Annotated in this window: 49 protein-coding genes, 1 tRNA gene, 2 pseudogenes and 1 riboswitch (1 of these 53 cut by a window edge); of the genes and pseudogenes, 28 read left to right on the top strand and 24 right to left on the bottom strand. The window is 60.0% G+C overall.

Translation table 11 applies throughout. The annotated features are described in order from the left end of the window. Window positions 1-119 precede the first annotated feature (119 nt). Window positions 120-701 (top strand): DJ-1/PfpI family protein, encoded by a 582-nt coding sequence (locus D8U60_RS10385; RefSeq protein WP_039762696.1) that lies wholly within the window; start codon window positions 120-122, stop codon window positions 699-701. Between the two features lie 80 nt (window positions 702-781). Continuing rightward, window positions 782-1,126 carry a YegP family protein gene (locus tag D8U60_RS10390; protein WP_071174640.1) on the top strand — a complete coding sequence of 115 codons (345 nt, stop codon included), beginning with the start codon at window positions 782-784 and terminating at the stop codon, window positions 1,124-1,126. Between the two features lie 111 nt (window positions 1,127-1,237). Here the strand turns inward: D8U60_RS10390 and D8U60_RS10395 are convergent, their stop codons facing one another. Then, the gene (locus tag D8U60_RS10395; protein ID WP_130900072.1) at window positions 1,238-2,257 is read right to left on the bottom strand and encodes a DUF4917 family protein; all 1,020 of its coding nucleotides are present in this window, start codon (window positions 2,255-2,257) and stop codon (window positions 1,238-1,240) included. 154 nt (window positions 2,258-2,411) lie between these two features. On the opposite strand from D8U60_RS10395, the gene yiaY reads away from it, so the two are divergent. Continuing rightward, window positions 2,412-3,560 (top strand): L-threonine dehydrogenase, encoded by a 1,149-nt coding sequence (yiaY, locus tag D8U60_RS10400; RefSeq protein WP_130900073.1) that lies wholly within the window; start codon window positions 2,412-2,414, stop codon window positions 3,558-3,560. Here yiaY and D8U60_RS10405 read toward each other — a convergent pair. Further along, entirely contained in the window at window positions 3,521-4,417 is an 897-nt protein-coding gene (locus D8U60_RS10405; RefSeq protein WP_177435459.1) for a hypothetical protein, read from the bottom strand. The genes yiaY and D8U60_RS10405 overlap by 40 nt on opposite strands. Here D8U60_RS10405 and D8U60_RS10410 point away from each other — a divergent pair. From D8U60_RS10410 to D8U60_RS10460, 10 genes and pseudogenes are all read left to right on the top strand, one after another. Further along, on the top strand, window positions 4,416-5,720 hold the full coding sequence (locus tag D8U60_RS10410) for a hypothetical protein (RefSeq protein ID WP_130900125.1): 1,305 nt from the start codon (window positions 4,416-4,418) through the stop codon (window positions 5,718-5,720). The two genes, D8U60_RS10405 and D8U60_RS10410, sit on opposite strands and share 2 nt — an antisense overlap. 62 nt (window positions 5,721-5,782) lie before the next feature. After that, window positions 5,783-6,694: a LysR family transcriptional regulator gene (locus D8U60_RS10415; RefSeq protein WP_130900074.1), complete on the top strand. Its 912-nt coding sequence runs from the start codon at window positions 5,783-5,785 to the stop codon at window positions 6,692-6,694. 246 nt (window positions 6,695-6,940) lie between these two features. Next, window positions 6,941-8,134 carry a CaiB/BaiF CoA-transferase family protein gene (locus D8U60_RS10420; RefSeq protein ID WP_130900075.1) on the top strand — a complete coding sequence of 398 codons (1,194 nt, stop codon included), beginning with the start codon at window positions 6,941-6,943 and terminating at the stop codon, window positions 8,132-8,134. Then, window positions 8,131-9,057, top strand: coding sequence for a hydroxymethylglutaryl-CoA lyase (locus tag D8U60_RS10425; RefSeq protein WP_122700021.1), 927 nt, complete (start codon window positions 8,131-8,133; stop codon window positions 9,055-9,057). Before D8U60_RS10420 ends, D8U60_RS10425 begins: the two co-directional genes overlap by 4 nt. 185 nt (window positions 9,058-9,242) lie before the next feature. After that, window positions 9,243-10,574, top strand: a complete 1,332-nt coding sequence (locus tag D8U60_RS10435) for an MFS transporter (protein WP_016771305.1) — start codon at window positions 9,243-9,245, stop codon at window positions 10,572-10,574. A gap of 194 nt (window positions 10,575-10,768) precedes the next feature. After that, on the top strand, window positions 10,769-11,503 hold the full coding sequence (locus D8U60_RS10440; RefSeq protein ID WP_130900076.1) for a hypothetical protein: 735 nt from the start codon (window positions 10,769-10,771) through the stop codon (window positions 11,501-11,503). Continuing rightward, window positions 11,502-11,633: pseudogene (locus D8U60_RS10445) on the top strand (glutathione transferase); the annotation flags it as partial. The gene D8U60_RS10440 and the pseudogene D8U60_RS10445, both read left to right, overlap by 2 nt. A gap of 61 nt (window positions 11,634-11,694) precedes the next feature. Then, window positions 11,695-12,333 (top strand): LysE family translocator, encoded by a 639-nt coding sequence (locus D8U60_RS10450; RefSeq protein ID WP_130900077.1) that lies wholly within the window; start codon window positions 11,695-11,697, stop codon window positions 12,331-12,333. 75 nt (window positions 12,334-12,408) lie between these two features. Next, window positions 12,409-13,758, top strand: coding sequence for a sensor domain-containing diguanylate cyclase (locus D8U60_RS10455; RefSeq protein ID WP_130900078.1), 1,350 nt, complete (start codon window positions 12,409-12,411; stop codon window positions 13,756-13,758). A gap of 153 nt (window positions 13,759-13,911) precedes the next feature. Next, entirely contained in the window at window positions 13,912-14,415 is a 504-nt protein-coding gene (locus D8U60_RS10460) for a DUF4142 domain-containing protein (RefSeq protein WP_122691681.1), read from the top strand. A gap of 162 nt (window positions 14,416-14,577) precedes the next feature. On the opposite strand, the gene D8U60_RS10465 is transcribed toward D8U60_RS10460, so the two are convergent. After that, window positions 14,578-14,988 (bottom strand): low affinity iron permease family protein, encoded by a 411-nt coding sequence (locus tag D8U60_RS10465; protein WP_122612569.1) that lies wholly within the window; start codon window positions 14,986-14,988, stop codon window positions 14,578-14,580. Between the two features lie 219 nt (window positions 14,989-15,207). Here D8U60_RS10465 and D8U60_RS10470 point away from each other — a divergent pair, with 219 nt between their 5' ends. The 3 genes from D8U60_RS10470 (at window position 15,208) to D8U60_RS10480 (ending at window position 18,118) form a co-directional block, all read left to right on the top strand. Next, complete coding sequence (locus tag D8U60_RS10470) at window positions 15,208-16,293, top strand: type I restriction endonuclease (protein ID WP_122700025.1); 1,086 nt, start codon at window positions 15,208-15,210, stop codon at window positions 16,291-16,293. A gap of 108 nt (window positions 16,294-16,401) precedes the next feature. Then, the gene (tam, locus tag D8U60_RS10475) at window positions 16,402-17,172 is read left to right on the top strand and encodes a trans-aconitate 2-methyltransferase (RefSeq protein WP_130900079.1); all 771 of its coding nucleotides are present in this window, start codon (window positions 16,402-16,404) and stop codon (window positions 17,170-17,172) included. Window positions 17,173-17,758: 586 nt separating this feature from the next. Then, a complete protein-coding gene (locus D8U60_RS10480; RefSeq protein ID WP_130900080.1) occupies window positions 17,759-18,118 on the top strand; it encodes a DUF6124 family protein in 360 nt (119 codons plus the stop codon). 103 nt (window positions 18,119-18,221) lie between these two features. On the opposite strand, the pseudogene D8U60_RS10485 reads toward D8U60_RS10480, so the two are convergent. Next, a pseudogene (locus D8U60_RS10485) lies at window positions 18,222-18,392 on the bottom strand (transcriptional regulator); the annotation flags it as partial. A 299-nt stretch (window positions 18,393-18,691) separates the two neighbouring features. Between D8U60_RS10485 and D8U60_RS10490 the strand changes: the two are divergent. Further along, a complete protein-coding gene (locus D8U60_RS10490) occupies window positions 18,692-18,988 on the top strand; it encodes a helix-turn-helix transcriptional regulator (RefSeq protein ID WP_122700028.1) in 297 nt (98 codons plus the stop codon). Next, window positions 18,988-20,271 carry a type II toxin-antitoxin system HipA family toxin gene (locus tag D8U60_RS10495; RefSeq protein ID WP_130900081.1) on the top strand — a complete coding sequence of 428 codons (1,284 nt, stop codon included), beginning with the start codon at window positions 18,988-18,990 and terminating at the stop codon, window positions 20,269-20,271. Before D8U60_RS10490 ends, D8U60_RS10495 begins: the two co-directional genes overlap by 1 nt. 150 nt (window positions 20,272-20,421) lie before the next feature. Here the strand turns inward: D8U60_RS10495 and D8U60_RS10500 are convergent. The 12 genes from D8U60_RS10500 to D8U60_RS10555 all read right to left on the bottom strand — a co-directional run bounded on the left by D8U60_RS10500 (window position 20,422) and on the right by D8U60_RS10555 (window position 34,377). Beyond that, window positions 20,422-20,495, bottom strand: a tRNA-Gly gene (locus D8U60_RS10500). A gap of 157 nt (window positions 20,496-20,652) precedes the next feature. Beyond that, complete coding sequence (locus tag D8U60_RS10505; protein WP_016771295.1) at window positions 20,653-21,537, bottom strand: alpha/beta hydrolase; 885 nt, start codon at window positions 21,535-21,537, stop codon at window positions 20,653-20,655. A 316-nt stretch (window positions 21,538-21,853) separates the two neighbouring features. Then, entirely contained in the window at window positions 21,854-22,546 is a 693-nt protein-coding gene (locus tag D8U60_RS10510; RefSeq protein ID WP_130900082.1) for a pseudouridine synthase, read from the bottom strand. A gap of 33 nt (window positions 22,547-22,579) precedes the next feature. After that, the gene (locus tag D8U60_RS10515; protein WP_130900083.1) at window positions 22,580-22,810 is read right to left on the bottom strand and encodes a cysteine-rich CWC family protein; all 231 of its coding nucleotides are present in this window, start codon (window positions 22,808-22,810) and stop codon (window positions 22,580-22,582) included. After that, window positions 22,803-24,290, bottom strand: coding sequence for a sensor domain-containing diguanylate cyclase (locus D8U60_RS10520; RefSeq protein ID WP_130900084.1), 1,488 nt, complete (start codon window positions 24,288-24,290; stop codon window positions 22,803-22,805). Before D8U60_RS10520 ends, D8U60_RS10515 begins: the two co-directional genes overlap by 8 nt. A 280-nt stretch (window positions 24,291-24,570) precedes the next feature. Further along, window positions 24,571-26,343, bottom strand: a complete 1,773-nt coding sequence (gene atzF, locus D8U60_RS10525; protein ID WP_130900085.1) for an allophanate hydrolase — start codon at window positions 26,341-26,343, stop codon at window positions 24,571-24,573. Window positions 26,344-26,368: 25 nt separating this feature from the next. Further along, entirely contained in the window at window positions 26,369-30,016 is a 3,648-nt protein-coding gene (gene uca / locus D8U60_RS10530) for an urea carboxylase (protein ID WP_130900086.1), read from the bottom strand. A 282-nt stretch (window positions 30,017-30,298) separates the two neighbouring features. Next, on the bottom strand, window positions 30,299-30,940 hold the full coding sequence (locus D8U60_RS10535) for an urea amidolyase associated protein UAAP2 (RefSeq protein ID WP_016771291.1): 642 nt from the start codon (window positions 30,938-30,940) through the stop codon (window positions 30,299-30,301). An 11-nt stretch (window positions 30,941-30,951) separates the two neighbouring features. Beyond that, on the bottom strand, window positions 30,952-31,677 hold the full coding sequence (locus tag D8U60_RS10540; protein WP_122505800.1) for an urea amidolyase associated protein UAAP1: 726 nt from the start codon (window positions 31,675-31,677) through the stop codon (window positions 30,952-30,954). 13 nt (window positions 31,678-31,690) lie between these two features. Beyond that, entirely contained in the window at window positions 31,691-32,479 is a 789-nt protein-coding gene (locus D8U60_RS10545) for an ABC transporter ATP-binding protein (protein WP_130900087.1), read from the bottom strand. Continuing rightward, on the bottom strand, window positions 32,476-33,291 hold the full coding sequence (locus tag D8U60_RS10550; RefSeq protein WP_024011982.1) for an ABC transporter permease: 816 nt from the start codon (window positions 33,289-33,291) through the stop codon (window positions 32,476-32,478). Before D8U60_RS10550 ends, D8U60_RS10545 begins: the two co-directional genes overlap by 4 nt. An 18-nt stretch (window positions 33,292-33,309) precedes the next feature. Beyond that, window positions 33,310-34,377: a putative urea ABC transporter substrate-binding protein gene (locus tag D8U60_RS10555; RefSeq protein ID WP_130900088.1), complete on the bottom strand. Its 1,068-nt coding sequence runs from the start codon at window positions 34,375-34,377 to the stop codon at window positions 33,310-33,312. 63 nt (window positions 34,378-34,440) lie between these two features. After that, window positions 34,441-34,541, bottom strand: a riboswitch (guanidine-I (ykkC/yxkD leader). Window positions 34,542-34,891: 350 nt separating this feature from the next. Between D8U60_RS10555 and D8U60_RS10565 the strand changes: the two genes are divergently transcribed. From D8U60_RS10565 to D8U60_RS10580, 4 genes are all read left to right on the top strand, one after another. After that, entirely contained in the window at window positions 34,892-35,296 is a 405-nt protein-coding gene (locus D8U60_RS10565) for a hypothetical protein (protein WP_016771286.1), read from the top strand. A gap of 136 nt (window positions 35,297-35,432) precedes the next feature. After that, the gene (locus tag D8U60_RS10570) at window positions 35,433-36,737 is read left to right on the top strand and encodes a glycosyltransferase family 4 protein (RefSeq protein ID WP_241663534.1); all 1,305 of its coding nucleotides are present in this window, start codon (window positions 35,433-35,435) and stop codon (window positions 36,735-36,737) included. A gap of 1 nt (window position 36,738) precedes the next feature. After that, window positions 36,739-37,593, top strand: coding sequence for a hypothetical protein (locus D8U60_RS10575; protein ID WP_130900089.1), 855 nt, complete (start codon window positions 36,739-36,741; stop codon window positions 37,591-37,593). A gap of 2 nt (window positions 37,594-37,595) precedes the next feature. Further along, entirely contained in the window at window positions 37,596-43,127 is a 5,532-nt protein-coding gene (locus tag D8U60_RS10580) for a calcium-binding protein (RefSeq protein WP_130900090.1), read from the top strand. Window positions 43,128-43,191: 64 nt separating this feature from the next. On the opposite strand, the gene D8U60_RS10585 is transcribed toward D8U60_RS10580, so the two are convergent. Continuing rightward, a complete protein-coding gene (locus D8U60_RS10585; RefSeq protein WP_130900091.1) occupies window positions 43,192-44,304 on the bottom strand; it encodes an enoyl-CoA hydratase/isomerase family protein in 1,113 nt (370 codons plus the stop codon). 132 nt (window positions 44,305-44,436) lie between these two features. On the opposite strand from D8U60_RS10585, the gene ung reads away from it, so the two are divergent. Further along, entirely contained in the window at window positions 44,437-45,132 is a 696-nt protein-coding gene (ung, locus tag D8U60_RS10590) for a uracil-DNA glycosylase (protein WP_073473079.1), read from the top strand. 112 nt (window positions 45,133-45,244) lie between these two features. On the opposite strand, the gene D8U60_RS10595 is transcribed toward ung, so the two are convergent. The 4 genes from D8U60_RS10595 to D8U60_RS10610 are packed head-to-tail and all read right to left on the bottom strand — an operon-like array spanning window position 45,245 to window position 49,282. After that, window positions 45,245-46,282 (bottom strand): AbrB family transcriptional regulator, encoded by a 1,038-nt coding sequence (locus tag D8U60_RS10595; protein WP_122611725.1) that lies wholly within the window; start codon window positions 46,280-46,282, stop codon window positions 45,245-45,247. Then, window positions 46,275-47,789: a tripartite tricarboxylate transporter permease gene (locus D8U60_RS10600; protein WP_016771277.1), complete on the bottom strand. Its 1,515-nt coding sequence runs from the start codon at window positions 47,787-47,789 to the stop codon at window positions 46,275-46,277. The genes D8U60_RS10595 and D8U60_RS10600 overlap by 8 nt, the downstream gene beginning before the upstream one ends. A 1-nt stretch (window position 47,790) precedes the next feature. Continuing rightward, window positions 47,791-48,249 carry a tripartite tricarboxylate transporter TctB family protein gene (locus tag D8U60_RS10605; protein WP_016771276.1) on the bottom strand — a complete coding sequence of 153 codons (459 nt, stop codon included), beginning with the start codon at window positions 48,247-48,249 and terminating at the stop codon, window positions 47,791-47,793. Between the two features lie 55 nt (window positions 48,250-48,304). Beyond that, on the bottom strand, window positions 48,305-49,282 hold the full coding sequence (locus D8U60_RS10610; RefSeq protein WP_024011991.1) for a tripartite tricarboxylate transporter substrate binding protein: 978 nt from the start codon (window positions 49,280-49,282) through the stop codon (window positions 48,305-48,307). A 445-nt stretch (window positions 49,283-49,727) separates the two neighbouring features. Here D8U60_RS10610 and D8U60_RS10615 point away from each other — a divergent pair, with 445 nt between their 5' ends. Further along, window positions 49,728-50,399: a response regulator gene (locus tag D8U60_RS10615; RefSeq protein ID WP_024011992.1), complete on the top strand. Its 672-nt coding sequence runs from the start codon at window positions 49,728-49,730 to the stop codon at window positions 50,397-50,399. After that, the gene (locus D8U60_RS10620) at window positions 50,392-51,777 is read left to right on the top strand and encodes a sensor histidine kinase (RefSeq protein ID WP_024011993.1); all 1,386 of its coding nucleotides are present in this window, start codon (window positions 50,392-50,394) and stop codon (window positions 51,775-51,777) included. Before D8U60_RS10615 ends, D8U60_RS10620 begins: the two co-directional genes overlap by 8 nt. A gap of 129 nt (window positions 51,778-51,906) precedes the next feature. Here D8U60_RS10620 and D8U60_RS10625 read toward each other — a convergent pair whose 3' ends face one another. Further along, window positions 51,907-52,728, bottom strand: a complete 822-nt coding sequence (locus D8U60_RS10625; protein WP_016770675.1) for an HDOD domain-containing protein — start codon at window positions 52,726-52,728, stop codon at window positions 51,907-51,909. 34 nt (window positions 52,729-52,762) lie between these two features. Then, the gene (locus D8U60_RS10630; RefSeq protein WP_076566391.1) at window positions 52,763-53,704 is read right to left on the bottom strand and encodes a folate-binding protein YgfZ; all 942 of its coding nucleotides are present in this window, start codon (window positions 53,702-53,704) and stop codon (window positions 52,763-52,765) included. A gap of 150 nt (window positions 53,705-53,854) precedes the next feature. Here D8U60_RS10630 and D8U60_RS10635 point away from each other — a divergent pair, with 150 nt between their 5' ends. After that, entirely contained in the window at window positions 53,855-54,109 is a 255-nt protein-coding gene (locus D8U60_RS10635; protein WP_007911418.1) for a succinate dehydrogenase assembly factor 2, read from the top strand. Then, window positions 54,093-54,545: a protein YgfX gene (locus D8U60_RS10640; RefSeq protein ID WP_130900092.1), complete on the top strand. Its 453-nt coding sequence runs from the start codon at window positions 54,093-54,095 to the stop codon at window positions 54,543-54,545. Before D8U60_RS10635 ends, D8U60_RS10640 begins: the two co-directional genes overlap by 17 nt. Here D8U60_RS10640 and nadB read toward each other — a convergent pair. After that, on the bottom strand, window positions 54,514-56,130 hold the full coding sequence (gene nadB, locus D8U60_RS10645) for an L-aspartate oxidase (RefSeq protein WP_130900093.1): 1,617 nt from the start codon (window positions 56,128-56,130) through the stop codon (window positions 54,514-54,516). The two genes, D8U60_RS10640 and nadB, sit on opposite strands and share 32 nt — an antisense overlap. Before the next feature lie 557 nt (window positions 56,131-56,687). Between nadB and rpoE the strand changes: the two genes are divergently transcribed. Continuing rightward, window positions 56,688-57,178, top strand: partial view of an RNA polymerase sigma factor RpoE gene (rpoE, locus tag D8U60_RS10650; RefSeq protein ID WP_003172477.1) — the 5' portion only. Its footprint extends 91 nt past the window's final position; only the first 491 of its 582 coding nucleotides appear in the window; it begins with the start codon at window positions 56,688-56,690; its stop codon lies off the right edge, out of view.

Genomic DNA, 57,178 nt, shown 5'->3' on the forward strand with positions numbered 1-57,178 from the left:
AGCTTGAAGCTTGAAGCTTGAAGCTTGAAGCTTGAAGCTTGAAGCTTGAAGCTTGCAGCTTGCAGCTCAATTTGGGTCTACCTTGAATACTCCCAGACCTTTCCCCGAGGAGTTTTCCCATGGCCGCGAAAAAGATTCTGATGCTGGTCGGCGATTACGTCGAAGACTACGAAGTGATGGTGCCGTTCCAGGCCTTGCAGATGGTCGGCCACACGGTCCACGCCGTGTGCCCGGACAAGTCTGCCGGCAGCACCGTGCGCACGGCGATTCATGATTTTGAAGGCGATCAGACCTACAGCGAAAAACCCGGTCACCTGTTCGCCCTCAATTTCGATTTCGCCAAGGCCAGCGAAGCCGATTACGACGCGCTGCTGATTCCCGGCGGTCGTGCGCCGGAATACCTGCGGCTGAACGACAAAGTCCTCGAACTGGTGCGCGCGTTCGACAACGCCGGCAAGCCCATCGCAGCGGTCTGCCATGGCGCGCAACTGCTCGCGGCGGCGGGTGTGCTCGAGGGGCGTGAGTGCAGCGCGTATCCGGCCTGCGCCCCGGAAGTACGTCTGGCGGGCGGCACCTACATCGACATTCCGGTGACCGACGGCCATGTTCAGGGAAATTTCGCCACCGCTCCGGCGTGGCCGGCGCATCCTAAATGGCTGGCCGGTTTCCTCGGTCTGCTCGGTACGAAAATCACCTTGTAGTCGAGGCAGGCGACAGATCGCAGACGCTGGTCTTTACTCTGAAGCGCGAAATCTCTCAATCGCCCCCAGGAGAAACAGACATGTCCGGATGGTACGAAGTGAGCAAAAGCAGCAACGGCCAATTCAGGTTCGTGTTGAAAGCGGCGAACGCCGAAACGATTCTGACCAGCGAGCTCTACAGCACCCGCGCCGGCGCCGACGGCGGCATCGCCTCGGTGCAGGCCAACAGCCCGCTGGACGAGCGTTACGAGAAAAAATCGACCAAGGACGGCCACCCGTACTTCAATCTCAAGGCGGCCAATCACCAGGTCATCGGCAGCAGCGAGTCGTATTCATCGGATGGCGCGTGCGACAAGGGCATCGCCAGCGTGAAGGCCAACGGCCCGACGAAAACCATCAAGGACAAGACCCTGCCTGTCCTCTGAGCTCAGGGCATGAGCCTTTGAAATCAAAAGATCGCAGCCTTCGGCAGCTCCTACACCTGGAATGCATTTCCATGTAGGAGCTGCCGAAGGCTGCGATCTTTTGATCTTGGTTCATACCTCAACCGGTACCGACAATTTCGGATCGCCCAGGGCATGGCTCTTGGCATCAAAGAACCGCAACTCAACCCCGGTACCTTCAAACACCTTGGCGTAGTGACGCTTCTGATGCTGGATGAACGCGGCGCTGCGCGGATAAATCGAGACCGCCACGCACTTCGGTCGGGCTAGGCGCAGCGCCCGCACCAGATGCGCATCCTGCTCGCCCAGGGCATGGCCGAAGATGCACAGGCTGTCGCCATGGGCCAGTAACTGCTCGTAGCAGAACGACAGATAATCCGAGCTGCGAATGGTCTTGAGCTTGTCGGCGCTCGGCCCTTCGGTGACGAACAGGGGCACGTCGTCCAGGGTCTTGATCGTATTGTTGATGGCGAAACTGCCGAGCAGGGTGCCTTCGGTCGAGGTCAGTTTGCGTGCGGTGCCGTCCTGATTGCGCACCAGATGCAGACCACCGTGCAGGTAGAGCAGACGCGGTTTGTCGGTGGCGCTCTGGCTCAGATCGAAACTCGCGTCCGCGCCGTTGAACAGGTCGTCGATGGCCTCGCCCGGGTGTTGCAGCGCCCAGTAATTGAGCAGGTCGTAGTTGGTGGTGAACACCGTGCGATAGCGCGCCAGTTCTGCATTGAGCACCGTCAGTGTCGAAGGCTGCACCAGCCGCCACGGGATGTGCACCGCGTGCACCGTGTTGATCAGCGCTTCCTTGATCGCGTAATAGCGATTGCGCGGTGCCGCCGAACTGACCGCCAACGCCTTGTTGACCCGGCTGGTGGTTTTCAGGGCGCCCAGCACTTGTTCGAAGCTGCGGGTTTGCAGCGCGTCGAACACCGCCAGTTCCGATGGGCTCAGCGGTTTCTCTTCGACCGTACGGGCGTTTTCGAACAGCGAGTCGTAGCCGAAGTTATCCCATACCGCGCGGCTGGCGCCATTGCCCACCAGCAAACCCTGAAAATCGTTCGCGGCGCGCAAGGCATTCCAGTCTTCGAGGGTGGCGTCGACATCGAGAAAATCGGTCATTGCGTGGGCGATCTCAAAACAAAGGGCAGATGGACGGCGACTTTATCACGAGCGGACATTGAGCCAGATCAACATTGCTCGTGACCGATCGGTCGATCCTGTGTGCACCCGCCGAATCGAGGCAGTCGATCCGGCTTCAGTCAGGAGACACACGATGAGCAGCACCTTCTTCATTCCGGCGGTCAACATCATGGGCAGCGGCTGCCTCGACGAAGCCATGGTCGCGATTCGCAATTATGGTTTTCGCAAGGCGCTGATTGTCACCGACGCCGGGCTGGCCAAGGCTGGCGTCGCCGCAATGATCGCCGAGAAACTGGCGATGCAGGACATCGATTCGGTGATCTTCGATGGCGCCAGACCGAACCCGACCACGGCCAATGTCGAATCCGGCTTGGGGCTGTTGAAGGAAAGCCGTTGCGATTTCGTCGTGTCGCTGGGTGGCGGCTCGCCGCACGATTGCGCCAAGGGCATCGCCCTGTGCGCAACCAATGGCGGGCAGATTGGCGATTACGAAGGCGTCGACCGTTCGAGCAAGCCGCAATTGCCGCTGATCGCCATCAACACCACCGCCGGCACTGCCAGCGAAATGACCCGCTTCTGCATCATCACCGACGAATCGCGCCACGTGAAAATGGCCATCGTCGACCGCAACGTCACGCCACTGCTGTCAGTCAACGATCCGGAACTGATGGTCGCGATGCCCAAAGGCCTCACCGCCGCCACTGGCATGGACGCGCTGACCCACGCCATCGAAGCCTACGTCTCGACCGCCGCCAACCCGATCACCGATGCTTGCGCGCTTAAAGCGATGAGCCTGATCAGCAACAACCTGCGTCTGGCTGTGCGCGACGGCAGCGACCTGGCGGCGCGGGAGAACATGGCTTACGCGCAGTTCCTCGCCGGCATGGCGTTCAACAACGCCTCGCTCGGATTTGTCCACGCCATGGCGCATCAGCTCGGCGGCTACTACGACTTGCCCCACGGCGTGTGCAATGCCGTGCTGTTGCCGCATGTGCAGAGTTTCAATGCGCTGGTCTGTGCTGATCGACTCAGGGATGTCGCCCACGCCATGGGCGCGGATATTCGTGGTTTCAGCGCAGAGGAGGGCGCGCAGGCGGCGATCAATGCCATTCGCAACCTTGCCAAGGACGTCGAGATTCCCGGCGGACTGCGTGAGCTGGGCGCGAAACTCAGCGACATCCCGGTGCTCGCCGCCAATGCTTTGAAGGATGCGTGCGGACTGACCAATCCACGGGCGGCAGATCAGCGCCAGATCGAGGAGATTTTCCGCAATGCGTTTTGAATGAAGGCGCGCAGGCGAGCGAAGTCGAACAGTCCTTCGCTTGCTTCTGCGACCACGGTAAATGTCCGCACACGGCCCCAGTCTGAAACCTGGCCGGCGATGTTGTGAACGGCGGATATACGGTACTGCCCGACCGCCAATGAGTGTGCAGCCGGGGTTTGCCATTTCCGGTCGCTTTCGACCGCTGCCCTGGCAATCTCCAGGCCAGTGTCCAGATCGAAAACACTGACGAAACCCTCGGCCCGTGTGACATCTCCCGACAACATCACAGGCGCATTTACCTCCGCTCCCTCAAGCGGTACGAAGACGCCCGGGACGTCGATTTCGGGCCGCAGTCGCACCTCAAATCCGCGCTCGTCACTCCATTCAGACGTGATGCCTGCATACGTCTGGTGGGCGTGAATCTTCTGCTGGCCTGGAGCCTGAGCGCCGCTGATGCTGAACGCCCATCGTCCCTTTGCGCTAACCAGCCCTGCACCGAGCGAATGGGTGTTTTCAATGTTCCAGACCTGTACAAGCGCATCGGGTATGCCGCTGCCGAGCAACAATGTCGCAGGTCCCGTCGTGCTGGCCTCCTCGGGGTAGGTGATGGTCGGGGCCGGGGCAGGTTGTGACATTTGCTCGTCGCGAGTGCTCATCGTTCTTCTCGTCCATGGCTGATTTGAACGCTGAGGTTGGCATGACGTGCCTGAATTCGAACCTGTAAGAACTACCAGTCCTCCAGTCTTTTTTGCACGGTGATCAATTTCGTTTCCGTCTAAAAAACTGTCATTTGTGTCAGTTGTCCGGCGTGGCTTCTTCGGTTCGAATGCTCTCAGCGAGGGATTGATGTCGATCCCACAGGAGAATACGAACATGCCGGAATCCACCGCGCCATTGCCCCCAACCGCGCAGTCAGCCGGGGAGCTGGACGCTCTGTTTGGTCTGCGAACGCTGAAATTCCCCGGAGCGGCCAAGACCATTGCCGAAGGCGTGTCTATCACGCCTTCGGGGCAGATCATGGTCAGCGCTACCGTCGAGCAATCGGGCCATTCGTACTACGGCCTTGCGCGCCTGGATGCCGATGGCAATCCGGATCCGGATTTCGGCGAAGGCGGATATCTCAGCGGCCAGTTCGGCACAGGCTCGCTCACCCAAGGCGGGCCATTGATCGTTGATGCGCTCGGACGGATCTGGATGTGCGGTGTGATTGGCGTGGTCAAAGACAAGACGGTTGAATACCAGCAAGTCATCGCGCGGTTTCTGCCCGACGGTTCGCCGGATATCGAGTTCGGCGGCGACAGGAATGGCTACCGGATTGTGCCCATGCGGATTCCGGCACTCTTTGGGGCCACCCACGGGCAACTGCTGCTGGCCAAATCCGATCCGCAGCTTGCGCAGCCGGACAGGCTGCTGTTTGTGACCGCGCAAAAGGGCAGTGGCCTGTTGACGCGATTCAATCTCGATGGCTCGGACGATTTATCGTTCGCCAGCAACGGTTGGCTGCCCCTGTCGCTGCCAGGCGTGGCCATTTCGCTGTCCGGGATCATCCAGCTCGACGATGGGCTGATTCTGCTGCATGGCAAAACGGAAGTAACCAATCAGGGATTGGTCATGGCGTTCGACCACAGCGGGAAAGTTGCACAAGCGTTCGGCGACAAGGGTGTACTGCTGTTGAACATTCAGCGCGATGGCCAGCCGCTCGAAAGCAGCGTGACGGACATCGTCGTACAAACGGCGCAGCGCCTGCTTCTGCTCGGTTCGGCGGTCGAGTCAACGCAAGGCAAGAAACTGCAACACGGGTTCATCAGTGGCATTACCTACGCCGGCCAAATGGATGACGCGTTCAACAATCCTGTCCTCACCCCGACGGCGCATGAACTCGACCTGAGAGGTTGGCAAGCAGGGTTTGCGCTGGATGACATCGCTGGTAAACGTATTGTGGCGGTCGGACAGACCTCGGGCAGCGCACGAGGCTTGTTGACGGCAGGCTTTCTGGTCGATGGCGCAGTGGATGATTCGTTTGATGTCGAGGGCGCGAAGGATATTTCATGGCCAGCCATCGATGCCTGCCTGCAAGGCTCTTCGATCCTGGTGTTGGGTCGCAGGGACGACAGCGCGCAGCTGGTTCGCTTGCTGACTGCGCCTGTCACAAAACAGCGCGCCAGCATGGGCAACTGAGCAGTCAGCGGTAAAACCGGGCTATCCTGCCGGCTCGGATGAACCCTGCCTTCGAGCCCACCATGCTGCAAAAAAGCCTGATCCGCCGTCTCGATCTGATCACTCTGCAACTGTTCGTCGCCGTCCACGAGGAAGGCACGTTGACCCGTGCGGCTGCGCGCGAGGCCATCGCGGTGTCGGCGGCGAGCAAGCGCCTGATGGAGTTGGAGGAGGCGCTGGGCATCGCTTTGTTCGTGCGTCAGGCCAAAGGCATGATCCTTACGCCGGCCGGTGAAACCCTGCTGCACCACGCGCGGCAGATGCTCTTCAATGTGGAAAAGATGGGCCTGGAACTGGGCGAGCACAGCCACGGTGTGCGTGGTTACGTGCGCATGCTGGCCAATCTTTCGGCGATCATTCAGTTCCTGCCCGAAGACTTGCGCGACTTCTCCGCGCAGCATCCGCAGGTCAAGACCGACCTTGAAGAACGCCCCAGCGCCGGGGTGATTCAGGGCGTGCTCGATGGCGTCGCCGACCTCGGCATCTGCTCTGAGGACAGCGACACCAAAGGCCTGCACAACGTGTTGTACCGCCCGGACAAACTGGTGGTGGTGATGCTGCCGGAGCATCCGTTGGCTACGCACGAATCGGTGGCCTTCGGCGAAACCCTCGACAGCGATTACGTCGGCTTGCACGCAGCCAGTTCGATCAACATGCGTACCCATGCGGCGGCGCGGCAGGCTGGCAAAGTCCTGCGCATCCGCATTCATGTGCCGGGATTCGATGCGGTCTGCCGGATGGTCCAGGCGAACATGGGCATCGGCATTCTGCCGCAGCGAGCCTATGAGTTGTTTGGTCAGGCACTGGGCTTGCGTGCGGTGCCGCTGACCGACGACTGGGCTGATCGCGCGCTGATTGTGGTGGTGCGCGATGAGGCGGGATTGTCGCCGGTGAGCCGGATGTTGTTTGAGCATTTGCGCGGGCAGGGCGCCTGAATCTCTATTGAATGGGCCGGCCTCTTCGCGGGCAAGCCCGCTCCCACAGTTTCCAGCGTGTATGCAAATTGTGCGGCTGACTTTGAACCCTGTGGGAGCGGGCTTGCCCGCGAAAGCGGCTTCGAATTCACCACATCGCTGAAGCATTCGCATTTCGCGAACGCCCATTGCCGAGAGACGGCTGGATTCGCCGATCATCGTTCCTCTAGCCTTGGCGCCATATTCCAAGAACAAGAGGTACCCGCGATGACTGCCCCTTTGAGTGCAATCAAAGTGATCGAGATCGGCACCCTGATCGCCGCGCCGTTTGCCGCGCGCATGCTTGCCGAGTTCGGCGCCGAGGTGATCAAGATCGAAGCCCTGGGTCAGGGCGACCCGCTGCGCAAATGGCGCAAGCTGCACGAAGGCACATCGCTGTGGTGGTACCTGCAATCGCGCAACAAGAAATCCCTGGCGCTCAATCTCAAATCCGCTGAAGGCATCGAACTGGTCAAGCAACTGGCCGGTGATGCAGACGTGATCATCGAAAACCTGCGTCCCGGTGCGCTGGAAAAACTCGGTCTGGGCTGGGACGTGCTGCATGCCTTGAATCCGAACCTGACCCTGGTGCGTATCTCCGGCTACGGCCAGACCGGCCCTTACCGTGACCGGCCCGGTTTCGGTGCGATTGGCGAGGCCATGGGCGGCATCCGCTACACCACCGGCAATCCCGATTCGCCACCGGCGCGAGTCGGCGTCAGCCTCGGCGATTCGCTGGCCTCGTTGCACGCGGTTATTGGTGCGCTGATGTCGCTGTTGCGGGTCAAGACCGGGCAGGGCGGTGGACAGATCGTCGATGTGTCGCTGGCCGAAAGCGTGTTCAATGTCATGGAAAGTCTGGTGCCGGAATACGACATGCTCGGCCATGTCCGCGAACGCAGCGGCGGTGCCCTGCCGGGTATCGCGCCCTCCAATACCTACCTCACGGCCGACGGCGCTTATGTTGTGATTGCCGGCAACAGCGACCCGATCTACAAGCGTCTGATGCACACCATCGGCCGTGCTGATCTGGCCGACGCAGAGGAGTTCGCCCACAACGACGGCCGCGCGGCGCAGAGCGGTTTGCTCGATGCAGCCATCACACACTGGACCAGCAGCCTGCCGATCGACGAGGTACTGGCCGCCCTCGAAGCTGCTGAAGTGCCGGCCGGGCGCATCTACTCGGTGGCTGACATCGTCGCCGATCCACACTATCAGGCGCGGGACATGCTGCTCGATGCCGAGTTGCCCGGTGGCGCAACGGTGAAGATGCCCGGCATTGTCCCCAAACTCTCGGAGACGCCCGGCGGGGTGAACTGGTCCGGGCCGAAACTGGGCCAGCACACCGACGCTATTCTCGCCAATCTTGGCCTGACTGAACTCGATATTGAACGCCTGAAAGGCCAGGGGGTGGTGCAATGATCACTGACTATTCGCAAACCCTGATCGTCCAGGAAGTGTCGCCCCGCGACGGTTTGCAGATCGAGCCGACATGGGTGGAAACCGCTGACAAGATCGCCCTGATCAATCAATTGTCACAGGCCGGATTCAGCCGCATCGAGGCCGGCTCGTTCGTCTCGCCCAAAGCCATTCCGGCCCTGCGTGACGGCGAGCAAGTGTTCAACGGCATTCAGCGTCAGCCGGGTGTTATTTACGTGGCGTTGATCCCCAACCTCAAAGGCGCGCAACGCGCACTGGCGGCGAATGCCGATGAGTTGAACCTGGTGATGTCTGCCAGCCAGACCCACAACCTGGCCAATATGCGCATGCGTTGCGAAGAGTCGCTGGCCGCGTTCGCTGACATCGTTGCGTTTGTCAGCGGCTCAGGTGTGCGCCTCAACGGCAGCATCGCCACCACCTTCGGTTGTCCGTTCGAAGGCCGGATCGATGAGGATCGCGTGCTGCAAATTGTCGACGCTTATCAAGAGCTCGGCATTCAGGGCATCAGCCTCGCCGACACCACCGGCATGGCCAATCCGCGTCAGGTCGATCGCTTGGTGCGGCGCGTTTTGCAGCGGGTTTCGCCGGCCGATCTGACCCTGCATTTCCACAACACTCGAGGCCTTGGTCTGTGCAATGTGCTGGCCGCTTACGAGGCCGGCGCGCGGCGCTTCGATGCGGCGCTGGGTGGCCTCGGTGGCTGTCCGTTTGCGCCGGGGGCGTCGGGCAATATCTGCAGCGAAGATCTGGTCAATCTGTGCGATGAAGTCGGCATTCACACGGGCATCGATTTGCCGCTGTTGCTGAAGCTTTCGCGCGGCTTGCCGGCGCTGTTGGGCCACGATGTCCCCGGCCAACTGGCCAAGGCCGGGCGCAATTGCGATCTGCATCCGATGCCCACCTGAAGATACAAAACCCTTGTGGGAGCGGGCTTGCCCGCGATGACGGCAGCAAATTCAACGAAAGCGTTAGCTGAACTGACGCCATCGCTGGCAAGCCAGCTCCCACACAGAAGCGCTCCACAGTGAGCGTCATCACCAGACAACAAAAACAATCGGACGCCCATCGGTAGTCCGCCTGGAGAAAATCTATGAGCCTCAACGTAATGGAGGCGGGCGTGAATCCGTCCGTCGATCACGACGCCGAAAAAGCCCTGGTCAGCAAAGTCGCCTGGCGCCTGATGCCGCTGATCATGGTCTGCTACCTGTTCGCCTTCTTCGATCGCATCAACATCAGCTTCGCCAAATTCCAGTTGCAGACCGACTTGAGCCTGAGCGACACCGCGTATGGCTTGGGCGCCGGGCTGTTCGTGGTCGGTTACGTGCTGTTCGAAGTGCCGAGCAACATGATGCTGTACAAGGTCGGCGCACGGCGCTGGATTGCGCGGATCATGATGTCCTGGGGCGTGGCGACGGCGGCGATGGTCTTCGTCAACAGCGAATGGCAGTTCTATGCGCTGCGCTTCGTCATCGGCGCGATGGAAGCCGGGTTTGCTCCGGGCGTGCTGTATTACCTGACCCTGTGGTTTCCGCAGCACTTCCGTGGCCGCATCACGTCGATGCTGTTTCTCGCCTCGGCGTTTGCCGGGCTGGTCGGCGCGCCGTTTTCGGGGTTGGTGTTGCAACACCTCGACGGCGTGTTGCAGATGCGCGGCTGGCACTGGTTGTTCCTGCTCGGAGGCGTGCCGTGCATCGCGCTGGGTTTTCTGGTGCTGACGCAGCTCAAGGACCGCATCGAGGATGCGCACTGGCTGACCGCTGACGAGAAGAAATTGCTCTCCAGTCGCATCGCCCATCACGAGCCACACAAGAGCGGCGGCTCATTGCTCGCGGCGCTGAAAATTCCCGGGTTCCTGACGTTGGGTTTGATCTACTTCCTGATTCAGGTCGCGTCCTACGGTTTGAATTTCTGGGCACCGCAATTGATCCGCAGCGCCGGCACCGAAAGCCCGGTGATGATCGGCCTGCTGACCGCCATTCCGTACATCTGCGGGGCGATCAGCATGGTCGTGATCGGGCGCTTGTCAGATGCCACCGGTGAACGGCGCAAGTTTGTCGCCGGGCTGGTGATCGTCGGCGCGATCGGCTTTTTCAGCGCAGGAATCTTCGCCAGCCACACGACCTTCCTGATCGTCGCGCTCGGCCTGCTTGGCGCCGGCATCATCGCTTCGATTCCGAGCTTCTGGACCCTGCCACCGAAACTGCTGGCGGGCGCCGGTGCCGGCGCGGCAGGCGGGATCGCGGTGATCAATACCCTGGGGCAGTTCGGTGGGATTGTCAGCCCGGTCATGGTCGGACGCATCAAGGACCTCACCGGCAGCACCACCCCGGCGCTGTACGTCATCGGCGTCGCCGCGCTGATCGCCGCAGCGTTGCTGCTGTGGGGCTTGCCGCAGAAGTTGCGTACGCTGGACAAGTATTGAGATTGGCGGCGTCGGCGATGACGCCTTCGCGAGCAGGCTCGCTCCCACATTTGCAATGCGGATTTCCTGTGGGAGCGAGCCTGCTCGCGAATTCCGACTTCAGACACATGAGAGGATTCGCTGGCCAGATCTGTTGAATCCTTCAATGCAGAAAGGGATAGTGCGCGCCTGGAAATATCTTCAAGGAGCGGGAATTGACAATGAAGTCCACGTGGATCAGCGCTGCGGCGCTCTGCGGGTGGTTGATGGCTGGGCAGGCGTTGGCCGATTGCACGCCGCCTGCGCTCAGTGGCGAAGCGGACTTTTCTTTGTGCAAGAACTGGGCGGCTTATCCGCAGCTGACGATTACCGCGCTATCGACGTTCGTGCCCGATCCCGTCTATGGCCAGGACGGCAGGGTGGGTTCATACGATCTGGCTCTGGCCGTCACTACCGCTGGCAGCCCCAAGCCGCTGGCGACCTATCATCAGCGGTCGGCGTTTCTCTCCGATGCCATCGCGCTGGAGAGTCTGGAGCTGGATACGGCGCGTTATAAACTCACGTCCGACCTCCGTGCCTTCGGCGTACGCGCCCATTTCAAAGGCTCGTCGCGCGTCAATCCGCTGGATGAAACCCTGCTGTCGCTCTACGTGAAAGAGGGCGACAAACTGCGCCCGGTGCTGGATCGTTTGGTCGTCTACAGCTTCAGTGGCGAATGGGATGGCAATTGTGCCGGAGAGCGCTCGGAGACGGTGCGTACGCTTGAGATGGGCAAAACCAGTTCCCATGGTTACGCCGATATCATTGTCCGCCCAGTCACTACGGGCCTGGTCGGTGAGGGGGCACCCGACACCTGCGAATCGAAAACTACCCACGAAAAGCCGGTGCTGACCACGTTGCGCTATGACGGACAGCAATATTTCGTTCCCGAAAATCTGAGAGGCTATTGAAGGCGCGTCGTTCTACTTCCTCGATCCCGACGGGCACAAGCTGGAAGCCCATGTCGGCGATTTGCAATCGCGGCTGGCTACGTGTCGGCAGAAACCGTACTCCGGCATGCGTTTCTGCGACGAACCCTGATCCGCTTCAATCTCGGTGATATAGACTCTGCGCCACGTATTCTGGCGCTTGCAGGTTTCTCATGACTCCATCATTGCTGTTGGCCGTTCTGGCTTCGGGTTTCATCTACGGGATCACGCCCGGGCCGGGCGTGCTGGCGGTGTTCGGCATTGGCGCGGCCCATGGCCGGCGCGCCGGGGCGGGTTTTCTGTGTGGGCATCTGCTTGGTGATGTGATCTGGTGCAGTACCGCGCTGGTGGCAATCGTCGGCGCCCGTGAGATCGGCAGCACCGCGTTCGATGTACTCGGCGTGCTCAGCGCGGTGTACCTGTTCTGGCTCGGCTGGCGTGCGGTGCGTGCCCAGCGGCGCAATGGAGACGAGGCGCAAGGCGCGGCGCGGCAGCCGTTCTGGCACGGCATCGTCTTCGGCCTGACCAATCCCAAGGCCTATCCGGTGGCGGTGGCGACCTTTACGGCGCTGCTGTCGAGCCGCGCCGAACTGCTTAACTGGTCGATGCTGCCGGCGCTGATCGCCCTGAGCTTTATCGGCGGTGCGCTGGCTTACGCTATCCTCATCGGCGTGGTCGGCGCGCAGCGGGTGCGCACGGTGTATCAGCGTCATGAGCTGCTCATCACCCGTTTATGCGGCGTGATGTTTATCGGCTTCGCCATCAATGCGTTGATGCACGCGCTGCCGGGGCTGCTGCCGAACAAGACTTGATGGAAGGGGCAGGGACGCGCAATCACGATCATGGACGATTGAAATCGCTGCACTGTGTGGACATCCCGTAGAACCATGGAAAGCCCTAACCCTGCGCCGCTGGCGAGCTACATGGACCTGTTGCTGGACGCCGTTTGCGCGGTCGACAAACAGGGCCGTTTCGTTTTTGTCAGCGCTGCCTGCGAGCGGATTTTCGGCTACACGCCTGACGAGCTGATCGGCCGCTCGATGATCGAGCTGGTGCACCCGGCCGATCGCCAGCGCACCCTCGCGGCCGCAGGCGAAATCATGGGCGGCGACCCGAAGCACAATTTCGAGAACCGCTACCTGCGCAAGGACGGCAGCGTCGCGCATATTTCCTGGTCGGCGCGCTGGTCGGAGGTCGACCAACTGCGCATCGCCGTCGCCCGCGATATCACCGAGCGCAAGCAGGCCGAGTCGCGGCAAGCGGCGTTGTACGCAATTTCCGAGGCGGCGCATGCGGCGGAAGATTTGCTGGCGCTGTTCAAAAGGGTCCATTTGCTCATTGGCGAATGGCTGCCGGCGCTGAATTTTTCCGTGGCGCTGTACGACGAAAACTGCGCGCAGCTGAATTTTCCCTATCACGTCGACGATCACGAATTGCAGCCCGAGCAGCCCGGCACCGTCATCGGACGGCTTTGCGCGCAAGTGATCCGCAGCGGCCAGCCAATGTTGCTGACCCCGGACAGCGCCGATGCCACGCCCGACTTCGCTGCGCTGGTGGCGGAGCAGAACGCGCCTTGCTGGCTCGGCGTACCACTGAACTCAAAAAACGGCACCATCGGCGCCTTGATCGTCAAAAGCCTCGCTGGCGGCGTACGTTACACCGAGCAGGACAAGGAACTGCTGCAATATGTCTGTGCACAAGTCGCCACGGCTATCGAGCGCCAGCAACTGCACGCGCGGCTCAAGCGCATGGCGCAATACGATCAACTGACGCAACTGCCCAACCGCGAACTGCTGCGTGATCGGCTCAGGGCTGCGCTGGCCGATGCGCGAACCGGGCACGGACGCATGGCGCTGCTGTATGTCGATCTGGATCGCTTCAAACAGGTCAACGACACCCATGGCCATGCCGTCGGTGACATGCTCCTGCAAACCGTGGCCAACCGGCTGAAAGGCTGCGTGCGTGAAACCGACACGGTGGCGCGTATCGGTGGCGATGAATTCGTCGTGCTGTTGCATAGCGTGCATACCGCCGAAGATGCCGAAAGCGTCGCCGGAAAAATCCGTAAGGTGCTGGCGCAGCCCATGCGCCTCGACGGGCATGACTTGCGGATCGAATCGAGCATCGGCGTGGCGCGTTTCCCTGAACACGGTGAAGAAGAACAGCAACTGTTCCGGCATGCCGATCAAGCCATGTATGCGGCCAAGCGCCTGAATCATCGGGCCTTGGGCATCTGAAGCGAGCGCACCGTTCGTCGCGGTCCCGGCAGATTTTCTAAACCTTTGAACGCCAAAGCCTTCTTAACTGAGGCGGACAATTGTCCGTCGCGACTATTTGAGCAGCGGGCGAATCACGGCCCGCTTGAATTTTCAACGAAGGAGGGCGCGACCATGAGCCGGATGGCCACCCGTTTACGTAATGCCAGTTTTGCGACCCTGCTGGGCCTGTGCGCCAGCACTGCATTCGCCCAGTCGCCTGCCGAATTCATCAACGATGCCTCGGCCAAAGGCATGGCCGACATCGAAGCAAGTCGTCTGGCCCACGGCAAGACCGAATCGAAAGAGGTCAAGGATTACACCATCGTTGTGATCAACGACCGCACCACAGCCAACCAGCATCTGGCGAAGATCGCCAAGAAACTCGACCTGCCGGTTGCCCCCCGCGAAGAACTCGCCGACAAGGCCAAAGAGCTGATGCCGGAAGTGAAGGATGGCGCGACCTTCGATCAGGCTTACGCTGCCAGTCAGGTCAAGGCGACCGAAGAGGCCATCACTCAGATCGAGCAACAGGCACAGACCACCGACGTGCCGGAAATCAAAGCGTTTGCCGATGAGACTTTGCCGAAGCTGCAAAGCCATCTGGAGAAAGCTCGAGCGTTGCAGGCCAGTCGCTAACTTCGCCGTATTGTTGCAGCGCGAGCGAGACCTTCAATTGAAATGCGATGCTTGCCCTGTGGGAGCGAGCCTGCTCGCGAAAGCGGTGTGTCAGTCAATGATGTTTTGACTGACCCTCCGTCTTCGCGAGCAGGCTCGCTCCCACAGGGTGTGTTTACTTGCTCAGCACTCATTCAAATCCTGTTTTGGCTTGCTCTTGTCTCCAAGCCCCTCAAGATCAAACACCTGATTCTCACCCAGTGCGCGGTAATGCCGGCGCAGCGCTTCAAGCTGTTTCAGATCCAGCGTCTCCAGCCCGAGCATCGCGTTCTGCGCTTCCTTGTTCACCCGCAGCAGCTCATCGAGTTTCAAGTGCAGAATGTCGGTATCGCGGTTCTGCGTGTTCTGAATCAGGAACACCATCAGGAACGTGATGATCGTCGTCGAAGTATTGATGATCAGTTGCCAAGTGTCGTTGTAACCAAAAATCGGCCCGCTCAAACCCCACAACCCGATCAGGATCAACGCCCCCATGAACGTCTTCGGGCTACCGGCCCACAGGGCAAGTTTTTGGGCAATTTTTGCGAATTTCATGATGGGAGTCCTTGTTTTGGGAGCTTGAAATTCAGACATCGGCGTTGCGCTGAAAATTCTGTTTACAAGTTCTTCGTTCACTCAATACCTGGGTTAGGACTTGCCAATCTTAGGCTTATATATGGACACCTTTCATTGTGGAGGTTTAGGTCTAGTATCAAATGGCAGTCAAACTGCCATCAGCTCATTCCACGGATAGAAACCCGTAAGAGGCGCCTCATGGAATTCTTCGAAAAGTTAGCCAGCCTAGCCGCAAAAGTCCGCTTGCAGAGCGCTGCGATCCAGACTGAAGAAGCAACGAAAAATGCATTCGTCATGCCTTTTATCAGCACGGTTCTGGGTTACGACGTTTTTGACCCGACTGAGGTGACCCCCGAATTCGTCTGCGATATCGGCACCAAAAAAGGCGAGAAGATCGACTACGCGATCATGAAAGAGGGGGAAGTGCAGATTCTGATCGAATGCAAAAAGATCGGTGAACCGTTGCACATCAATCACGCCTCACAGTTGTTCCGATATTTCCATGTCACCAGCGCTCGAATCTCCATTCTTACCAACGGCCAAGTCTATAAATTTTTCACCGATCTGGACGCGCCGAACAAAATGGATGAGAAACCGTTCCTTGAATTGGATTTGTTGGACATTGATGAGTATTCAGTCCCCGAGTTGGTAAAGTTGACGAAGTCAGCTTTTGATGTTGATTCCATCATCAACGCAGCGGGGGAGTTGAAATATGTCAGCCAAATCAAAAAGGTCCTCGCCGCGCAGGTCAGCAAGCCGGACGATGACTTTGTAAAGGTTTTCGCTTCTCGGGTTTATGACGGCGTGATCACGCAGAAAGTGCGCGACCAGTTTCACGAGCTGACCAGAAAAGCTGTCGGTCAATTTTTGAATGATCAGATCAATGATCGGCTCAAATCGGCCATGAGCGGCGCTATCCAGCCAGCGTTGGCCTCCCTGCCATTAGTTTCTGCCGGAACTGATCCGGTAGATCCGCGTGACGAATCAGATGACAAGGTTTTAACAACGCTGGAAGAGCTGGAGGGCTATCACATCGTTCGGGCGTTGGTTCGATCTGTCGTCGATGCCAAGCGCATTGTTCAGCGCGATACACAGAGCTATTTCGGTATCTTGCTGGACGACAATAATCGCAAACCGATCTGCCGTTTGCATTTCAATCGATCACAAAAGTATCTCGGCATCTTCGATGAAGAAAAAAACGAGACCCGTCATGCGATCAACTCGGTAGATGACATCTATGAGTTCTCGGATCATCTGAAAAAAACTGTCGGCTATTACGATTGATGGAGAGTCGACCGTTCACTCAGACACCTCATGCAACGTTCGCACTGGAATTGCCTTTCATGCTGCCTGTATCGTGAAAAGCAATTGAACACCCAACAGGAGAACGCAATGAGTTGGTCTGCCAAGCAGTACGTCGCTTTCGAAGATGAACGCACCCGTCCGGCCCGTGATCTGTTGGCGGCGATACCCACGGCGCACGCCCGGGCGGTGGTGGATATCGGTTGCGGGCCGGGCAATTCCACCGAGTTGCTGGTGCAGCGTTTTCCCGAGGCCAGGGTCAGTGGCCTGGACAGTTCGGCGGACATGATCGCCGCCGCGCGCAAGCGCTTGCCCGATGTGCAGTTCGAGGTGGCCGAGATCGACAAGTGGGCCGATGAAGGCCCGTTCGATGTGATCTTCGCCAATGCAGTGTTGCAATGGGTGCCTGATCACGCTTCGTTGCTGCCAGCCTTGGCGAGCAAGCTTTCAGATGGTGGCAGCCTGGCGATCCAGATGCCGGACAACCTCAACGAACCGTCCCACCGCTTGATGCGTGAAGTCGCCGCCAATGGGCCGTGGGCGAGCAAGCTGGCAGACGCTGCCGGGCAGCGTACCGACATGGCCAGTGCCAGTGAGTATTTTTCGATGCTGCGCCCGCATTGCGCGCGGGTCGATGTGTGGCGCACCACCTATCATCACCAACTTCGCGATGGTGCGGCGGGGGTGGTGGAGTGGTTCAAGGGCAGCGGGTTGATTCCATTCCTGAGCCCGTTGACCGAGGAGGAACGGGCGCAGTATCTGCAGCGGTATCTGGCGGAAGTTGCCAAGGCTTATCCGGCCTTGGCTGACGGCTCGGTGCTGCTGCTGTTTCCACGGCTGTTTATTGTTGCGACTCGCTGAATCACGCCTCTAACTTTCTTGAGTTCGCCACGTTATCTCAGGTCGGCGCATTCCTTGAAAGCAATCCGGTCGGTTCCCTCTCCCTCGGGAGAGGGCTAGGGTGAGGGGCCTCTTGACGCATGCAAATCCGATCACCGCTGCACCGCCACCATCATCGTCCTCTGGCATCCTTTCAACTCGTTCACGCTGAACTCGTCGGAAATTTCCTTCTGTTTTCCAGGCTTTTACACGTGGTGCGCCATGGCTGTTTAAAGTCGAACCGCGTTACGTCCCGATGCCTACAAATCCTTGCGCCGCTGCCTACCGGTACGCCAGAATCCGCCGGCTTGTGCGCCTGGAGGGCGGTCGGTAACTTGGTTCGCGTCACTGATTTCCAGTGATCGGGTTTAGCAGCCCGGCCAGGATTGACCAACGGTTGCACATGTACCTTCCAGTCAGGCTTCGCCTGCACTTGATGGTGGCTGTGCGCATGGCACCCTCGGGTGCGCCGGGTTTTGGACTTCCTACCGGTCTGCTAACTTGCGTACAGCTGCCACCCTTTCGTATAGCAGCGGAACGGTTGCAGTTACCACTACAGGAAGATTCCATGTTCAAGGTAACGCCAAATCCGCCGGAAACCGATCCGGCCTCTCCGTACAATTCCCTCGACTCAAAAAAACTCCACGAAGCCGCCGAACGCGCCCTCGACCACTATCTCTTCCCGCCGCAAACCAGCTCACCGCCGTACCAGACCAGCAGCATGTTCCAGGTCAACCCGAGCACCGACACCGAGTCGCTATTGGTCAACGCCAGCGAATCCCTCGGCTCGGCCAGCGTCATGCTCGGCGACTTTGCCGCCTTGCTCGACGGCAGCCAGCGCAAAACCCTGCTCGGCATCGCCCAGGTCGTCATGCTGGGCGAGCTGGCGGTGAATCAGGTTTTGGATAATGTGGTGCCGGTGGGTTAGCCGGCGTTGATTTCCGAGTAAAAAGTAACCGGTCGTTGCGACCGGTTTTTCGGCTAGTGCAGCGTCAAAACCGCTGATCAATACCAGGTTTGTCCTCTTGAAAGGGCTCGGAAGGGGGAATCGGGAATTGCTGCTCCTCATACTCGCCCACCCGCCGAGCGAGAATTTCCAATTCATCGCCTTCCGGCGAGTTCATCTCAGCGCCCCAAATCTGCTCGATACGCAGCAATGCTGCGGACAAGTCTTCAGTGCTCCGAATGGGTTTGATGTCCATAAATGATGTCCGCTTTGGTAACCACATGAGCGGCGATCTTGAACGGCACAACAAACGCTGTGTTCATCATTACGTTGCCAAATATGACTGCATTGCGGAGAGTCAGATTCGCGGTGACAAAAGCGGCCACGCGTGACCCAACCGCGTAATCCTCAGTGTCAGCTGTGTAGCAATCCGAAGATCTCTATTGCTCCACGAAATTAGTGAAATTTTTCAAAAATGGTCATATCTGATCCTTAAGGGAGGTTAGATGGCTACAATGGCTCTATTAAGATCCTTAAGAATTGGAAGGGTTTGCCATGTCACTCATGCATTTGCTTCACTCGCCGGCTGAGATCGCTAGAAATGTCGGAGAAAACGCCAAAATCCTGCGGCTCTCCAAAAATCTTTCCCGCAAGACGCTCGCAGAAAAGGCGGGGGTTTCCGAATCCACCATCAAGCGATTCGAAGCGACCGGGCTCGTGACGTTGGAGGCTTTGATCCTGATAGCCACTGCGCTTGATGAACTCAACGCTGTGACCAAGCTGTTCAAACCAGAGCAACCGAGCTCGCTGGATGAGCTGAAGAATGCCAGGCGCAAGAGAGGGATGCGCTGATGATCAAGCCTTTCAAACACACAGAAGCGCTGAATGTTTTGAAAGAGGGCGCCAAGGTTGGTGAGCTGGTCAGAGTCGCGGGCCGGGGCATTTACTTCGCTTACGATCCGGGTTGGCTTGCCACTGGCTACAATCTTTCGCCGCTGACAATGGCTTGGGACGAAAAGCCCCAGTTGGCCAGGAACATCAGCCTCTTCGAAGGGCTACACGGACCGTTCGCCGATTCACTGCCTGACGGCTGGGGCATGCTGCTGATGGATCGATATTTCGACAGCACCTTCGGTGACGGCACCCACCTAACCCTCACAGCGCTTGATCGCCTTGCTTATATGGGCGAGCGCAGTATGGGTGCGTTTGAATATCAGCCGAAGGCGGAAAAAACAGAGCTCACAGGCCCTTTGGATATTTACCAACTCTACGAAGCTTCAATCGAAGTTCAAGAGGGTGAGACCCCTGCAGTGCTTACCAAATTGCGACTGGCTGGTGGCTCACCGGGGGGCGCACGACCGAAGGCAATCGTGGCGCTGTCTGCCGACAAAAAACACGCAATTTCGGCCTTTGATGCCCTGCCCGAGGGCTATGCACATTGGATCGTGAAGTTCAGGGCATTGTACGAACCGATTGAAACCGGCGGCATTGAATTCGCCTATGCCGAGATGGCTCGTGCCGCCGGAGTGACCATGGCTGAATCGGATCTGCTGGATGTGCAGATGCCTGGCGGCGAGGTTGAGCGTTTCTTCGCAACCAAGCGCTTCGACCGCGACGGCGAGCGCAAGATTCACATGATGACCGTCTCGGCGCTCATGTACGCGGACTACCGCGCATTGTCATCCATCGACTACCCGAACCTGCTCAAGCTTACTCAGGTGTTGACCAGAAGCTCCGTCGAAGTGGAAAAGATGGCCAGGTTAATGATCTTCAATGCGCTGTCTCACAACCATGACGACCATGCGAAGAACTTTGCCTTTCTCTGCCACAATCCTGAAAAAAAAGGCGAGAGAGAAACCTGGACGCTGTCCCCGGCATACGACCTGACTTTCGCAAACGCCATGGGCGAGCACACCACTGACTTCGGTGGCCGCACTCCCGGCACGCCTACGCGCAAGCGAATCATGGAGATCTGCAAGGATTACAAATACCTCAAGGCCGAGGAATATATCGAGCAGACTCTCGCTGCGCTCGCCAACTGGAGGAAAGTATTCACTCGATTGAATGTCCCGCACAAAGCCGGGGAGCCGATCTTCAATGTACTGGCGAGGCTGCATCAGGATTTCGAGAAGTAATCCGGGGAGGAGGGGCTCAGCAATTTTCCGTAAGTCTTCACCGCCAGCACGCTTCAACTTCCAGACACAAAAAAACCGGCCATCAACAAGGCCGGTTTTTTCTATTCCTGCATCCCTCGTCAGACAACACAACGCGAGATCAATATTCGGTGGAGCGGGTAGAGGGAATCGAACCCTCATCTAAAGCTTGGGAAGCTTTCGTTCTACCACTAAACTATACCCGCTCAGAGCGGCTGACTTTGTACCAGACTCGGCCACGGATTTGAAGTTTTCTTTTCTCTGCGAGGGCTTTGCCGCGCAGAAATCGGTCGATCGCGAGCAAGGGCTGCGCCGGTGCAACAGGCACTTCAAGCTTGCAGCCTTGCCCGCGATGACGCTTTTTCAAATGGCCAGTGCATGGTGATCCTGCACAAACGAGTAGCGCGTTCGGCTGGCTTGCGGCGCAGGTTTCAGAAAGCCCAGCAGAGCGTTCTGGCTGTCGCGGCAGGCGGCTTTGTGCTCCATGTCGAGGAAGTGCCCGGTGGCTTGCAGGGTGGTGAAGCTGCTGTGGGCGACGTGGTTGCCGAACAGTCGCGCATCCTCGGCGGCGGTGTATTCGTCCCATTCGCCATTCAGGAACAGCACCGGCACGCTGATCTTTTTCGCCGCATTCAGATAGCACTGGCGATCGCTGTGCAGCACGTCGTTGATATGAAAATGCATCTGTCCGTATTCATGCTCGGCGAGGCTGCTGACGTGGCGATAGTTGAAGCGCTTGAACAGCGACGGCAGGTGTTTGCCAATCGTGTTGTTGACCAGATGGCCGACCCGGTCGCCGTCGCGGCTGCCGAGGTAGTCGACGCCGCGCTCGAGGTAATCGAGCATGTGCGCATTGATCACCGGTGAGAACGAGCTGATCACGGCTTTTTCGATGCGCCGCGGTTGCTGGGCGAGGGCGACCAGAGTGGCGGCGCCGCCCCAGGAGAACGACAGCACGTGTTCGGCGGCGAAGTGATCGATCAGCTCCAGCAGAATCTGCCCTTCGACTTCCTTCGTCAGATGTTTCTCATGCCGGTTGTGGGCTTTTGAGCGGCCCGCGTAGGGCTGGTCATAGCAGACCACGTTGAATTGCGGGTGCAGGTTTTTCACGGTCTGTGCAAACGACGCAGTCGTGGCCATCGAGCCGTTGACCAGAATGATGGTCTTTTCTGCGGCGTCTGCGCGATAGAACTCCGTGTAAACCCGATACTGACCCTGTATATCCAGCACAGCGATTTCTGGCCTCATGTCATAAGACTCCTGGCAAGCAAGCGGGTATGCGCGCAATCGAGATTGCACGAGCTTTGTGACAGGTAGGCATACGCCTGAAATTTGCTGGCCCATGTCGATCCGGTACGGCAGGTCGACGGGTGTTGTTATTGGCGGGCAGATTGCCGGCTGAGGCGCAGCCCTTGAGGGCAGACGACCGACAAAAAGTTTCTTGGAAGTATGTGGTGACTCATCGGTCACATTTCGGCCGACGTCCTGATTCAAGCAGGGGACTCAGGATCACGCAAGTGCCGTCGGCGAATTGTTCGACAACTTCGGCTGAGCGGTCGCCGGCTTAGAACAAATGAATCTCTTCGGTGCGCAAAGCGCGGTACTCGCCCGGTTTTAGCGCGTGATCGAGGGTCAGTTCGCCCATGGATTCGCGGTGCAGGCGCAGGACTTTGTTGTTGAAGAAACCAAACATGCGCTTGACCTGATGGTAGCGGCCTTCAACGATGCTCAACCGTGCGGAGCGTGGGCCGAGCAGCTCAAGCTGCGCCGGTTGCGTGGTCAGATCTTCAAAAGCGAAGTAGATGCCCTCGACAAATTTCAGCGCGTAGCTCGGGTCGATGTCCTGTTCGGTTTCGACGTAATAGACCTTCGCCAGTTTGGTTTGCGGCTGCGTCAGGCGCCGCGACCAGGCGCCGTCATTGGTGATCAGCAGCAGCCCGGTGGTATTGAAATCCAGACGTCCGGCGATGTGCAGATCGTCCTTGTGCGGTTCATCGAGCAGGTCGAGCACGGTCGCATGCTGCGGATCGCGGGTGGCACTGACGCAGCCCGGGGGTTTGTGCAGCATGAAATAGCGCGCCGGTTTGCCGCTCTGCAGCACCTCATCGTCGACTTCGACCCGACTGAATTCCAGCACCTCACTGTGCGGGTCGCTGACGACTTTTCCGTCAATCCGCACGCGCTTTTCCACCAGCAACAGGCGAACCTGCTGACGGTTGTAGCGAGGCAGATTGCTGAGGAAGCGGTCGACGCGCATGGTCAGGATTCAACGGACGAAGGGCCGCGCATCTTACGGGATCGGCCGCCGGCCTGCTTGCAGTTGCGCTTCGACCTGTGCACAGCGCGGGCACAGGCAGGCTTGATTGCGCAGTTCGGCCGGCAGCGCTTCGAGCACCGCCGGGTCGATGGTCACGCCATAGCACCAGCATTCGCGGTCGGCGGTATGCGGGTCGGCGAGGCTGCAATCGTTGCGCGCACCGCAGGCCGGGCAGTGGTCGGGTTTGACGTCGTTATCAGGCATAGGTCGAGTGCGGCATTTCCATGCAGGTGCGGTTGCGCCCGGTTTGCTTGGCGCGGTACATCGCATGATCGGCCCGCGACAGCAGAGTGTGCAAGGTGTCATCGCGTTGCACGGTGGTGGCGCCGATGCTCACGGTCAGATGCAGGCTGTGGCCATCGTAGGCATATTCGTGTTGTTCGACGTGCTGGCGGATCTTCTCGGCAATTTTCTGCCCGGTCTCACCGTCGGTGTCTTTCAACAGAACGATGAACTCTTCACCGCCCCAGCGGCAGACGATATCGGCGTGACGCAGGCAACTTTGCAGGTCGCGGGCGAAACCGATCAACACCTGATCGCCAGCCATGTGGCCGTAGGTGTCGTTCAAGGCTTTGAAGTGGTCGAGGTCGAGCAACAACGCGGTCAGCGGCTTGGTTTCCCGTTGGGCCTCGTGCAGCGCTTGCGCGGCGAGGATGTCGAAGCCGCGTCGGTTCGGCAGTTCGGTGAGACTGTCGAGGGTGGCGTGCGCCTGAATCTTCGCCTGGAAGCGCTTGATCACTCGATTGAGCAAGGCCAGCACGATCAACGTCACCAGCAGGCAGATCAGCAGATTGAGATACAGCGACTGGCGGATCTCGCTCAGCGCGCCGTCCTCGCGTTTATCGACGAACAGGTACCAGTTCAACTCGGGGATAAACCGCACGTTGAGAAAATGCCCCTGGCCGTGGGTGGAATATTCGTAGCTGCCGCTGTGCGGCTTGGGCAACTGGCTGACCAGACTTTTCATGCTCTCCAGTTCGCCAAGACTTTGGCCGATGTGCGCGCCTTCCGGGCCACCCTCGGCACCGGTCAATACGAGGCGGCCGAAGGTGTCGACGAAGTACACGCTGCGTTGATAGCGCTGTTGATACTTGTCGATCAGCTTGATCACCGCGTCCACGGTGAGGCCCACGCCCGCAGCACCGATGAAGCGGTTGTGGTAGTCGTAGACCTTGTAGTTGATGAAGAACGTCAGGTTGTCCTTGTTGGCCAGATCCGGGTCGACGTTGATCTCGTACGGGTCCTGCATGTCGCGCACGCGGAAGTACCAGGTGTCGCGCGGTTCATCGACTTTGACCTGCTTGAGCACGCCTTTGGCGTGGTAGTAGGTGAGCGTGGCATTGGAAACGAAGAACGCCGTGTAGGCGCCGTAATGGGTCATGACCTCGTCGAGATAGCGGGTCATCTGCTCGGGATTCTGCTCGCCGTTGACCACCCAGTCGCGCATGAATGTATCGCGGGACATCATCGAGGAAATCAGGATCGGCCGGACCAGGTCTTTCTGGATTTCCGAATAGACCGTGTCGGAGGTCAGTGGCAGTTCAGTGTTGACGATGTTGTCGCGGATCGACGCGCGGGACGCGAAATAGCTCAACAGCGAGGTGGCGAGAAACCCGGCGCCGAGCAGCGCGACCAGGGTGAGCACCAGTGAACGTTGCGAGTACAAGGGAGAACGAAGCGGCATGGCAGATCCGTTGGCAGTGGCCCGATGGGATGCATTCTAGTGGGATGGTCGGGAAAACACTGCGGGATTTGTGCCTGAAATGGCGGGAGATATGACGTAGCGGTGTGTCAGGGAAATCGCAGCCCCTCACCCCAGCCCTCTCCCGGGGGAGAGGGAGCTGGATTGTGGGTGATGGAAAATCTGTGATCGACTCGGTATCAGCCAATGGCAACCGATGGACAGTCACCTCACCCTGGCCCTCTCCTGGGGGAGAGGGCCAGGGTGAGGGCGAGCTTTCGGATCAGCCCCGGGATGCCAGATACGCCCGCCATCCCCCCAAATGACTGATATCCACCGCACCCTCCAACCCATACGGCTCACAGATAAACCCGCTCTCCCAGCGCCCATCCGCCAGTTGCACCTTGCCCAACCCGAGCGGCGCCGGAATTCCGGTGAGAAACGAGCCCAGCTCGCTGCTCGGCAACTCCCACACCTCTACGGCAATCGCCACGCCGCCGTCCTTGACCCGCACCATGCCCGGCCGCAATGGCGGGCCGCCGGCGAGGGCGTGCAGTCGATAGTCCGGCGAACTGAACGTGGTTTCCAGCAAGCGCCCGCCACGCTGAGTCAGTTGCCAGTTCAACGCCAGCCCTTGCAGATGCGCGCCACACACCACCAATCGAGCGCGGTCGTTGCGCGCAGCGTTCGCCGGAGCTGGCAGGGCGCTGTCCTGCTGGCGCTGCAAGGCATCGGCCACGCTCAACAGATACTGATCGGTAAACACCCGCCCGAACAGCGTCACGCCCCAAGGCAAACCGTTGCTCATGAACGCGGTCGGCACGGCGACGGCGGCGTAGTCGAGCAGGTTCATGAAGTTGGTGTAATAGCCGAGTTCGGAATTGCGCAGCACCGGCTCGGCCGCAAGCTCGGCCAGGGTCACTGGACGGCTGATGGTCGGCGTCAGCACGCAGTCGAGATTTTCCAGGGCCTCGTCGCAGAGGGCCTTCAGCGCCTGCAATCGATATTGCGCGCGGAAGGTCTGCACGCCAGTCACTGCCGGAGCCTTGGCCAGCACCGCACGGATCACCGGCAGCACCGCTTCAGGGTTCTGCTCCATCAGCTCACCGGCGACGCTGTAACGCTCGGCGACCCACGGCCCGTCGTAGAGCAGGCGCGCTGCTTCGAGAAACGGCGAAAGATCGAATTCGACTGCCTCGCCCCCCAGAGCCTTGAGCCGTTCGATGGCCGCTGCGAACAACTGTGGACCCTCGTTGCAGCCGAAAAACTCAAGGTCCTGCGCCCGTGGCACGCCGAAGCGAAACGGTCGTGGCGCGCCGAATGCCGAGCTGTCGTTCCATGCCGGGTTGGGCCGGCTGTACTCATCGCGGGGATCGTGTTTGGCCGTCAACGCCAGCAACTGACTGGCCTCGCGGGCGGTCGCGGTGAAGGTGGTTACGCAGTCCAGCGTGCGGCAAGCCGGCAGCACGCCAGCGGTGGAAATCAGGCCCTTGCTCGCCTTCAATCCCACCAGATTATTCAGCGCCGCCGGCACTCGCCCAGAACCGGCGGTGTCAGTGCCCAAGGCAAAACTCGCCACACCTAGCGCTACCGCCAGGGATGAACCCGCGCTGGAACCGCCGGACGGATACTCCGCCAGCACACTGTTCGGGCACGCTCCGTATGGCGAGCGGCTGCCATTGAGGCCGGTGGCAAACTGATCGAGATTGGTCTTGCCCAGCGGAATCGCCCCCAGCGCCAACAGCTGCTCGACGATGGTCGCCGACTGCTGCGGCACATAGGCAAACGCCGGGCACGCAGCGGTGGTCGGAATGCCGGCCAGATCGATGTTGTCCTTGATCGCGAATGGCACGCCATACAGCGGCAGACTGTCGAGGTCACGACCGTCGAGGGCGGCCAGATACGGCTCCAGTTCATCGACGCTGAGCAGGTGGATGAACAGGTGATAGTCGGGATTCAGCGCAGCGGCTTTTTCGCGCAATTGCAGCAGCAGTTGGCGCGGTGTGGTGTCGCCATTGCGATAGGCCTGGCGCAGTGCATCGAGTTGCAGATTCATCGGTTGATCCTTTTCAGAAATGGCTTCAGTCGAGTTCCAGCACCACCACCCGTTGTCCGGCACGCACCGCCGAACCGGGTTGCACGCGGATCTCTCGCACCACGCCGGCCAGTGGCGCGAGCACAGGGATTTCCATCTTCATCGACTCGAGAATCACCAGCACGTCGCCCGCCGCGACACGCTGGCCGGCCTCGACCTGCACCTGCCAGAGATTGCCAGCAATGTGGCTGTCGACGCTGTGTTCACCGCTTTGCAGCGGTGCTTCTTCGCTGGCGTCAGGCACGGCTTCATCACTGTCGAAATGCGCCTGGCCACTGGCGATCCAGCGCTCGCGTTCAGCCTTGAACGCGCCCTGTTGCTGCGCACGGAAGGCGCTGATGCCCTGGGCTTCCTTACAGAGAAATGCCTGATAGTCGGCGAGGTTGAGCTGGCTGTGTTCGATGTTCAGATCGAAGCGCCCAAGGGGGAAATCGCGGCGGATGCGCAACAGTTCTTCGGCGCTGACCGGGTAGAAACGGATCTGATCGAAGAAGCGCAGCAGCCACGGTTTGCCGTCGAACGCGGCGACTTCGCGATAGCGATTCCACATCTGCAGAGTGCGCCCGACAAACTGATAACCGCCCGGGCCTTCCATGCCATACACGCACATGTAGGCGCCGCCGATGCCGACCGAATTCTCGGCGGTCCAGGTGCGTGCCGGGTTGTACTTGGTGGTCACCAGACGATGACGCGGGTCGAGCGGCGTGGCCACCGGCGCGCCGAGATAGACGTCGCCAAGGCCCATCACCAGATAGCTCGCATCGAACACCGTGCGCTGCACTTCGTCGAGATTCGGCAGGTCGTTGATGCGCCGGATGAACTCCAGATTGCTCGGGCACCACGGCGCGTCCTTGCGCACGGTGGTCATGTATTTCTCGATCGCCAACTGACAGGCCGGGTCGTCCCACGACAGCGGCAAGTGCACGATGCGCGATGGCACCTGCAAGTCATTGGCGGCGCACACCGCGTCCCATTCGCCGGCGATGATGCCGAGCAGATCGGCCAGCGGCAGTTGCTCGGGCTGGTAGTGCACCTGCAGCGAGCGAATGCCCGGGGTGAGGTCGATCACCCCATGCAGGGCCTGGCTTTCCAGTGCCTGCATCAGCGCGTGGGCGCGGAAGCGCAGGACCAGATCGAGCTCCGGCGCGCCGATTTCCAGCAGTAAATGAGTGTCGCCAGAAACCCGTGCAACCAGTCGCTGATCGCCTTGACCCAACGCCAACACCACAGGCGACATCAAACCCTGTGGGAGCGAGCCTGCTCGCGAAGAGGCCGTGTCAGTCAATATCGATTTGTCTGGGGCGACGCTTTCGCGAGCAGGCTCGCTCCCACAGGGGGCATCCCATTTCAGGGCGAGATCGCGGGCGGTTTTGAGGTCGACGGGGATGAACTGGATTTTATCGCCCGCCTTGAGCTGCCCCAGCTGCCACAGATCGGCCTCGATCACCGTCACTGGGCAGACAAAACCGCCCAGACTCGGGCCATCCGGGCCGAGGATCACCGGCATGTCGCCAGTGAAATCCACCGCACCAATCGCGTAAGGATTGTCATGGATGTTCGACGGGTGCAGACCCGCTTCACCGCCATCCTCACGCACCCACTCAGGCTTCGGTCCGATCAGGCGCACGCCGGTGCGGCTGGAGTTGAAGTGCACTTCCCACTGGGTCGAGAAGAACGTGGTGATGTAGTTTTCGCTGAAGTATTCCGGCGCGCCGTGCGGACCGTAGATCACCCGGATCTGGCGCACGCTCGGCAGCGCAGTGATGTGCTGTTCGGCCAGTTGCTGGCCGGCGCTGTGGTCGGCCAATGCCGGCACATGCAACACGTCACCGGCCCTTAACGCCCGTCCGCCATGCCCGCCGAACTGGCCGAGAGTGAAGGTACTTTTGCTGCCCAGATAATCCGGCACCTGCAAGCCGCCGCGCAGGCACAGATAACTGCGCGCGCCGGCGCCGCTGATGCTGCCCAGTTGCAATGTCGCGCCGGCCGGGATCAGCAGCGCGGTGTTCATCGGCACCGGTTCAGCGTCAAGGGTCAAGGCAATCGGCGCGCCGGTCACCGCGACCACCGCGTCACAATTGAAGCGCAGGATCGGCCCGCTCATGGTGATTTCCAGTGCGGCGGCGCCTTGTTCATTGCCGAGCAGACGATTGCCCAGGCGCAGCGCTCGGCTGTCCATCGGCCCCGAGGGTGGCACGCCGACGGCCCAATAGCCGAGGCGTCCGGGATAGTCCTGCACGCTGGTTTGCGTGCCGGCGCTGAGCACTTCGAAGGTGTTGGCGTGATAGAGCAGATTGTCCAGACAACGGGTCCACAGCTGGCCGCTGGCGAATGGAGCATCGAGCAGAATCTGCCGCAGGTAATCGCGGTTGGTTTCCACGCCATATAGCAGGCTATCGCCCAATGCCTGATGGAGTTCGGCGCGAGCCTGTTCGCGGCTGGGCGCCCACGCGATGAGCTTGGCGATCATCGGATCGAAATACGGTGGGATTTCCACGCCGGCCTCGACCCAGGTGTCGATACGCAACTCAACGCCGTTGGCGGGCGGAAATTGCACAGCGGTCAGCAGGCCCGGGCTCGGCTGGAAATCACGCCCCGGATCTTCCGCGTACAGACGTGCCTGAATCGCATGGCCCTGCGGTTCCAGGCCTTGATACAACTCGTTCAGCGGCGGCAGATCACCAGCGGCCAGCTCGATCATCCAGCGCACCAGATCCACGTCCCACACCTGTTCAGTAACGCCGTGCTCGACCTGCAAGCGCGTGTTCACTTCGAGAAAATAGAAGCGCTGGGCCTCGCTGTCGAAGACGAATTCGACGGTGCCGGCGCTGCGGTAATTCACCGCTTGCGCCAGTTTGATCGCCGCTGCGCACAGCTCATCGGCCATGCCTTCTGGCAGGTTCGGCGCCGGGGTTTCTTCGAGGACTTTCTGGTTGCGCCGCTGCACCGAACAGTCGCGCACGCCGAGAGCGATGACTTCACCGCAGCCGTCGCCGAACACCTGCACTTCCAGATGCCGCGCGCGTTCGATGTACTTCTCGATGAACACCCCGGCGTCGCTGAAGTTGTTCTGACCGAGGCGTTTCACCGCTTCGAAGGACTCGCTCAATTCGCTCGCGCTGCGGCACACGCGCATGCCGATGCCACCGCCGCCAGCGGTGCTTTTCAGCATCACCGGGTAGCCGACCTGTTCGGCGGCACTCAGCGCGCAATCGAGGCTGTCGAGCAGGTCGGTGCCTTCGAGCATGGGTACGCCATGCTGTTTGGCCAACGCGCGAGCAGTGTGCTTGAGGCCGAACACCCGCAATTGCTCCGGCGTCGGCCCGATGAAGGCGATGCCCTGCGCTTCGCAGGCTTCGGCGAACGCTGCGTTCTCGGAAAGAAATCCGTAGCCGGGATGAATGGCGGTGGCGCCGCTTTGTTTGGCGATCGTGAGGATTTTGTCGACGGCCAGATAGGTCGCGGACGCCGCGCCTTCGCCGAGGCTGTGCGCTTCAGCGGCCTGGGAAATATGCAGGCTGGCCGCGTCGGCTTCGGAGTACACCGCGATGCCTTTGGCCTTCAGCACATTGATCGTGCGCAGGATGCGACAGGCAATCGCGCCACGGTTGGCGATCAGGATTTTTTCGAACATGGCATAACCCCTGAAGGGGGAGCGGGCCGTCCCGCTGTTTTTCGGCAGACATCCGGGCCGTCCCGGATGGAAAAAACACACTTCACTCAAACCCACCACAACCCCCTGTGGGAGCGAGCCTGCTCGCGAAGGCGGTGGATCAGCTACATCAATGCTGAATGACACGGCGCATTCGCGAGCAGGCTCGCTCCCACAGGGTTCAGGGTTGTCTGGTGGATTTCAGACACTGCCCGGAACGCGCCTGGCACAGGGCAAAAAGCCAACGGCGTAAACGGCTGATGGTCAGTTCCATACGAGCAACTCCGCCGGGGTCGGGTTGTAGGCATTGCACGGGTTGTTCAACTGCGGGCAGTTGGAAATCAGCACGATGACGTCCATCTCCGCGCGCAAATCAACGTACTTGCCCGGCGCGGAAATACCGTCCTCGAAGGTCAGCCCGCCATCCGCCGTCACTGGCACGTTCATGAAGAAATTGATGTTCGGCCCGATGTCGCTCTTGCTCAATCGGCCGTCGTGGGCGCAGGCGCGCAGGTAGTTGTCGCGGCAGCTGTGCATGTAGCGTTTTTCCAGGGCGTAGCGCACGGTGTTGCTCTCTTGCGCGCAGGCGCCACCGAGGGTGTCGTGGCGCCCGCAGGTGTCGGCAACGATGGTCAGCATCGGCTGGCCGAGGTTGGAATACAGCACGCTGCCGGTGCTGAGGTAGACGCTGTTCTGTCGGCGCAAGGTGCGTTGCACGTCGTAGCGTTCCTTCGGGTTGGCGAGGCTGTAGAACAAGGTGTCGACGGCCTGATTGCCTTCCAGATCGAGGATGCGCAGGGTCTGCCCGGCCTTGACTTCCATCAGCCAGGGCTCGCCGGCGGGAATGGTCGCGCGGTAGATCGCGCTGTCTGCTTGCTTGTGCGAAGTGGCGATTGCGAGTGACATGGCAGCGATCCTCAGGCGAACAAACGGTCGGTGTTGATAAAGCCGCGCTCGTTTTCCGGGCGCGAAGTGCGGCAGTGTTCGGCGACGCTGGCGTCGGCGTTCATCCAGCTCAGCTTCAAGGGTTTCGGAGCGTATTCGGGTGACGGGTCCATCGGATGTTGCAGGGCGGTGAGCACCACCAGGGTGTCCATCGGCGCATACAACTCGATGTAGTCACCGGCCTTCGAGTTGCCTTCGACGAAGTGGAAACGCCCAGCCTCATCGACGTTCACGCGGCTGAACAGATTGAGGGTCATCAGCAGGTCGGACAGGCCCAGGCCCCACTTGCCGAGTTCCACCAGCAGGTTGTCGGTGCCATTGCGAAAGAAGCCGTTGCGCAGTTCCTGGTAGCGGCCCTGACCGTACTTTTCGGCGACTTCCTGTGCGCACAGCACACCGCCGAGGCTGTCGCTCCAACCGCAGGTGTCGGCGGTGATCGCGGCGAGTACGCGGCCCATGTCCGAGTACAGGCAGTGGCCGGCAGTGAGCTTGGCGGTGTGTTGGCATTTGAGGCTGTCGGGCAGGTTCAATCGCTCGGTTTTTTCATTGGCATTGAGCAAGGTCAGGCTGACATTGGCCCCGCCGCGCAGGTCGGTCAGGCGCAGCAATTGGCCGCGCTTGAGCACGAACGAACGGTGGCCGCCGCCCGGCAGCAGTTCTTCAGCGAAGGGTGGGAAGAGTTGGATTGAATCAGTCATTGGAGCAGTCCTCTCAAGCAGTGCGAAGGGTGCCCGCCAGCGGCAGCGGCAGGGCCTCGACGGCGGCGCGCTGGGCGCGGCGGTCGCTGTTCAACGGAATGTCGTAGGTGATGCGAGCGCCATAGGCGCCGGGGGCGTGCGGGTCGAGGCGCACCTTGTCGAACACCAGCAGGCGCGTGCCGAGGCTGAAGCCCTCGGACAGGTCGTGGGTGACCATGAACACCGTCAGTTGCGTCTCGCGCCACAGCTCCAGCAGCAGCGCGTGCATGTCTTTGCGGATGCCCGGATCGAGCGCGCCAAACGGTTCGTCGAGCAGCAACACGCGCGGCTTCATGATCAGCGCCTGGGCGATGGCCAAGCGTTGCTGCATGCCGCCGGACAGCTGTGCCGGGTACTTGTCCAGCGCATGGCCGAGGCCGACTTTTGTCAGCAGGTCTGCAGCCTGCTCGCGCGCCTCGCGTTTGGCGTTGCCGAACAGCCGGCCAAGCAAGGGCGCGCGCGGCAATTCGAGACCGAGGGCGACGTTGTCGAGCACGCTCAGGTGCGGGAACACCGAGTAGCGTTGAAAGACCACGCCACGGCTGGCATCCGGCTCGCTGGCCAAGGGCTGGCCGTCGAGCAGAATCTCCCCGCGACTGGCGCTTTCCTGGCCGAGCAGCAGGCGCAGGAAGGTCGATTTGCCGCAACCGGAGGCGCCGACCAAGGTGCAGAACTCGCCTTCGTTGACGCTCAGGTTCAAGCCTTCCAGAACCACTTGATCGGCGTACTGCTGCCAGACGTTCTTTACTGTGATGAAGCTCATTTCGCCGCACCCTCGTACCAAGGGAAAGCGCGCTGGGTCAGCTGTTTCAAGCCCCAGTCCATCAGCCAGGCGAGCAGGGTGATCCACACCACGTAGGGCAGGATCACATCCATCGCCAGGTAGCGCCGCACCAGAAAGATTCGGTAGCCGAGGCCATCGGTGGAGGCGATCGCTTCGGCGGCAATCAGGAACAGCCACGCCGAACCGAGCATCAAGCGCAGCGAGATCAGCAAGCGCGGCAACAGCTGCGGCAAGACCACGCGCAGCATCAGCGTCCAGGTCGAGGCGCCGAGGGTCTGCGCCTTGATCAGCAGTTCGACCGGAATGTCACGGGCACGCTGTTCCAGATCCCGGGCCAGCGCCGGGGTGATGCCAATCACGATCAGCATGACTTTCGACAACTCGCCCAGGCCGAAGACGATGAACAGAATCGGCAGGATCGCCAGCGGCGGCACCATCGACAGCACCGTCAGCAACGGCGACAACGGCGCGCCGAACAGCGGCAGGGTGCCCGCCGCAATACCGAGGCAAAGACCCGCCAGCGCCGCGATGCCGAGGCCGATGGCCAAACGGCGCAGACTGGACGCAGTGTCTTGCCACAGCAGGTATTCACCGGTGCGGCTGTCGGCGTTGAAGGCCAGGCGTTTTACCGCGTCGCTCATCTGCACGGCGCTGGGCAGCAGTTTGTCGTTGGGGTTGTCCGCCAGGCGCTCGGCCGAGCCTGTGAAGTAGGCGAACAGCACCAGCGCGAACGGCAGGATCACCAGCAACAGGCGACTCGGGCGATCAGGGTGGCGATTGATCAGGCGCATGGCCAAATCCTCCGTGGCTTACAGCTTGGCGTCGGCGGCCATCTGCACGTAGGTCGGATCGAAACGCAGCTTGAGATTGGCGGTGTCGCCGCTGGTCACGCCGTTGGCGAAGGACATGCCGACCGCGCTCGGGTCCTTCGCGCCTTCGCCGAGCAGGCCGTGCTCGAAGGAGAATTCCGCGACCTTGCGCATGGTGTCCGGCAGTTGTTTGCTGGTGGCAAAATTCAGCGCTTCGCTTGGCGTGGCGAACAGTTTTGTGGTGTCCAGTTGCGCCTGGAAGCCGGCGAGATCAGTACCCGAGGCCTTGGCCATGTGTTCCAGCGCAGCTTTGCTCGCGGCGGTTTTCGCGTTCATCAAAGCGACCACTTCGAACCACGCGCCGGTCAGCGCTTTGCCCAGGGCCGGGTTGTCTTTGAGGGTGGCGCTGTTGACCACCATCATGTCCATGATCTCGCCGGGGATCTGGCTGGAATTGAACACTTCGGTGACGCCGGGTTTGGCCTTGATATCCGAGAGCATCGGGTTCCAGGTGGTCACGGCGTTGACGTCGTCGGTGTTGAATGCGGCGGCAATGTCGGCGTCGGAGGTGTTGACCACTTTCAGGTCTTTCTCGGTCAGGTCCACCGAGTCCAGCGCGCGAGCCAGCAGGTAATGCGAGACCGACAGCTCGACCAGATTGACGTCCATGCCCTTGAGGTCGGCGACTTTCTTGCCTTCACCCTTGAGCACGATGCCGTCGTTGCCGTTGGAGAAATCGCTGACGATCAACGCGGTGCTGTCAACGCCGCCGGCAGCCGGAATGGTCAGCGCATCCATGTTGGTCATGGTGCAGCCGTCGAACTGGCCGGCGGTGTACTGGTTGATCGATTCGACGTAGTCGTTGAGCTGCACGACGTCGATCTTGATCCCGTATTTCTTCGCCCATTTGTCGACGATGCCCTGGCTGCCGGCGTATTCCCATGGCATCCAGCCGGCGTAGATCGTCCAGCACACGCTGAAGTGGTCTTTCTGGGCGGCGGAAGATTGCGTGCTGATGAGCGCGGCGAAGGCGGCGGCGAGCAGGGCGGGGAAACGTAGTCGGATCATTGCGGATTCTCCAGTTGATCGAGGGCGGACAGGAAGGCAACGCGGCACCGCGAACGGTGGCTTGTCTCCCGGGCTTTTGTCCCGCCGTGTAACCTCAACTGGAGGTCGCCAACTCTCGGACCAGCCACTCGCGCTTGCGAGCCGGAACCCTAGTCAGCCATTGCAAATTGTGGTGCCGCGAACCTGTGATGACTCCTGCACAGGTTTGCTAAAGCGAGAGGCGTGCCAAGTCGGGCCGAGGCCTCTGCGGCGGGGATCTGCTGGATTGCCGAGGTGAGCGGGGCGAGCGACGGCGCATCGTGGTGGTGCGTGGTTGCACCGTCATGCAGCGCGTTTACGCTTCACGGGTCGCTGATTTTGCGAATAAACAAGATTTCATGATCACTTGTTTCAACTTGTTGCAGGAACGCACCAGATTCTGAAATCGCTGTCTGATTCTTCGACCGTCACGCAATTGCTGACGGTCGCCTGCCAGCGTCGCTGGTGTGGCCAACCCGCGGTCCAGGAGGCCGCCATGTATCGCCGAATCGTACTGCTTGCCGTAATGCTTTTTTCCCTTGGCGGATGCGTTCCTTATTCCTATGGAGACAGCTACTACAGGTCAGAGGTCTACACATCACCCGCACCGGCCTATTACAGCGGTGGCGGCTCCTATTACCGCAGCGGCGGCACTTATTACACTCAGCCGCGCTACTACCAACCAGCGCCGCGTTACTACCAGCAACCGCGTTATTACCAGGCGCCTCGGCACTATCAGCCGGCCCCGCGTCATTACGAAAGCCGTCGCTGGCACGGCAACGATCGCGGACGCTGGGACGGCCACCGTCGCGGCGGTTGGGACAATGACCACCGGGGTCGCGGCAACTATGATCGTCACAGCGGTCGCCGTGACTACAACGGCCGTGGCAACCGCTGGTAAATCACCGCAACGAACAAGCGGCGCATCAAGCGCCGCTTTTTTTTGCCCGGCGAAAAAGCGTTCCGTGGGCCATCTCCCAAGGCAATCCCGGAAGCGTCCTACAGTTTCATTTTGTGGTGTTTGTTAGCGTTCATGGATGCCGAACGAGGCGAGCAATCCTCAGCTCGATAGCGGCGAAAAATGGACGTTCAGCGCTATGAAGCTACTGGTTATTCATCAAAATTTTCCCGGTCAGTTCCGTCATGTGGTGCTGGCAGCGCTGGAGCGCGGTGATGAGGTTGTGGCGATCGGCCGGGACACGGCACCGGGCATCGCCGGGGTGCAAATCCATCGATATCGAGCGACCAGCCGAGCGCCCGGCAATATTCACCCGTATCTGATCCGCTATGAGCAAGCGGTGATCGACGGGCAGAAGGTTTTTGAAATCCTGGGCAGGCTGAAACGTTCGGGTTATCAGCCAGATGTCATTCTTGCTCATCCCGGATGGGGAGAGACGCTGTTTGCCAAGGATGTCTATGCCGATACGCCGCTGATTCACTATTGCGAGTATTACTATCGAGCGCAGGGCGCCGATTGCGGGTTCGATCCCGAATTCCGGCGAGCTACAAGGGAGTCGTCACGGCTGCGAGTGCTCAACTCGCTGCATCTGTTGAATCTTCAACAATGTGATATCGCAATCGCGCCTACGCAGTGGCAGCGCAGCCTGTTTCCGGCCGCTTACCGGTCGGCGATTCGGGTCATTCACGAAGGTGTGATTCAACGTTCAGACCTGGCGAAAGTCGGGGCAGTCAGATTGCCCAATGGAATCGAGCTCAAAGCGGGACAGCCGATCGTTACCTATGTCGCCAGAAACCTTGAGCCTTATCGCGGCTTTCACAGTTTCATGCGAGCGATCCCGCTTATTCAGGCCGAGTGCCCAGATGCGCAGATCATCGTGGTTGGCGGTGACGGTGTCAGTTATGGGAGTAAGCCGGTCGGGTACCCGGATTGGCGCAGCAGGATGGAGGCAGAAGTCAGTTTCGATCACTCCAGAGTGCATTTCACAGGGAAACTTCCTTACCAGACTTTCCGCGCGGTTCTGACATGTTCCAAAGTCCATGTTTATTTGACGTATCCGTTTGTCTTGTCGTGGTCGTTACTGGAGGCGATGGCGTCTGGTTGTGTGGTTGTTGCGTCGGATACGGCTCCGGTAAGGGAAGTCATTGTCGATGGGGCTAATGGCGTGTTGGTGGATTTCTTCGACCATCAAGGAATTGCCAAAAGTGTAAGCAAGGTTTTGAAGTCGGCAGGTGAGTACGATGCTCTTGCCAGCGCCGCGAAGTTGACGGCAGGTCGGTTCAGTGTGGAATCGGGCGTGAGCCAATATTTTGAGATTTTTGCAAGCGCGATATCCGGGCATAACGACATACCAACCGTTCCGCAGTTTGAGCGGGAGGTTTGAAATGTCCAGGAAGTCGCGTAAGCAGACGATCAAGTGGTTTAAAAGGTTATTGAAGTATGGATTGTTCTTTTATGTCTGTTATTGCGTAGCGGAATTTTATATTCGCAAAGAACAATCTGCCGAGTCGGCGGCTATTCACCAGGCAAACGAGAAAGCTTGCCAGAGCAAGCTGGCGAGCATGAAGCAAGTGCCGATATTAGGCGGCGCCTATATAGATAAGACGCTAGTCCCGGAGTTTTACGTTGGCATGCCTGAGATGGTGAACAAGAAAGCGTGTCTGGCGATTGCTCTGAAGGGCCTTTTCTGGTGGACCGGGACGGGGCTGCATCGGCACCAGAATCAGCGCGTGGAACCGATCCCCGAAAGCTGGCGGCTCTATAAATTGAATGCCGGGCTTTTTACCAGAAAGGAAACTACCGAGCCCCATGAGCGGGGTTATCGACACGTCAACTGGCCGGATGAGTTGATTGTGAAACTAAAGAATTATCCGGGGCTGGAGATTTGGCTCGATGCACCTCCGCCGCATTTCAAGAATGAAGATTCGGTTAGAACGTTTGTCATTACTGGCTGGCCGCGGCGAGATGGAACCCCTCGGTTGATCAACTGTGACGGCTTGATTCGCCCGGCTTCGGAGGAAAGGCTGACTGACGAGAAACTGGCAAGGTTCAGCAGAACTGAATTGGAAAATCTTGATTTCGGCAAACTGAATTTCTTCTGCAATATCAATCTGGATAACTTCGACTTTGCCGGGGGGCACGGTAGCGTAGGTCTCGGATTAGCGTCATTACGCGAAGCACCTGAGATGCTCAGATATCTCAGTGACTATCTTTCACGCTCTGTTATTACAAGGAAGTAACAATGAGTTATGTATTCAGCGATATGGAAAAATCAGAGATTTTCAACGCAGCAAATATTTGCAAAGGAATGAGGCTGCGCTCAAAACAACTTCAGTACGATGCACTGAAATTAGCAGGGGCAAGCTGCGCCCCCCTGTACCAAAAGCTGTTCGATATTATTGGTGAGAAAGTTTCCGACGTTGCAGCTGCCGATAAAGAGGCTGGAGACGTGCTGAAAAGCGCCAGACTCTGGCTCGCCGTGGCCATTGATGCCAACGGTGGAAACGGTGCCTACTCTGCCCTGATTCGTGGTTACACCTCACGCCAGGGTGAACTCAGACTGAATACAATTTTCAGTGAAGACCTGATGCAGCTTTCATCCAACCAGGTTGCCGTCAACTTCATCAATACCCTGATCAACGGATCCCTTGCCGGTCAACTGGCGCCGTGGACGGTTCCGTCAATCAGCCAGATCGCTGAAATCGACGCCAGCGCGATTGGCGAGGCGCTGTTCAAGGAGGTTTGCGGGGAGGACGATACCGCCGTGAAACGCAATGCCGGCTGGTCTGGAACAGTCGGATTCAGCCTGCTGGGCGGTAAACCTCCCTATGAAACCTGGAGACTGATCTCTGCTGGCGACCCGAATGCGGAAGATGACGGCCCACCCACTCAGGCAAAACCCAACCGGCTCGACGACTATAAAAACATTCTCTTCGCCATCGACGCCTATAGCGTCGGCCTGCAAGCGGCGATCAGCAATTTCGGCATCAATCCACTGCAAAGTCTGCTCTCGGTCGTACCCGAGCAAATCAACATCGCGCTGGCCAGTGGCAGTGTGAATCCGCTGATTCAGCATGTAGTCGAAGGCACGCCTGTTGCCGCCGTGGTCGAGCTGATCTTGCGCTGCGGCCAGAACGAATTTCTCGACATGTTCAAGCGCACTTACGACGGCGATTCTGCTGCCATACCCACCACCAATGACACCTTCGCCAGCAACGCTTACGCCTTCTTCTCGGCATTCTCCCCAGAGCAGTCGCAAAGCATCGTCACCCGGACAATAGGCGAGTTCGGCAATGCCAATGCATGGGCGAAACTGGCAGGCGAGGCGACGCCGCTCGGTCTGGCGTTGCGCAATTCTTTGCAGCAACTCAGTGAAGTCGTCATAGAACGAGCCGACGGTTATCCCGATCGCAACCTCGAGCTTTACGATCCGCACACTGGCGAAGGCTTTATCACCGCGCAGTGGCTGGCGGACCGTGCGCAGATGCTCGCCCGTTTGATTGCCCGAACCCAAGGCTCGTTCGCAGAACACTCGCTGCAGCAGTTTTCCTACTCCGATCTCGCCTCAGGCAAACAGGCGCCGATGACCACCGGAGTGCTGAACCCGCTGGCCATGTTCGGTGATGACGGTGGGCGATCTTTCGCCGGCGGCGCAAATGCCGATCATCTGTATGGCGGCGTGGGCAATGACTCGATCCATGGGATGGCCGGTCACGATGTCATTGAAGGTGGTCGCGGTAACGACTCGCTAACCGGAGGTGACGGCAATGATGAGTTGTACGGGATGGCCGGTGACGATGTTCTGATCGGAGGAAAGGGTAACGACTCCTTGATCGGGGGCGAAGGCAACGACCGTTATGAATTCGCCAGCGGCGATGGCATCGACGAGATTCTTGATGCCAACGCCGATGGGCAGCTGTGGATCAACGGCGCACCGATTCCCGCACTCAAACGCCGCGCGCCTCTGAGCAATATCTGGTCTGCCGAGGATCGGTCCATCACCCTGACGCTTGTTGAAAACACCCTCAACATCAAATATGGCCAGAGCGATCTGGTGGTCATCAAGAACTTTCAGCCCGGGATGCTTGGCATCCGCCTCCCTGAATACGAGGGGCAGCCGCTCACTGCTGCGGCTTTGACGCTTCAGGGCGACTGGAAAGCCAAAGACACAGATCCGAGTGTCCCCGGCGATCAGCCCTCCTTTGATGAACTGGGCAACGTGGTGCTGCTGCCCCAGGTAAAACAGCGCAACAAGGCCGACGTACTTTACGGTTCCGCCGCAGACGACGTCATTCTCGGCTTGGGTGGTTCTGATCGATTGTTCGGCAAGGCTGGAGACGATCGGTTATTCGGCGACAAGCAGACGACGCTCGAAAAAGCTATGGCCGACGGTGACGCCAAGGGCAAGGCAAGTCGCGGAGACTGGCTCGACGGCGGGCAAGGTGACGATTTGCTTATCGGTACGGCATCCCGAGATGTTCTGCTTGGTGGTAATGACCGGGATACCTTGATCGGCGGTGCTGGCGACGATGTGTTATCCGGAGACGAAACCACCGGTGCACTGGAACAAGGTTGGGCGGTCAAACGCGCTGACGTCCCCATAGCTCGCGGTGTAACCAGTCACCGAGCGGTCTATTCAAAGGCCTCGATAAACAGTGCGCCCGAGGGCGGTGACGACGTGCTGTACGGGCAGGGCGGCAAGGACATTATCAACGGCGGCTGGGGTGAGGACCTGCTTGACGGCGGAGCTGACGACGATTTTCTCAAAGGCGATCAAGGTGACGACACCCTGACCGGTGGCAGCGGCAACGACGTAATGCTCGGCGACAACCTCGATTGGGGCGGTGGGCTACCCAGCAAACACCATGGCAACGATGTGCTGGACGGCGGTAGCGGTGATGACCGGCTCGCCGGTAACGGTGGCAGCGACGCGCTGTATGGCGGCCCTGGCAACGACATTTTGCAGGGTGATGACGGCGTACTGGACGGCGTCGAAGGCGATGCCGCGCATTTTTTTGGCGATGATCTGCTGGACGGTGGCTCCGGCGATGACACGCTCTGGGGCGGCGGTGGCGATGATTTGTTCTTCGGCGGCGAAGGTAATGACGATCTGATCGGCGATAGCCCTGAGCATCCGGTTCGCTATCACGGCAACGACTTTCTCGATGGCGGCGCGGGGGATGACACCCTGCGCGGCATGGGCGGCGCGGATACGCTGACGGGTGGCGCAGGGGCTGATTTTCTCGATGGCGACGTATCTGACCTGCAACCGGGCGGAAGCAACAATGACGTGCTTCAGGGCGGCGAAGGAAACGATACGTTACAGGGTGGTTTCGGTGCCGACACGCTGGACGGCGGCGCGGATGACGACATTCTTGCCGGCGATTACGAAAACAGCGCTGAGGCCGAGCACAATGCCGATTATCTGCACGGTGGCTCAGGTAACGACACGCTGCTCGGAGGTGGTGGCAACGACACCCTGCTGGGCGGGGAAGGGACGGACTACCTTCGCGGTGATTCCGGTGACAACGTGTTTGATGGCGGTCCCGGTGCTGACGTGCTGGATGGCATGGATGGCGCCGACATCTACTATTTCGGCGCTGGCGACGGCCTGGATATCGTCACCGATGCCGGCGGCCGCAACATCATCAGGTTCGGTGCAGGGTTTTGCGCGAAAAGTCTGAAGGCCGACGTTATCGAAGTTTCCGTCGGTACGGTGTTGCGACTGGCCAATGGCACAGGCGACGCGATACTCATCAAGAATCACGAGAAGTGGAAGGATTCCACATTCAGTTTCAGCGACGGCGGGGTACTGGATTACGCAGATGTCCTGCGCAAAACATTGCCACCGATAGAGATGTCCGAGCCACCCGTACCGGAACCTGTCACCGTCCCGGCAACCCCTGAAAGCAAAGTTGAGGATCCGGTTAAGCCAGACGATGTCACCGCTGCGGCGCAAGGCTCAGTGGCATCTGTTCAAACGGTCAACTGGACCGATGAGTTCCTCGCGCAAATCAAGTCAAAACGCTCCGCCCGCAGACACGCCACAGGTTTTACCTTGAATGAGCAAGGCGTCTGGGTGCGCAGTCATGTCACCACCAGCGACACCGGTTACACCACTCACACCGAGCTGAGCGAGGACAGCATCGACGCAGGGACACTGTCTGAAACGCCGCCATGGATGAAGGCTGATGCAGGGCACGCTGTGGTCAGTGAAAGGCAGTCGACAACCACAACCCGTGTCGAACATAAACCGGTGAAAGCCGAGGGAGCAGTCGCCTCCTCAAGTCAGGCGCCTCGCTATTATCGATCCGGCTCGGCCAACGGGTTTTCCTTCAATACGGGCGACGTATTGGTTGAGGACCGAAAGCAATCCGGCGCGCTTGAAGGCTGGTGCGTCTATCCGGCGGCAAGCTTCGGTTCGGGCGCAACAGTGCCCAAGGCGTTTCGCTGGGATGTCACAACTGAAACGATCAAACGCAAAATCGTCCATGGCAACGATGCCGGCGGGCGGGTCAACGTCGAAGTGGAAAACGTTTTCCACGGCGGCGCGGGAGACGATCTGATCGTCGCTTATGCAGGCTCCCCACTTGACTACGGCACTGTCGGCGACAGAACACCGGGCGCGTTTTTATCCGCAGGTGCAGGTGACGATACCTTGCTCGGCTCCGAGGGCGCCGACTATCTGCTCAGCGGATCGGGTGATGACTGGCTCTACGGCGAAGACGGCGCCGACACCTACATCGTGCAAGCGCATGCCGGGGCGACAACCACGATTGCGGACGTGCTCAACCCTGTTTTCCATCGTGCAGAAGTCGGCGTAGCGGGGTGGAAAGACGAGTACGGATTGATCGATCAGGACACGGTCGTTCTTCCAGCAGATGCGCAGCGCGATGCACTGCAATTGAGCTGGGGTGCTGCGCTGATTGAGACCACCCATGTCGAGCTGGAGCCCAACCCGGATCGCGGGGCTTACCGCAACCCGCCGAGAGCGAAAATGCTTCACCCGACACTCGATATCCAATGGGGCGGGACACAGAAAGTCCGCATCGTCTTGCCCCTCAACGGTGAACTTGAGGGCGCCGGTATTGAGCTCGTCAAGTTCGCCGATGGGTCGGTCGAAAATTTGAAGCAGCTCCTGGAATCAAGTCAGCTCGGCCCTGCGCCCGAGACTTTTCGTACGGGTGTCATCGTCAACCATCCCACCCGTTCAACCTCCCTGCGAGACGGACGAGCGCTGCCACTCGTAGGCGGTCGCGGCAACGACACGATAAGCGGCGCGGGGGAGATCCGAGGCATCCAAGGGGATGACGTGCTCACGGGCAGCCTCGGTGACGACCTGCTGGTGGGTGGGCCGGGCAATGACACGCTGGCGGGCGGCGCTGGAAATGATCTCTACCGATACGATGGCCTCGGCAGAGACGTGATCATCAACAACGGAGGCGGACAGGATGGAATCGATTTTTCCGAACGCAGGCTGACGATCGACAACCTGAAGTTTCATCGTGAGCGCGATGATCTGGTGATCGTGGTGGATTACGGCATGGCGCCGAAAATCCGGGTTTCCAGGCACTTTGCCGCAGGTGAAAGCGCTATTGGCTTCATAAGAGTCAGCGAAGGAACAGCGACTCAAGACTACAGCGCAACGCAAATTGCTGAACGTCTGCACCCGCTTCCGCCACTGAGGGATGTCGAGGATATTTTGATAAAGGGCGACGATGAAGCGCAGCGGGCAATCAAGGAAATCATTGAGTTCTACGAGCTGAATGTCTGACAAGACGACCGATTGAGCCGGCCCGCGATGGCAATCCAGTCGCCATCGCGGGCCTCGCGTCATCTCAATACTGGGTCAGATCCGCTAACGGATGCCGCCCCTCCCATACCTTGTGAAAGTGCGCCTCGACCACTGCATCCGGCACGTTATTGATATCCGGCCAGTGCCAGTGCGGCTTCTGATCCTTGTCGATCAAACGCGCGCGCACGCCTTCGCTGAATTCCGGATGACGGCAGCAATTGAGGCTCAGGGTGTATTCCATCTGAAATACTTCGGCCAGCGACATGTGCCGCGCGCGGCTGATCTGTTCCCAGACCAGATGCGCGGTCAGCGGTGAACCCTCGGTCATGGTTTTCGCCGCGCGGGCGATCAATGGATCGCTGCTGTCGCGGTGCAGGCTGATGGCTTTCCACGCACAGGCAACGTCGCTGACATCGAGCAGTTCGTCGATCTGCTGACGACGCGGCAGCCACTGCGCTTCGGGCATTTGCTCGAGTGCCTCCTGCTGCAGAGCCTTGAGCAGGCTGTTGAGCTGCATGGCGGTCTGTTCCTGCCAGTTCAATTGCAGCAAGCCTTCGATCAATTGCGGTTGCTGTTCGTCGAGCAGGAAGCGGTCGGCCAGATCCAGATCCAGCGCATCACGGCCGTTGATATGCGTGCCGGTCAGGCCGAAAAACAAGCCGAGCTTGCCCGGTAACCGCGCAAGAAACCAACTGGCGCCAACGTCCGGATACAGACCAATGGTGATTTCCGGCATCGCCAGACGGCTGCTCGGCGTGACGATCCGCGTGCTGGCGCCCTGCAGCAGACCCATGCCGCCACCGAGCACATAACCGTGACCCCAGCAGATCAGCGGCTTGGGATAGGTATGCAGGCTGTAATCGAGGCGATATTCCGCGCTGAAAAACTGCGCGGCCAACGGAGGGACTTCGCCGGGGTGAGCGCGGCAGGCTTCGACCAGACTGCGCACCTCGCCGCCGGCGCAGAAGGCTTTGGCGCCGTTGCCGCGCAGCAGCACGCAGACGATTTGCGGGTCATTGGCCCAGGCGTTCAATTTGTCGCTGAGCGCGTTGATCATCGGCAGGGACAGTGCGTTCAGCGATTTTTCGGCATCCAGGCTGGCGATGCCGATGCGGGCGCCGTCGGTACCGGTTAGTTCTTCGAAGTGCAGATTCATCGTGACCTCGATCGGGAATTTGAGCGAACAGTATGATCGCTATGGGGGAAAGTGCCGGATCTGCGTCAGATCAATTGACAAGCGTGGTCGGCTTTCCTAGGGTTCGCCCCATTGTTTTTGCCGGAAATGACCATGACTGCTGACGACCGTATCAAACTCGAACCGAGCTGGAAGGAGGCACTGCGTGCTGAGTTCGACCAGCCTTACATGGCAGAGTTGCGCAGCTTTCTGCAGCAGGAGCGGGCGGCCGGCAAGGAGATCTATCCGCCGGGACCGATGATTTTCAATGCCCTGAACTCAACGCCGCTGGACAAGGTGAAAGTGGTGATTCTCGGCCAGGACCCTTACCACGGCCCGGGCCAGGCCCACGGTCTGTGCTTTTCGGTGCAACCGGGCGTGCCGGCACCGCCGTCGCTGGTCAACATCTATAAAGAGCTGAAGCGCGACCTCAATATCGACATTCCCAACCACGGCTACCTGCAGAGCTGGGCCGAACAGGGCGTGCTGCTGCTCAACACCACCATGACGGTTGAACGCGCCAACGCCAACGCGCACAAGGACAAGGGCTGGCAACACTTCACCGACCGCATCATTGAAGTGGTCAGCGAACGGCAGCCGCATCTGGTGTTCATGCTTTGGGGCGCCCATGCGCAGAGCAAGCAGAAGCTGATCGACGCGACCAAGCACCTGGTGCTGACCTCGGTGCATCCGTCGCCGTTGTCGGCCTATCGGGGGTTTTTGGGCTGTGGGCATTTCAGCCGGACCAACAAGTTTCTCGAACAGAATGGCGAAACGCCGATCGACTGGCGCTTGCCGCCTCTCGCCTGAGATCGTTCCCACGCGCAGCAAAGGAATGCAGCCCGGGACGCTCTGCGTCCCAAAGCGGACGCGGAGCGTCCATTGAGGCATTCCCACGCAGAGCGTGGGAACGATCAGTCAGTCAGGACTCTGGAATACGATTCCAGTACTTGAACAACGGCTCCGCCAGAAACAGCACAAACAACAGCCGCATCACCTGCATCGCCGTCACCAGCGGCACCGACAGTTGCAGGGTCTCCGCCGTCAGGCTCATCTCGGCGATCCCGCCGGGCATCATGCCCAAGGTCAGCGAACGCAGATCCAGATGGGTCAACGCACTCAAGCCCAACGCCGCCAGCGACGCGATCAACATGGTCAGCGCCGTGCCGATCAACGTCCGGCCCATGAACGACGGCGCGCGGCGGAAGAACTGCCGATTGAAGTGACAGCCCAGACCGCTGCCAATCAGCCATTGGCCGATCTGACTGCCGCCGTTGGGTAAGCCGATGTGCAGATCCCACGTAATGCTGACTGCCGCACTGACCAGCAACGGCCCGAACAGCCATGGATTGGGTTGGCGCAGACGCTGCCAGAGCCAGGCGAGCAGGGCGCCCGCCGGAAACAGAATCGCCAGCCAGCGCCAATCGACACTGCCGGCGTGAGAAATCGGCGTGCCGTCACCGAGCAGATACTTGAACGCTGCCGGCACGCACAACACCACCACCAACACCCGCAGACTCTGCCCGGCTGCGACATGGCTGAGCAGAGCACCGTTGCGCGCGCCGAGGTTGACCATCTCCCCGGAACCACCGGGCATGCTTGAGAAAAACGCCGTGGCGCGATCCTCGCCGGTGCGGCGCATCAGCCATACGCCGACCACCGCAGACAGGCTGGTAACCAGCGCACCGAAGAAGATCAAACCGAAATGACTGAGCACCTGTTCCATCACCAGCGGGGTGAAGTGCAGGCCGATACCGATGCCGACGATCCACTGGCCGCACTTGCGCCCGCCGGGGATTTCCGCCAGTTGCCACGGCGTCAGGCAGCGCACCAGGATGATCGCCAGCAACGAGCCGACCATCCACGGTAGCGGCCAGCCGATCTGGCTGGCGATGAAACCGCCAAGCAGACCGACCAGCGGGGTGCCCCACCAGGCTTTCAGGGACAAGCGATCAAACATCGGCAATGACGCGTCGTGCCGCCGAACGCTTGCGCCAGATGCGGATCAGCGGCATCAGCAGCATGATCGCGGTGAGGATCCAGCAACCGAAGGTGATCGGACTCGACCAGAGAATCTCCAGCGCGCCATTGGAGATCGACAGGGCGCGACGCAGGTTCTGCTCCATCAGGCCACCGAGGATGAAGCCCAGCAGGAGCGGCGACAGCGGGAAATCCAGCTTGCGCAGGATGTAACCGAAGATGCCGATACCGATCATCAGGAACAGATCGAAGGTGGTCGCGTGCACCGCGTAAACGCCGATCCCGGTGATGATCGCGATGATCGGCACCAGCGCCCAGTTCGGCACGGCGAGGATGCGGGTGAATACGCGGATCATCGGGATGTTGAGGATCACCAGCATCACGTTGGCAATGAACAACGAAGCGATCAGGCCCCAGACGATGTCCGGTTGCTGTTGGAACAGCAGTGGGCCCGGGGTGATGTTGTACAGCGACAGCGCGCCGATCATCACTGCGGTGGTACCCGAACCCGGAACGCCGAGGGTCAGCATCGGAACGAGAGCGCCGCACGCCGCGCCGCCGATAGCGGTTTCCGGCGCGGCCAGACCACGGGGATCGCCTTCACCGAATTTGCCGCTGGTGCCGGCGATGCGCTTCTCGGTCATGTAGGCCACGGCACTGGCGAGCGTTGCGCCGGCACCGGGCAGCACGCCCATGATGAAACCGAGCACGCCGCAGCGCACGTTGACGACGAAAACCGACGCCGCTTCCTTGAAGTTGAACATCATCCGGCCGGTGGCTTTCACCGCTTCCTGGCCGTGGTGGGTTTTTTCCAGCAGCAGAAGGATTTCGCTGATCGAGAACAGACCCAGCACCAGCACGACGAACTGGATGCCGTCGGTCAGGTGAATGTTGTCGCCGGTGAAGCGGTACACGCCACTGTTGGCGTCGATGCCGACGGTGGAAAGGAACAGACCGATCAGCGCCGCAATAAAGGTCTTCAGCGGTCGATCACCGGCCATGCCGCCGAGACAGACAATCGCGAACACCATCAGCACGAAGTATTCCGCCGGTCCGAAGGCAATCGCCCATTTCGCCAGCAGCGGCGCAAACAGGACCATGCCGCAGGTGGCGATGAACGCGCCGATGAACGAACTCCACGCCGACAGTGACAGCGCGACACCGGCCATACCTTTACGAGCCATCGGGTAGCCGTCGAGGGTGGTCATGACGGTGGAAGCTTCACCCGGAATGTTCAGCAGGATCGAGCTGATCCGGCCGCCGTATTCGCAGCCCAGATAGACCGCCGCGAGCAGGATCAGCGCCGACTCCGGCGGCAGGCCGAGCGCGAACGCGATCGGAATCAGCAACGCCACGCCGTTGATCGGACCAAGGCCCGGCAACAGGCCGACGACGGTGCCGATCAGGGTGCCGCACAGTGCGGTCACCAGGTTGTACGGGCTCAGCGCGACGCCGAAGCCCTGACCCAAATAGCCAAGGGTATCCATATCAGTTCTCCAGGACGCTGAGCAGGCCGAGGGGCAGCGGAACATCCATCAAGCGATCGAACAGCAGATAGAGACCAACCGCCATCAGGCTGATGATCACCACGCTCGGCAGCCAGCGGCCGCCATAGAGACGGGCCATCGGTACGCCGGTAATGATGCTGGCCACGATGAAACCAAGGGGTTCGAAGGTGCCGGCGAACACCAGCAACAACACCACGCACAGACCGATCTTGGTCAGGGTTTCGCGATCCAGCGGCGGCTCATCCGGGTTGTGTTTGATCGGCGCCGGGCGAAACACCATGTACAGCAGCGCCAGCCCCATCAGGCCGAGCATCAGCAGCGGAAAGGCGCGCGGGCCGACCGGTTCATAGGAAAAAGCCGCTTGGTACGGCCACGCCATCAGTGCCAGGCCGGCACACACCAGCAGCAACACCGAGGCGAAAATGCGTTGAATAAGCATGGGAGCTCCTGTGCTGCGTCCCCGCGTAGGAGACGCAGCCACTAGACAGAGACGATCACTGGATCAGGCCGAACTCTTTGGCCAGCACTTTGTAGTCGGCAACCTGCTTCTTCACGTAGGTGTCCAGTTCCGGGCCGGTCATGGCGAACGGGAACAGCTCACGCTGATCGCGCAGCTTGGCGAACTCGTCGGAAGCCAGCAGTTTGTCGAAGGAGTCCTTCCACCAGGCGTAGTCTTCGTCGCTGACTTTTGGCCCGAGGTAGAAGCCACGCACCACTGGCCAGACGATGTCGTAGCCTTGCTCGCGAGCGGTCGGGATGTCCTTCATTTCCGGTTCGTCGAGACGCTTGTCCGAGAACACCGCGAGCAGACGCATGTCGCCGCTCTGGATGTGCGGCATGGAGTCGGAGATGTCGGTACTGCCGACCTGGATGTGGCCGCCGAGCAGGGCCGTGGCGATTTCACCGCCGCCTTCGAGTGCCACGTAACGCAGTTCGCGCGGGTTGATCCCGGCAGCCTTGGCGATCAGTGCGGTCTGCATCCAGTCCTGGCTGCCGACGGTGCCGCCGGAGCCGATAACCACCGAGCCTGGATCTTTCTTCAACGCCTGAACGAGATCGTCGAGGGTCTTGTAGGGCGAATCGCTTTTCACTGCGATGGCGCCGTAGCTGGTGCCGACGGCCGCGAGCCAGCGCACGTTGGTTTCATCGAAGCGACCGAACTTGCCTTGGGCCAGGTTCAGCAGCGAACCGCTCGACCACGCCACCAGCGTGCCGGCATCCGCCGGACGTTGCGCCACTACTGCGTTGTAAGCCACCGCGCCGACGCCGCCGGGCATGTAGGTCACGCGCATCGGTTTGCTCAGCAGCTTCTGGTTGACCAGTGCGCTCTGCACCAGTTTGCAGGTCAGGTCGAAACCACCGCCGGGGGAGGCGGGGGCGATGCATTCCGGACGTTTCGGCTCGGCCATGAGTTGGCCGGCAAACAGCATCGCGCCAGCGGCGAGAGCAACTTTACGCAGTGATACGTTCATTTGAGTCTCCAGAGGAGTTGTTGTTATGGATGGACCGAATGACCAAAGGGCAACGCGAAAACCTAGCGGCAGGCGCAGTTTTCTCGCGGCGCGAGCGCAACGACTGAAACAACGGAGGGGAAACAGGACTGCGGCGAGAAGCCGACGGTGCAACGGTGGAATCGAGCAAGGCGAGCAGGCATTACAGCCTCGGTGCGCATGGAGGGCATGCTGGGGTACTCCGTTATTGTTCTTATGAGTCGAAAACGCTTCATGGCGTTTTGCGTTGCGCTGTGTGGCGGCAGCGGCGACAGTCGAAACTGTCCGTGGGCCGACTCTAACCGGCTAACCTTTCAACAACCTTTCAATTGTCTTTCACGGTTTTTCGGGCTTCACAGCGGCGGTTGCGGCTGTAAACTCCGCGACAAAGCGTGGCGTCGGCCAACCCTGAACGAGGTAAAAATCCATGCGTGTTCTGCTCGTCGAAGACCATCTGCAACTGGCCGAAAGCGTGGCTCAGGCGCTCAAGAGCACCGGTCTGACGGTGGATGTGTTGCACGATGGCGTAGCCGCCGACCTGGCGCTGGGAAGTGAGGAATACGCCGTGGCGATCCTCGACGTCGGCCTGCCGCGCATGGACGGTTTCGAGGTGCTGGCGCGGCTGCGTGCTCGCGGCAAGAACCTGCCGGTGTTGATGCTGACCGCGCGCAGTGACGTCAAGGATCGCGTGCATGGCCTCAATCTCGGTGCTGACGACTACCTGGCCAAGCCGTTCGAATTGACGGAACTGGAAGCGCGAGTCAAAGCCCTGCTGCGCCGCAGTGTGCTGGGCGGCGAGCGTCAGCAACGCTGTGGTGTGCTGGCTTACGACCTCGATACGCGGCGCTTCACCCTCGGCGACGAACTGCTGACCCTCACCTCTCGCGAGCAGGCCGTCCTCGAAGCGTTGATCGCGCGGCCGGGGCGAGTGATGAGCAAGGAACAACTGGCCGCGCAGGTGTTCGGCCTCGACGAAGAAGCCAGCCCCGACGCCATCGAAATCTACGTGCACCGCTTGCGCAAGAAGCTCGATGGCCAGCCCGTGGCCATCGTCACCTTCCGTGGCCTCGGCTATCTGCTGGAAAGCCGCGATGCATAAGCCCAGCAGCCTGCGCTGGCGGTTGCTGTGGAACCTTGGATGGTTGCTGGTGGTGCTGATGCTTGCCAGTGGCTTGAGCGCTTATTGGAATGGTCGCGAAGCCGCCGACACCGCGTATGACCGCACGCTGCTGGCCTCGGCACGGACCATCGCTGCCGGATTGTCGCAGCGTGATGGCAGCCTCAGCGCCGACGTGCCTTACGTGGCGCTGGACACCTTCGCCTACGACAGCGCCGGGCGCATCTATTACCAGGTCAACGACATTCACCAGAAGCTGATTTCCGGCTACGAAAATCTCCCCGGGCCACCGCCCGGCACGCCACGTACCGACAGCTATCCGGCGCTGGCGCGCTTTTACAACGCGAAGTACAACGGCCAGAACGTGCGTGTGGTCAGCCTGCTCAAAGCGGTAAGCGAGCCGAACATGAACGGCATGGCGGAAATCCGCGTGGCTGAAACCGACGAAGCGCGGGTCAGCATGGCGCGCAGTCTGGCGGCTGACACCCTGTTGCGCCTGGGCATGTTGGCCGTGGGTGCATTGCTGCTGGTGTGGTTCGCGGTAAGTGCGGCGTTGCGCCCGCTGGAGCGGTTAAGAACCGCTGTTGAGGAACGCCAGCCCGACGACTTGCGGCCGCTGCCGCTGGTGGAAGTGCAGCATGAATTGGGACCCTTGGTCCGCGCGCTCAATCATTTCACCGAGCGTCTGCGCGGCCAGTTCGAGCGGCAGGCGCAGTTCATCGCCGATGCCGCTCACGAGTTGCGTACGCCGCTGGCCGCACTCAAGGCACGCCTGGAACTGGGCCTGCGCTCGAACGAGCCGGAGACCTGGCGCACCACCCTTGAATCGTCCGCGCAAAGCACCGATCGCCTGACCCATCTGGCCAATCAGCTGCTATCGCTGGCCCGGGTCGAAAACGGTGCGCGGGCAATTGCCGAGGGTGGGGCGCAGTTGCTCGATCTGAGTCAGTTGGCCCGAGAGCTGGGCATGGCCATGGCGCCGTTGGCGCACAAGCGCGGCGTGGCGCTGGCGCTTGAAGCGGATGAGCCGGTGTGGCTGCGCGGTGAGCCGACGCTGCTCAATGAGCTGCTGAGCAATCTGGTCGACAACGCGCTGGCGCATACGCCATCGGGCGGCAATGTGATTCTGCGGGTCACGGCCCCGGCGGTGCTTGAGGTTGAGGACGACGGGCCGGGCATCCCGCTGCACGAGCGTGATCGAGTGTTCGAACGGTTTTATCGGCGCAATCAGCAGGTTGCCGGTTCAGGTCTGGGCTTGGCGATTGTCGGCGAGATCTGTCGCGCGCATCTGGCGCAGATCACCTTGCATGATGGCGAGCAGGCAGGGTTGAAGGTGCGGGTCAGTTTTATTGCCGGGTAATACTTTTGTGGCAAGGGTTTTTTGTGGCGAGGGGATTTATCCCCGCTCGGCTGCGCAGCAGTCGCGGTTCGGATCGCAGAGTCTAGGGTCGCTGCGCAACCCAACGGGGATAAATCCCCTCACCACAGGTCAGTAGAACATCGACCGCGATTCTTCCAGATCCGCGCAGAACTGCTTGTTCTCCGGGTCAATCCCCAGCTTCCTGAACGCCGGCACGCTAAACGGATCAATCCGCGCAAACGGATGATCGGTGTCCTTGCGGCAATACAAATTGGCCACTTGCACGACATCGACGTAATCGATGCGCGTCGAGTCGCGGCTGAAGTCTTGATACAGCAACGGCAAATGCACCAGGCGCTCGGGAAACTCCCAGACCCGCAGCAATTTCTCGCCCAGCAATGGGTGAATCTGCTCGATCACATGGGTCAGGCTGACCGCATCCGAGAGCAGTTCATTGTGGTCTTCGGCGTAAGTCAGGATCGGCAACACACCAATCTGATGCACCAGCCCGCCGAGTGCCGCCTGATCGGGTTTGAGCTGAGTGTGACGACGACACAGCGCATAGCTGACGCCAGCGATTTCCAGACTGCTGCGCCAGACTTCGCGCATCTTCTGTTCGACCACCTCGGAGCGGGCATTGAAGATCTGCTCCATCACCAGACCGATCGCCAGGTTGCTGCTGTAGTTGATGCCCAAACGGGTGATGGCGGTGTGCAGGTCGGTGACTTCCTGCGCGGCGCGCAGCAGCGGACTGTTGACCACTTTGATCAGGCGCGCCGACAGCGCGGTATCGCGGCCGATGACTTTGCTCAGATCGCTGACGCTGATTTCCGGATCCTCGGCGGCCTTGCGAATCTGCAGGGCCACTTCCGGCAACGTTGGCAGAACCAGGTCATCGTTATCGATGGCCGCAACCAAATCCTGTTGGACCTTTTCCGCCAGTTCGCTCATTTGGACTCTCTAGGGTGTTGCAACAATGCTGCGATCAACGCTGGATTTCGCGGTCGCGATCCAGTTCGTAAGGCAGGTCGAGCACGTGCAACGCGGGGCCTTCGAGGGCGCCCAGACGCAAATCACCGGCTTCGGCAGCTTCGGCCTGCAACACGGCCAGGAGTTCAATGTTTCCCTCGGCATTGGCCGCCAGCACCACTTCGCCGATCGAGCTGTTGTGGCTGGGCGCGAACAACTGAGTGCCGGGCTCCGGCAACTCGGCTGCGTCGAGGTGCAGGCGGTACAGGCGCCGCTTGAGCTTGCCCAGGTACTGCATGCGCGCAACGATTTCCTGGCCGGTGTAGCAACCTTTCTTGAAGCTCACCCCGCCGACCGCCTGCAGATTGAGCATCTGCGGGATGAACAGTTCGCGAGTGGAAGGCATGACCTGGCCGATACCGGCGCGGATCTGGCCCAGCAGCCATTGATTCAGTTCGCCCTCAGCCAGCGTGGCGGACAGTTGGCTTTGAATGTTTGGCGCCTGAGCGGCAGGCACCCAGAGTTCGGCGCGCTCGGGCGAAACGCGAATTGCGATCAGGCCTTCATTGCGTACAACGCTGTCGGTTTCGGCGGGCAGTGCCAGACCGAGGCTGGTCAGGGCTGCATCGCCATGTGCCAGACCGAAGCGCACCCAGGCGGCGCTTTCGTCGGTCAGTTTCGATTTGGAGAACACCGCGTACTTTTTCAGGTCGGCCAGTTGCGGCTCGAGCAGCTCGCTGGCCATCGCCATCACCACGCCGTCGCCCTCAAGCAGGATGCGGAAGCTCGACTGCATCCGGCCTTTCTGCGTGCAGCGGGCGCCGAGGCTGGCGCGGGTGTCGCTCAGGTAATTGATATTGCAGGTCAACTGGCCTTGCAGGAATTTTCCGGCGTCCGCACCGCGAACCGCGAGTACGCCTTCATGAGACAGGGTGCAGAAAAAAGCAGAATCGGCCATGGGTCATCGCAGGGTAAATAGACTGGGGCACATCATAAGGGGGCAGGGTTGAAATGGGTAGTTGATAAAGGATCAGGGGTCCCCGACCAAAGCCGACTGTGCGGCCCGCGCCGGGGCTGTATACTGCCCGGCAAATTCGAGGAGGGCTCCATGGTCGAACAAGTTGAACTGAATCGCCTCTTTTGGCACAGCCGTCGCGGCATGCTTGAGCTTGACGTGCTGCTGGTGCCGTTCGTGCAGGAGGTTTACGCGACGTTGAATCAAGTGGATCGCGATCTGTACGTGCGTTTGCTGACCTGTGAGGATCAGGACATGTTCGGCTGGTTCATGGAGCGCAGCGAGTCGGAAGATCCGGAGCTGCAACGCATGGTCCGGATGATTCTGGATCGTGTCCAGCCCAAGTAATACGTTCGAATGCCGCTGGCATGCCTCACGGCAGTTGCTGGCGGCGTATCTGTTGGCCCAGGCGTTCGCCATGGGTTCTTTATTCCTGCTGTCAATTCCGCTCTGGGCCAGCCTGCTCGGCGCTTGCGCCTGTGCGCTGCACGGTTTTTGGGTGCTGCCACGGCAGATTCTGCTGAAACATCCGCAAGCATTTTGCGGGTTGCGGCGCGATGGCGATGGCTGGCAGGTCTGGAATCAGGCTGATGGCTGGCAGGCTGCGCAGTTACGACCGGACAGTCTGGCGCTGCCATTGATCGTAGTGCTGCGCTTTCGCCTGCGCGGAGAGTGGCGGGTCAGGTCGATCTGCGTGCCACGTGACTCGCAGGCGGCGGATCTGCACCGACGCCTGCGAGTGCGGCTCAAGTTCAGCCGGCGTAGGTGGGCGGCACCAGAATAGTGTCGAGCGCTTCGGGCAGCATATCCGGATAGTCGAGGGTGTAATGCAGCCCGCGACTTTCCTTGCGTTCCATGGCTGAGCTGATCATCAATTCGGCAACCTGTGCCAGGTTGCGCAACTCGATCAGGTCACGGCTGACTTTATAGTTGCTGTAAAACTCATCGATCTCATCCAGCAGCAGACGCACCCGGTGCTGCGCCCGTTGCAGGCGTTTGTTGGTGCGCACGATGCCGACGTAGTCCCACATGAATCGGCGCAACTCGTCCCAGTTGTGCGCGATGATCACGTCTTCATCCGAGTCGGTCACCTGGCTGGCATCCCAGACGGGCAGAGCGGTTGGCGCCGCGACGTCATCGAGTTGCGCGAGAATGTCCGCCGCTGCCGAACGGGCATAAACGAAGCATTCCAGAAGTGAGTTGCTGGCCATGCGATTGGCGCCGTGCAGGCCGGTGAAGCTGGTTTCGCCGATGGCGTAGAGGCCGGGCACGTCGGTGCGACCGTGCTGATCGACCATCACTCCGCCACAGGTGTAGTGCGCGGCGGGGACGACCGGGATCGGTTGTTTGGTGATGTCGATGCCGAAGCCCAGGCAGCGCTCATAAACAGTCGGGAAGTGGCTTTTGACGAACGATTCTGGCTTGTGGCTGATGTCGAGATAAACGCAGTCGACACCCAGGCGCTTCATTTCATGGTCGATGGCCCGCGCGACAATGTCACGAGGCGCCAGCTCGGCGCGTTTATCGAAGCGATACATGAAGCGCTCGCCGTTGGGCAGCTTCAAATGCGCGCCTTCGCCGCGCAGCGCTTCAGTAATCAGGAAACTCTTGGCTTGCGGGTGATACAGACAGGTCGGATGGAACTGGTTGAATTCCAGATTGGCTACGCGGCAGCCGGAACGCCAGGCCATGGCGATGCCGTCACCGCAGGCGCCGTCGGGGTTGCTGGTATAAAGGTAGACCTTGGCTGCGCCGCCCGAGGCCAGAATCACGAAACGTGCGCCGTAGGTATCCACTTCGCCCGTGGCGCGGTTCAGCACGTAAGCGCCCAGGCAACGATCGCCTTCCATGCCCAAGCGGCGTTCGGTGATCAGATCGACGGCGACGCGCTGTTCCAGCAATTCGATGTTCGCGCGCTCTTTGGCCTGGGCCAGCAAGGTTTTGAAGATCGCCGCGCCGGTGGCGTCGGCAGCATGGATGATCCGTCGATGGCTGTGGCCACCTTCGCGGGTCAGGTGAAATTCGAAACCACCGTCTTCAGTGCCGGACTGTTCGTCGCGGGTGAACGGCACGCCTTGGTCGATCAGCCATTGGATGGCTTCGCGGCTGTGCTCGACGGTAAAGCGTACGGCGTCTTCATGGCACAGGCCGCCGCCCGCATTGAGGGTGTCGTCGACATGGGATTCGACAGTGTCGGTATCGTCGAGCACCGCAGCGACGCCGCCTTGGGCCCAGAAGGTCGAACCGTTGGCGAGATCGCCTTTGCTCAATACGGCAATGCGCAGATGACCGGGCAAGGTCAAAGCGAGAGTCAAACCGGCAGCACCGCTGCCAATCACCAGAACATCGTGTTGGAACTGTTGGCTCATTTCAGGATTCCGCTCAAAGCGACCCGGGTCGGGGTTGGCGCAAGACAGCTGGATCGGCGAGTCAAGACAGCCACACAGCCCACTAGTATATAGAGGGGTTGGGCGGCACAATAGCCGGGCCCAGATGGCATTGTGAGACTACTGCGCAGTAAAAAGCGCTGTGCTTCGTCGGAAGTTTTTTTCATCGGTTTTGAAAAATGACACCTGTATCGGCGCTGAAACAGTCTTTTCCGAGCAGGGTTGCGCAATGTCAGGTGGGTACGGCTATAAATAATTGGAACTTTTGCCAAAGGCCCAAGATCAATAGACGGTGCCAGAAACCAGGGACAGTGTCGGCTTCAGTGCGGAATCTGCGTTTGGATTCCTGCCGGCGAAACCGATAACAAGATTATTCGCGCAGCCGGTTTATCCCGCGCTGCGTTTTTCGTGCGTGCCAAATCAGAGCCCGCAGGAAACTTGCTTGGAGGGGGAGAACTTTTGCGAAAAGCCCGAGTCTATGTTTGCAAGTCTGGTCGTTTAGTAATGCAAGTCTCCTCCGGGCTTATCGAGGAGTGTTCATGCTAACCCAGGAAGAGGATCAGCAGCTGGTCGAACGCGTTCAGCGTGGCGACAAGCGAGCTTTCGATCTGCTGGTGCTGAAATATCAGCACAAAATTCTCGGGTTGATCGTGCGTTTTGTGCACGACACCCATGAAGCCCAGGACGTTGCTCAGGAAGCCTTTATCAAGGCGTATCGGGCACTTGGAAATTTCCGCGGTGACAGTGCGTTTTATACGTGGCTGTACCGTATTGCCATTAACACGGCAAAGAACTACCTGGTTTCCCGCGGCCGTCGGCCGCCGGATAGCGATGTAAGTTCAGAGGATGCGGAGTTCTATGATGGCGATCACGGCCTCAAGGATCTCGAATCACCGGAACGTGCATTGCTGCGGGATGAGATCGAAGGCACTGTCCATCGAACCATCCAGCAACTGCCAGAGGATTTGCGTACGGCTTTAACTCTACGTGAATTCGATGGTCTGAGTTACGAGGACATTGCGAGCGTCAT

The sequence above is a fragment of the Pseudomonas sp. Sample_11 genome, from assembly GCF_004307505.1.
Lineage (GTDB): Bacteria > Pseudomonadota > Gammaproteobacteria > Pseudomonadales > Pseudomonadaceae > Aquipseudomonas > Aquipseudomonas atacamensis.

Bases quoted from the DNA above. Each gene is read 5' to 3' on its own strand.
- D8U60_RS10410 (WP_130900125.1), top strand. From the start codon at position 4,416: ATGCCGGAATCCACCGCGCCATTGCCCCCAACCGCGCAGTCAGCCGGG.
- D8U60_RS10385 (WP_039762696.1), top strand. From the start codon at position 120: ATGGCCGCGAAAAAGATTCTGATGCTGGTCGGCGATTACGTCGAAGAC.
- D8U60_RS10480 (WP_130900080.1), top strand. From the start codon at position 17,759: ATGTTCAAGGTAACGCCAAATCCGCCGGAAACCGATCCGGCCTCTCCG.
- D8U60_RS10535 (WP_016771291.1), bottom strand. From the start codon at position 30,940: ATGTCACTCGCAATCGCCACTTCGCACAAGCAAGCAGACAGCGCGATC.
- D8U60_RS10570 (WP_241663534.1), top strand. From the start codon at position 35,433: ATGCCGAACGAGGCGAGCAATCCTCAGCTCGATAGCGGCGAAAAATGG.
- D8U60_RS10605 (WP_016771276.1), bottom strand. From the start codon at position 48,249: ATGCTTATTCAACGCATTTTCGCCTCGGTGTTGCTGCTGGTGTGTGCC.
- D8U60_RS10425 (WP_122700021.1), top strand. From the start codon at position 8,131: ATGATCACTGACTATTCGCAAACCCTGATCGTCCAGGAAGTGTCGCCC.
- D8U60_RS10390 (WP_071174640.1), top strand. From the start codon at position 782: ATGTCCGGATGGTACGAAGTGAGCAAAAGCAGCAACGGCCAATTCAGG.
- D8U60_RS10600 (WP_016771277.1), bottom strand. From the start codon at position 47,789: ATGGATACCCTTGGCTATTTGGGTCAGGGCTTCGGCGTCGCGCTGAGC.
- D8U60_RS10520 (WP_130900084.1), bottom strand. From the start codon at position 24,290: ATGCCGCTTCGTTCTCCCTTGTACTCGCAACGTTCACTGGTGCTCACC.
- D8U60_RS10455 (WP_130900078.1), top strand. From the start codon at position 12,409: ATGGAAAGCCCTAACCCTGCGCCGCTGGCGAGCTACATGGACCTGTTG.
- D8U60_RS10615 (WP_024011992.1), top strand. From the start codon at position 49,728: ATGCGTGTTCTGCTCGTCGAAGACCATCTGCAACTGGCCGAAAGCGTG.
- D8U60_RS10515 (WP_130900083.1), bottom strand. From the start codon at position 22,810: ATGCCTGATAACGACGTCAAACCCGACCACTGCCCGGCCTGCGGTGCG.
- D8U60_RS10625 (WP_016770675.1), bottom strand. From the start codon at position 52,728: ATGAGCGAACTGGCGGAAAAGGTCCAACAGGATTTGGTTGCGGCCATC.
- D8U60_RS10555 (WP_130900088.1), bottom strand. From the start codon at position 34,377: ATGATCCGACTACGTTTCCCCGCCCTGCTCGCCGCCGCCTTCGCCGCG.
- D8U60_RS10575 (WP_130900089.1), top strand. From the start codon at position 36,739: ATGTCCAGGAAGTCGCGTAAGCAGACGATCAAGTGGTTTAAAAGGTTA.
- D8U60_RS10620 (WP_024011993.1), top strand. From the start codon at position 50,392: ATGCATAAGCCCAGCAGCCTGCGCTGGCGGTTGCTGTGGAACCTTGGA.
- D8U60_RS10505 (WP_016771295.1), bottom strand. From the start codon at position 21,537: ATGAGGCCAGAAATCGCTGTGCTGGATATACAGGGTCAGTATCGGGTT.
- nadB (WP_130900093.1), bottom strand. From the start codon at position 56,130: ATGAGCCAACAGTTCCAACACGATGTTCTGGTGATTGGCAGCGGTGCT.
- D8U60_RS10545 (WP_130900087.1), bottom strand. From the start codon at position 32,479: ATGAGCTTCATCACAGTAAAGAACGTCTGGCAGCAGTACGCCGATCAA.
- D8U60_RS10585 (WP_130900091.1), bottom strand. From the start codon at position 44,304: ATGAATCTGCACTTCGAAGAACTAACCGGTACCGACGGCGCCCGCATC.
- D8U60_RS10395 (WP_130900072.1), bottom strand. From the start codon at position 2,257: ATGACCGATTTTCTCGATGTCGACGCCACCCTCGAAGACTGGAATGCC.
- D8U60_RS10610 (WP_024011991.1), bottom strand. From the start codon at position 49,282: ATGAACGTATCACTGCGTAAAGTTGCTCTCGCCGCTGGCGCGATGCTG.
- uca (WP_130900086.1), bottom strand. From the start codon at position 30,016: ATGTTCGAAAAAATCCTGATCGCCAACCGTGGCGCGATTGCCTGTCGC.
- yiaY (WP_130900073.1), top strand. From the start codon at position 2,412: ATGAGCAGCACCTTCTTCATTCCGGCGGTCAACATCATGGGCAGCGGC.
- D8U60_RS10460 (WP_122691681.1), top strand. From the start codon at position 13,912: ATGAGCCGGATGGCCACCCGTTTACGTAATGCCAGTTTTGCGACCCTG.
- ung (WP_073473079.1), top strand. From the start codon at position 44,437: ATGACTGCTGACGACCGTATCAAACTCGAACCGAGCTGGAAGGAGGCA.
- D8U60_RS10595 (WP_122611725.1), bottom strand. From the start codon at position 46,282: ATGTTTGATCGCTTGTCCCTGAAAGCCTGGTGGGGCACCCCGCTGGTC.
- D8U60_RS10415 (WP_130900074.1), top strand. From the start codon at position 5,783: ATGCTGCAAAAAAGCCTGATCCGCCGTCTCGATCTGATCACTCTGCAA.
- D8U60_RS10510 (WP_130900082.1), bottom strand. From the start codon at position 22,546: ATGCGCGTCGACCGCTTCCTCAGCAATCTGCCTCGCTACAACCGTCAG.
- D8U60_RS10550 (WP_024011982.1), bottom strand. From the start codon at position 33,291: ATGCGCCTGATCAATCGCCACCCTGATCGCCCGAGTCGCCTGTTGCTG.
- D8U60_RS10580 (WP_130900090.1), top strand. From the start codon at position 37,596: ATGAGTTATGTATTCAGCGATATGGAAAAATCAGAGATTTTCAACGCA.
- atzF (WP_130900085.1), bottom strand. From the start codon at position 26,343: ATGAATCTGCAACTCGATGCACTGCGCCAGGCCTATCGCAATGGCGAC.
- D8U60_RS10470 (WP_122700025.1), top strand. From the start codon at position 15,208: ATGGAATTCTTCGAAAAGTTAGCCAGCCTAGCCGCAAAAGTCCGCTTG.
- D8U60_RS10465 (WP_122612569.1), bottom strand. From the start codon at position 14,988: ATGAAATTCGCAAAAATTGCCCAAAAACTTGCCCTGTGGGCCGGTAGC.
- tam (WP_130900079.1), top strand. From the start codon at position 16,402: ATGAGTTGGTCTGCCAAGCAGTACGTCGCTTTCGAAGATGAACGCACC.
- D8U60_RS10405 (WP_177435459.1), bottom strand. From the start codon at position 4,417: ATGTTCGTATTCTCCTGTGGGATCGACATCAATCCCTCGCTGAGAGCA.
- D8U60_RS10495 (WP_130900081.1), top strand. From the start codon at position 18,988: ATGATCAAGCCTTTCAAACACACAGAAGCGCTGAATGTTTTGAAAGAG.
- D8U60_RS10565 (WP_016771286.1), top strand. From the start codon at position 34,892: ATGTATCGCCGAATCGTACTGCTTGCCGTAATGCTTTTTTCCCTTGGC.
- D8U60_RS10490 (WP_122700028.1), top strand. From the start codon at position 18,692: ATGTCACTCATGCATTTGCTTCACTCGCCGGCTGAGATCGCTAGAAAT.
- D8U60_RS10540 (WP_122505800.1), bottom strand. From the start codon at position 31,677: ATGACTGATTCAATCCAACTCTTCCCACCCTTCGCTGAAGAACTGCTG.
- D8U60_RS10450 (WP_130900077.1), top strand. From the start codon at position 11,695: ATGACTCCATCATTGCTGTTGGCCGTTCTGGCTTCGGGTTTCATCTAC.
- D8U60_RS10630 (WP_076566391.1), bottom strand. From the start codon at position 53,704: ATGGCCGATTCTGCTTTTTTCTGCACCCTGTCTCATGAAGGCGTACTC.
- D8U60_RS10420 (WP_130900075.1), top strand. From the start codon at position 6,941: ATGACTGCCCCTTTGAGTGCAATCAAAGTGATCGAGATCGGCACCCTG.
- D8U60_RS10435 (WP_016771305.1), top strand. From the start codon at position 9,243: ATGAGCCTCAACGTAATGGAGGCGGGCGTGAATCCGTCCGTCGATCAC.
- D8U60_RS10635 (WP_007911418.1), top strand. From the start codon at position 53,855: ATGGTCGAACAAGTTGAACTGAATCGCCTCTTTTGGCACAGCCGTCGC.